The organism is Bifidobacterium choloepi, from assembly GCF_010667615.1.
GTDB lineage: Bacteria > Actinomycetota > Actinomycetes > Actinomycetales > Bifidobacteriaceae > Bifidobacterium > Bifidobacterium choloepi.
This window is the reverse complement of sequence record NZ_VYSG01000001.1, coordinates 748588-804749: the sequence shown is the minus strand read 5'-3', so window position 1 is coordinate 804749 and position 56162 is coordinate 748588. Positions and strand designations below refer to the sequence as shown.

The 56162-nt window shown below is 65.3% G+C and carries 58 protein-coding genes, 2 tRNA genes and 2 pseudogenes (1 of these 62 running past the window's edge); 47 read left to right on the top strand and 15 right to left on the bottom strand.

Translation table 11 applies throughout. The annotated features are described in order from the left end of the window. The 32 genes and pseudogenes from adhE to F6S87_RS03170 form a co-directional block, all read left to right on the top strand. Positions 1-1584, top strand: the 3' portion of a protein-coding gene (adhE, locus tag F6S87_RS03325; protein WP_163227204.1) for a bifunctional acetaldehyde-CoA/alcohol dehydrogenase. Its footprint begins 1185 nt before the window's first position; only the last 1584 of its 2769 coding nucleotides appear in the window; the start codon falls outside the window, past its left edge; it ends in the stop codon at positions 1582-1584. A gap of 969 nt (positions 1585-2553) precedes the next feature. Further along, positions 2554-3636, top strand: a complete 1083-nt coding sequence (locus F6S87_RS03320) for a YwiC-like family protein (RefSeq protein WP_163227203.1) — start codon at positions 2554-2556, stop codon at positions 3634-3636. Between the two features lie 397 nt (positions 3637-4033). Further along, on the top strand, positions 4034-4342 hold the full coding sequence (gene rpsJ, locus F6S87_RS03315; protein ID WP_004268570.1) for a 30S ribosomal protein S10: 309 nt from the start codon (positions 4034-4036) through the stop codon (positions 4340-4342). A 16-nt stretch (positions 4343-4358) separates the two neighbouring features. Next, positions 4359-5009 carry a 50S ribosomal protein L3 gene (gene rplC / locus F6S87_RS03310; protein WP_163227202.1) on the top strand — a complete coding sequence of 217 codons (651 nt, stop codon included), beginning with the start codon at positions 4359-4361 and terminating at the stop codon, positions 5007-5009. 5 nt (positions 5010-5014) lie between these two features. Further along, positions 5015-5677, top strand: a complete 663-nt coding sequence (rplD, locus tag F6S87_RS03305; RefSeq protein WP_163227201.1) for a 50S ribosomal protein L4 — start codon at positions 5015-5017, stop codon at positions 5675-5677. A gap of 5 nt (positions 5678-5682) precedes the next feature. Further along, the gene (gene rplW, locus F6S87_RS03300; protein ID WP_163227200.1) at positions 5683-5979 is read left to right on the top strand and encodes a 50S ribosomal protein L23; all 297 of its coding nucleotides are present in this window, start codon (positions 5683-5685) and stop codon (positions 5977-5979) included. A 36-nt stretch (positions 5980-6015) separates the two neighbouring features. Beyond that, positions 6016-6846: a 50S ribosomal protein L2 gene (rplB, locus tag F6S87_RS03295; RefSeq protein WP_163227199.1), complete on the top strand. Its 831-nt coding sequence runs from the start codon at positions 6016-6018 to the stop codon at positions 6844-6846. A gap of 15 nt (positions 6847-6861) precedes the next feature. Further along, complete coding sequence (gene rpsS / locus F6S87_RS03290) at positions 6862-7140, top strand: 30S ribosomal protein S19 (RefSeq protein ID WP_022860087.1); 279 nt, start codon at positions 6862-6864, stop codon at positions 7138-7140. 20 nt (positions 7141-7160) lie between these two features. Continuing rightward, positions 7161-7520 (top strand): 50S ribosomal protein L22, encoded by a 360-nt coding sequence (gene rplV / locus F6S87_RS03285; protein WP_163227198.1) that lies wholly within the window; start codon positions 7161-7163, stop codon positions 7518-7520. A gap of 2 nt (positions 7521-7522) precedes the next feature. Continuing rightward, complete coding sequence (rpsC, locus tag F6S87_RS03280; RefSeq protein ID WP_163227197.1) at positions 7523-8341, top strand: 30S ribosomal protein S3; 819 nt, start codon at positions 7523-7525, stop codon at positions 8339-8341. 8 nt (positions 8342-8349) lie between these two features. After that, positions 8350-8769, top strand: coding sequence for a 50S ribosomal protein L16 (rplP, locus tag F6S87_RS03275; RefSeq protein WP_163227196.1), 420 nt, complete (start codon positions 8350-8352; stop codon positions 8767-8769). After that, entirely contained in the window at positions 8769-9026 is a 258-nt protein-coding gene (gene rpmC, locus F6S87_RS03270) for a 50S ribosomal protein L29 (RefSeq protein WP_163227195.1), read from the top strand. Before rplP ends, rpmC begins: the two co-directional genes overlap by 1 nt. Further along, positions 9026-9286, top strand: coding sequence for a 30S ribosomal protein S17 (rpsQ, locus tag F6S87_RS03265; RefSeq protein WP_163227194.1), 261 nt, complete (start codon positions 9026-9028; stop codon positions 9284-9286). The genes rpmC and rpsQ overlap by 1 nt, the downstream gene beginning before the upstream one ends. 128 nt (positions 9287-9414) lie before the next feature. Beyond that, positions 9415-9783, top strand: a complete 369-nt coding sequence (gene rplN, locus F6S87_RS03260; RefSeq protein ID WP_163227193.1) for a 50S ribosomal protein L14 — start codon at positions 9415-9417, stop codon at positions 9781-9783. Positions 9784-9785: 2 nt separating this feature from the next. Further along, a complete protein-coding gene (rplX, locus tag F6S87_RS03255; RefSeq protein ID WP_163227192.1) occupies positions 9786-10121 on the top strand; it encodes a 50S ribosomal protein L24 in 336 nt (111 codons plus the stop codon). Further along, positions 10118-10690, top strand: coding sequence for a 50S ribosomal protein L5 (gene rplE / locus F6S87_RS03250; protein ID WP_163227191.1), 573 nt, complete (start codon positions 10118-10120; stop codon positions 10688-10690). The genes rplX and rplE overlap by 4 nt, the downstream gene beginning before the upstream one ends. Before the next feature lies 1 nt (position 10691). Then, positions 10692-10877: a type Z 30S ribosomal protein S14 gene (locus F6S87_RS03245; RefSeq protein ID WP_163227190.1), complete on the top strand. Its 186-nt coding sequence runs from the start codon at positions 10692-10694 to the stop codon at positions 10875-10877. An 80-nt stretch (positions 10878-10957) separates the two neighbouring features. Further along, entirely contained in the window at positions 10958-11356 is a 399-nt protein-coding gene (gene rpsH / locus F6S87_RS03240) for a 30S ribosomal protein S8 (protein WP_163227189.1), read from the top strand. A gap of 20 nt (positions 11357-11376) precedes the next feature. Next, on the top strand, positions 11377-11916 hold the full coding sequence (rplF, locus tag F6S87_RS03235) for a 50S ribosomal protein L6 (RefSeq protein WP_163227188.1): 540 nt from the start codon (positions 11377-11379) through the stop codon (positions 11914-11916). Position 11917: 1 nt separating this feature from the next. After that, the gene (gene rplR, locus F6S87_RS03230) at positions 11918-12289 is read left to right on the top strand and encodes a 50S ribosomal protein L18 (protein ID WP_163227187.1); all 372 of its coding nucleotides are present in this window, start codon (positions 11918-11920) and stop codon (positions 12287-12289) included. Further along, positions 12286-13008: a 30S ribosomal protein S5 gene (gene rpsE, locus F6S87_RS03225; RefSeq protein WP_163227186.1), complete on the top strand. Its 723-nt coding sequence runs from the start codon at positions 12286-12288 to the stop codon at positions 13006-13008. The genes rplR and rpsE overlap by 4 nt, the downstream gene beginning before the upstream one ends. A 3-nt stretch (positions 13009-13011) precedes the next feature. Continuing rightward, positions 13012-13194 carry a 50S ribosomal protein L30 gene (gene rpmD / locus F6S87_RS03220; protein ID WP_163227185.1) on the top strand — a complete coding sequence of 61 codons (183 nt, stop codon included), beginning with the start codon at positions 13012-13014 and terminating at the stop codon, positions 13192-13194. A 2-nt stretch (positions 13195-13196) separates the two neighbouring features. After that, positions 13197-13658 carry a 50S ribosomal protein L15 gene (rplO, locus tag F6S87_RS03215; protein WP_163227184.1) on the top strand — a complete coding sequence of 154 codons (462 nt, stop codon included), beginning with the start codon at positions 13197-13199 and terminating at the stop codon, positions 13656-13658. 512 nt (positions 13659-14170) lie between these two features. After that, positions 14171-15502, top strand: a pseudogene (gene secY, locus F6S87_RS03210) (preprotein translocase subunit SecY); the annotation flags it as partial. A gap of 660 nt (positions 15503-16162) precedes the next feature. Next, positions 16163-16741, top strand: a complete 579-nt coding sequence (locus F6S87_RS03205; protein ID WP_163227183.1) for an adenylate kinase — start codon at positions 16163-16165, stop codon at positions 16739-16741. Positions 16742-16957: 216 nt separating this feature from the next. Continuing rightward, complete coding sequence (gene infA / locus F6S87_RS03200; RefSeq protein WP_006295254.1) at positions 16958-17176, top strand: translation initiation factor IF-1; 219 nt, start codon at positions 16958-16960, stop codon at positions 17174-17176. Between the two features lie 38 nt (positions 17177-17214). After that, positions 17215-17328 (top strand): 50S ribosomal protein L36, encoded by a 114-nt coding sequence (rpmJ, locus tag F6S87_RS03195; RefSeq protein ID WP_003814578.1) that lies wholly within the window; start codon positions 17215-17217, stop codon positions 17326-17328. 192 nt (positions 17329-17520) lie between these two features. Next, complete coding sequence (gene rpsM / locus F6S87_RS03190) at positions 17521-17898, top strand: 30S ribosomal protein S13 (protein WP_163227182.1); 378 nt, start codon at positions 17521-17523, stop codon at positions 17896-17898. Between the two features lie 98 nt (positions 17899-17996). Continuing rightward, positions 17997-18395 carry a 30S ribosomal protein S11 gene (gene rpsK, locus F6S87_RS03185; RefSeq protein WP_163227181.1) on the top strand — a complete coding sequence of 133 codons (399 nt, stop codon included), beginning with the start codon at positions 17997-17999 and terminating at the stop codon, positions 18393-18395. 86 nt (positions 18396-18481) lie between these two features. Beyond that, complete coding sequence (locus F6S87_RS03180) at positions 18482-19480, top strand: DNA-directed RNA polymerase subunit alpha (RefSeq protein WP_163227180.1); 999 nt, start codon at positions 18482-18484, stop codon at positions 19478-19480. 202 nt (positions 19481-19682) lie between these two features. Beyond that, positions 19683-20162: a 50S ribosomal protein L17 gene (rplQ, locus tag F6S87_RS03175; RefSeq protein ID WP_163227179.1), complete on the top strand. Its 480-nt coding sequence runs from the start codon at positions 19683-19685 to the stop codon at positions 20160-20162. Positions 20163-20246: 84 nt separating this feature from the next. Next, complete coding sequence (locus tag F6S87_RS03170; RefSeq protein WP_163227564.1) at positions 20247-21170, top strand: tRNA pseudouridine synthase A; 924 nt, start codon at positions 20247-20249, stop codon at positions 21168-21170. An 18-nt stretch (positions 21171-21188) separates the two neighbouring features. Here F6S87_RS03170 and F6S87_RS03165 read toward each other — a convergent pair whose 3' ends face one another. The 3 genes from F6S87_RS03165 to F6S87_RS03155 form a co-directional block, all read right to left on the bottom strand. After that, positions 21189-21362, bottom strand: a complete 174-nt coding sequence (locus F6S87_RS03165) for a hypothetical protein (RefSeq protein ID WP_163227178.1) — start codon at positions 21360-21362, stop codon at positions 21189-21191. Between the two features lie 66 nt (positions 21363-21428). Further along, positions 21429-21776 (bottom strand): hypothetical protein, encoded by a 348-nt coding sequence (locus F6S87_RS03160; RefSeq protein ID WP_163227177.1) that lies wholly within the window; start codon positions 21774-21776, stop codon positions 21429-21431. 321 nt (positions 21777-22097) lie between these two features. Beyond that, positions 22098-22433: a beta/alpha barrel domain-containing protein gene (locus F6S87_RS03155; protein ID WP_163227176.1), complete on the bottom strand. Its 336-nt coding sequence runs from the start codon at positions 22431-22433 to the stop codon at positions 22098-22100. A 441-nt stretch (positions 22434-22874) separates the two neighbouring features. On the opposite strand from F6S87_RS03155, the gene F6S87_RS03150 reads away from it, so the two are divergent. Together F6S87_RS03150 and F6S87_RS03145 are read left to right on the top strand one after the other, a co-directional pair. After that, on the top strand, positions 22875-23174 hold the full coding sequence (locus F6S87_RS03150; protein ID WP_163227175.1) for a hypothetical protein: 300 nt from the start codon (positions 22875-22877) through the stop codon (positions 23172-23174). Positions 23175-23231: 57 nt separating this feature from the next. Next, on the top strand, positions 23232-23672 hold the full coding sequence (locus F6S87_RS03145) for a hypothetical protein (protein WP_163227174.1): 441 nt from the start codon (positions 23232-23234) through the stop codon (positions 23670-23672). A 97-nt stretch (positions 23673-23769) separates the two neighbouring features. Here the strand turns inward: F6S87_RS03145 and F6S87_RS03140 are convergent. Both F6S87_RS03140 and F6S87_RS03135 read right to left on the bottom strand, forming a co-directional pair. Further along, positions 23770-23855, bottom strand: a tRNA-Ser gene (locus F6S87_RS03140). A 485-nt stretch (positions 23856-24340) separates the two neighbouring features. Then, positions 24341-25420, bottom strand: coding sequence for a hypothetical protein (locus F6S87_RS03135; RefSeq protein ID WP_163227173.1), 1080 nt, complete (start codon positions 25418-25420; stop codon positions 24341-24343). Positions 25421-25593: 173 nt separating this feature from the next. On the opposite strand from F6S87_RS03135, the gene nusA reads away from it, so the two are divergent. From nusA to F6S87_RS03095, 8 genes and pseudogenes are all read left to right on the top strand, one after another. Next, positions 25594-26655: a transcription termination factor NusA gene (gene nusA, locus F6S87_RS03130; RefSeq protein ID WP_163227172.1), complete on the top strand. Its 1062-nt coding sequence runs from the start codon at positions 25594-25596 to the stop codon at positions 26653-26655. 375 nt (positions 26656-27030) lie between these two features. Continuing rightward, positions 27031-29901, top strand: a complete 2871-nt coding sequence (gene infB, locus F6S87_RS03125; protein ID WP_163227171.1) for a translation initiation factor IF-2 — start codon at positions 27031-27033, stop codon at positions 29899-29901. Between the two features lie 122 nt (positions 29902-30023). Then, positions 30024-30488: pseudogene (gene rbfA, locus F6S87_RS08690) on the top strand (30S ribosome-binding factor RbfA); the annotation flags it as partial. Between the two features lie 359 nt (positions 30489-30847). Further along, positions 30848-32125 carry a tRNA pseudouridine synthase B gene (locus F6S87_RS03115; RefSeq protein ID WP_163227169.1) on the top strand — a complete coding sequence of 426 codons (1278 nt, stop codon included), beginning with the start codon at positions 30848-30850 and terminating at the stop codon, positions 32123-32125. A 57-nt stretch (positions 32126-32182) separates the two neighbouring features. Beyond that, positions 32183-33436 (top strand): riboflavin kinase, encoded by a 1254-nt coding sequence (locus F6S87_RS03110; protein ID WP_163227168.1) that lies wholly within the window; start codon positions 32183-32185, stop codon positions 33434-33436. A 6-nt stretch (positions 33437-33442) separates the two neighbouring features. Continuing rightward, the gene (gene radA, locus F6S87_RS03105) at positions 33443-34966 is read left to right on the top strand and encodes a DNA repair protein RadA (RefSeq protein ID WP_163227167.1); all 1524 of its coding nucleotides are present in this window, start codon (positions 33443-33445) and stop codon (positions 34964-34966) included. Between the two features lie 84 nt (positions 34967-35050). After that, a complete protein-coding gene (locus tag F6S87_RS03100; protein WP_407925101.1) occupies positions 35051-35716 on the top strand; it encodes a hypothetical protein in 666 nt (221 codons plus the stop codon). A gap of 102 nt (positions 35717-35818) precedes the next feature. Next, the gene (locus F6S87_RS03095) at positions 35819-35908 is read left to right on the top strand and encodes a 30S ribosomal protein bS22 (RefSeq protein WP_004268639.1); all 90 of its coding nucleotides are present in this window, start codon (positions 35819-35821) and stop codon (positions 35906-35908) included. Between the two features lie 138 nt (positions 35909-36046). Here the strand turns inward: F6S87_RS03095 and rpiA are convergent, their stop codons facing one another. From rpiA to F6S87_RS03080, 3 genes are all read right to left on the bottom strand, one after another. After that, the gene (gene rpiA, locus F6S87_RS03090) at positions 36047-36751 is read right to left on the bottom strand and encodes a ribose-5-phosphate isomerase RpiA (RefSeq protein WP_163227166.1); all 705 of its coding nucleotides are present in this window, start codon (positions 36749-36751) and stop codon (positions 36047-36049) included. A 99-nt stretch (positions 36752-36850) separates the two neighbouring features. After that, positions 36851-37843 carry a ribonuclease H family protein gene (locus F6S87_RS03085; RefSeq protein ID WP_163227165.1) on the bottom strand — a complete coding sequence of 331 codons (993 nt, stop codon included), beginning with the start codon at positions 37841-37843 and terminating at the stop codon, positions 36851-36853. Positions 37844-38071: 228 nt separating this feature from the next. Beyond that, on the bottom strand, positions 38072-40210 hold the full coding sequence (locus tag F6S87_RS03080; RefSeq protein ID WP_163227164.1) for a glucose PTS transporter subunit IIA: 2139 nt from the start codon (positions 40208-40210) through the stop codon (positions 38072-38074). A 354-nt stretch (positions 40211-40564) separates the two neighbouring features. On the opposite strand from F6S87_RS03080, the gene pgm reads away from it, so the two are divergent. From pgm to F6S87_RS03060, 4 genes are all read left to right on the top strand, one after another. After that, entirely contained in the window at positions 40565-42241 is a 1677-nt protein-coding gene (gene pgm, locus F6S87_RS03075) for a phosphoglucomutase (alpha-D-glucose-1,6-bisphosphate-dependent) (protein ID WP_163227163.1), read from the top strand. A gap of 166 nt (positions 42242-42407) precedes the next feature. Further along, positions 42408-43505 carry a diacylglycerol/lipid kinase family protein gene (locus F6S87_RS03070; RefSeq protein WP_163227162.1) on the top strand — a complete coding sequence of 366 codons (1098 nt, stop codon included), beginning with the start codon at positions 42408-42410 and terminating at the stop codon, positions 43503-43505. Between the two features lie 168 nt (positions 43506-43673). After that, positions 43674-44960: a serine--tRNA ligase gene (gene serS / locus F6S87_RS03065; RefSeq protein ID WP_163227161.1), complete on the top strand. Its 1287-nt coding sequence runs from the start codon at positions 43674-43676 to the stop codon at positions 44958-44960. An 87-nt stretch (positions 44961-45047) separates the two neighbouring features. Further along, a tRNA-Ser gene (locus F6S87_RS03060) sits at positions 45048-45132 on the top strand. Between the two features lie 43 nt (positions 45133-45175). Here F6S87_RS03060 and F6S87_RS03055 read toward each other — a convergent pair. Continuing rightward, a complete protein-coding gene (locus F6S87_RS03055) occupies positions 45176-46828 on the bottom strand; it encodes a hypothetical protein (protein ID WP_163227160.1) in 1653 nt (550 codons plus the stop codon). Between the two features lie 263 nt (positions 46829-47091). Between F6S87_RS03055 and F6S87_RS03050 the strand changes: the two genes are divergently transcribed. Then, positions 47092-47940 (top strand): GntR family transcriptional regulator, encoded by an 849-nt coding sequence (locus F6S87_RS03050; protein ID WP_163227159.1) that lies wholly within the window; start codon positions 47092-47094, stop codon positions 47938-47940. Between the two features lie 6 nt (positions 47941-47946). On the opposite strand, the gene F6S87_RS03045 is transcribed toward F6S87_RS03050, so the two are convergent. From F6S87_RS03045 to F6S87_RS03020, 6 genes are all read right to left on the bottom strand, one after another. Beyond that, positions 47947-49593: an alpha/beta hydrolase family protein gene (locus tag F6S87_RS03045; protein ID WP_163227158.1), complete on the bottom strand. Its 1647-nt coding sequence runs from the start codon at positions 49591-49593 to the stop codon at positions 47947-47949. 115 nt (positions 49594-49708) lie between these two features. Further along, the gene (locus F6S87_RS03040) at positions 49709-50425 is read right to left on the bottom strand and encodes a DUF4125 family protein (protein ID WP_163227157.1); all 717 of its coding nucleotides are present in this window, start codon (positions 50423-50425) and stop codon (positions 49709-49711) included. A 55-nt stretch (positions 50426-50480) separates the two neighbouring features. Then, the gene (locus F6S87_RS03035; RefSeq protein ID WP_163227156.1) at positions 50481-53000 is read right to left on the bottom strand and encodes a DUF4037 domain-containing protein; all 2520 of its coding nucleotides are present in this window, start codon (positions 52998-53000) and stop codon (positions 50481-50483) included. A 121-nt stretch (positions 53001-53121) separates the two neighbouring features. Further along, the gene (locus F6S87_RS03030) at positions 53122-53799 is read right to left on the bottom strand and encodes a LuxR C-terminal-related transcriptional regulator (RefSeq protein ID WP_163227155.1); all 678 of its coding nucleotides are present in this window, start codon (positions 53797-53799) and stop codon (positions 53122-53124) included. Beyond that, complete coding sequence (locus F6S87_RS08685; RefSeq protein ID WP_231129313.1) at positions 53796-55370, bottom strand: ATP-binding protein; 1575 nt, start codon at positions 55368-55370, stop codon at positions 53796-53798. Before F6S87_RS08685 ends, F6S87_RS03030 begins: the two co-directional genes overlap by 4 nt. Before the next feature lie 90 nt (positions 55371-55460). Next, positions 55461-56090, bottom strand: a complete 630-nt coding sequence (locus F6S87_RS03020) for a hypothetical protein (RefSeq protein ID WP_163227154.1) — start codon at positions 56088-56090, stop codon at positions 55461-55463. Positions 56091-56162: the final 72 nt, after the last annotated feature.

Here is a 56162-nt window from a genome sequence, read left to right as displayed (position 1 = left end):
CTCAAGCACGGCGCCGGCCACACCGCCGCCATCCACTCGAACAACGAGGACCTCGTGCGCGAGTACGGCCTGCGCATGCACGCCTGCCGCATCATCTGGAACTCCCCGAGCTCGCTTGGCGGCATCGGCGACATCTACAACTCGATCGCCCCGTCGCTGACGCTGGGCTGCGGCTCCTACGGCGGCAACTCGGTCTCCGGCAACGTCCAGGCCATCAACCTGCTCAACATCAAGCGCATCGCTCGGAGGAACAACAACATGCAGTGGTTCAAGATCCCGGCCAAGACGTACTTCGAGCCGAACGCGATCAAGTACCTGCGCGACATGTACGGCATCGAGCGTGCCGTCATCGTCTGCGACAAGGTCATGGAGCAGCTCGGCATCGTCGACAAGATCATCGACCAGCTGCGCGCCCGTTCCAACCGCGTCACGTTCCGCATTGTCGACTACGTCGAGCCGGAGCCGAGCGTCGAGACCGTCGAGCGCGGCGCCGAGATGATGCGCGAGGAATTCCAGCCGGACACGATTATCGCCGTCGGCGGCGGCTCGCCGATGGACGCCGCGAAGATCATGTGGCTGCTCTACGAGCACCCGGAAATCTCGTTCTCCGACGTGCGCGAGAAGTTCTTCGATATCCGCAAGCGCGCGTTCAAGATCCCGCCGCTGGGCCAGAAGGCCAAGCTCGTGTGCATCCCGACCTCGTCGGGCACCGGTTCGGAAGTGACGCCGTACGCCGTCATCACCGACCACAAGACCGGCTACAAGTACCCGATCACCGACTACGCGCTGACGCCGTCCGTCGCGATCGTCGACCCGGTCCTGGCCCGCACGCAGCCGCGCCGCCTCGCGTCCGACGCCGGCTTCGACGCGCTGACCCACTCGTTCGAGGCCCTGGTCTCCGTCTATGCCAACGACTTCACCGACGGCATGGCGTTCCACGCCGCGAAGCTGATCTGGGACAACCTCGCCGAGTCGGTCAACGCCGAGCCGGGCGAATCGAAGAAGAAGGCCCAGGAAAAGATGCACAATGCCGCCACGATGTCCGGCATGGCCTTCGGCTCCGCCTTCCTCGGCATGTGCCACTCGATGGCCCACACGATCGGCGCGCTGTGCCACATCGCCCACGGCCGCACGAACTCGATCCTGCTGCCGTACGTCATCCGCTACAACGGCCAGGTGCCGGAAGAGCCGACGAGCTGGCCGAAGTACTCGAAGTACATCGCGCCGGAGCGCTACGCCGAGATCGCCAAGATCCTCGGCGTCAAGCAGGGCAAGACCGTCGAGGAGACCGTCAACAACCTGGCCGACGCCGTGGCCGACTACCGCGACAACAAGCTGGGCATGAACAAGTCCTTCCAGGAATGCGGCGTCGACGAGGACTACTTCTGGAGCATCCTCGACCAGATCGGCATGCGCGCCTACGAGGACCAGTGCTCCCCGGCGAACCCGCGCATCCCGCAGATCGAGGACATGAAGGACATCGCGATCGCCGCCTACTACGGCGTCTCCCAGGAGGAGGGCCACAAGCTGCGCGTCGAGCGCCAGGGCGTCGCCGCCGTCGAGGAAGCCTCCGAGCGCCTCTGATTGCGCCGCGCGGCGTGCCGGCTGACCGGCGTGCCAGTCTTACCGGTTTGCCGGCCTGACCGGCTTGCCGGCCTGACCGGCTTGACAGTCTGACCGACCGGCCGTCCTTTCGCGATGATGAGGGCGGGTTCCGACCAACATATGCAACATATGCCGATCGGAACCCGCCCTCATCGTCGTCTGGGGGCTTCTCCTGTTCCGCTATCGTGAGGCAGCTGCCAATACGGTCGCGGAATTGGCGGGAACCTCACGCTTATTGCCTGCAAGCGTGGGGCTCCTGCCAGTGTGGCCGTGAAAGTGGTGACAGCCTCATGCTTGCGGGCTGCTGGCGTGAGGCCGCTGCCAGTGTGGCCGCGAAGGTGGCGAGAACCCCACGCCTGCGGCTGGTTGGCGTGGGGCTTTCGCCAGTTTGGCCGTGAAAGTGGCAGGGGTCTCACGTTTGGCGTGAGGCTCCCGCCAGTTCGACCGTAAAAATGACAGGAGCCTCACGCTCAGGCCCCCTTGTGCGTGAGTTGGTTGACACGTTCTCGATGAAACCGGCGATTGCCCCACGCCGGGCAACATCCTCGTCGGCCCATTGCTCGAGCCTGGCGTCAATCCTGCGTTTTCATGGTCCCGCCTCCCGTGCGTGCCACTTTTTGGTATCAAAAAGTGGCACGCGAATACACTTTTTGATACCAAAAAGTGGCAGCCTGGCTTTGCGTGACCTGGCTGGGTCCTGGATTGGCTTGCCGGAAAGGGGCTCTTGTGAGGATGATCGTGCGGTATTCCGCATGGCACCTTTATATATAGGTGCTGTCTTTGCCTGTTCGCGTCACGAAAGCAAAGAGGAATGGTTGCTGGCCGGGGAAAGCGCCCGAGACCGGCATCCCCGCCAAGACGGAGGAATCGTGCCGAAGAAGTGGGCGAGTGGGAGGGATTCGGCGGCGAGGCTGGAAATTTTCCCGGCGCTTTCCTACGCTGGGGCGCATGGGAAGTAGCAAGTCGGCGAAGAGAAACCGCCGCAGGAAGAGGGTGGCGTCGCAGGCGGCGACGATCCGCGCGCAGCGCCGCGCCGACGAGCGCCGGCGCCACGACGAGCAGATGGCCGTCGCGTCGCGGCAGCTGGACGCGACGGCGGCAAGCCGGAAGCAGTCGGCGGTAGCCGGCCGCGCGCGCGAAAAACAGGCCGCGCCAGCGGTATCGGCCGCACCGGCGGCACCGGTGCCGGTTGACCGCACGCATGACAGACGCGCCGGCGGCCGTCGTCATCCGGTGAACTGGCGGCTGTGGCGGTCGAACCAGCCGGGCGGCTGGGTGATGGCGATGTCGCCGGCGCTGGCGGGAGTCGTGCTCGGGAGGGTCGGCTGGAACGCGTTCTGGCTGTTCTGCCTGTGGGCGCTGTGCTACTGCGTGCAGTTCACCGCCGCGCGCTGGTTCAAGTCGCATTTCCGCCCGACCTACCTCGCGCCGATGCTGAGCTACGTCATCGTGCTCGCGCTGGCGGGGCTGCCGTTCGTCGTGCTGCATCCGGGCATCCTGCGCTGGGCGCCGTGGTTTGTGCTGCTCGTCGCCGTCAGCATGCTCGGCGCGTACCTGCGCCGCGAACGCAGCCTGTGGGCGAACGCCGCCGCCGTGCTCGCGTCGTGCTCGATGGTGCCGGTCATCTATTCGTATTCCGCCGGCATTCTCGAGATCTTCCAACCGGCGCTCGACCGGCGGCCGGGCCTGCACACGTGGTGGCCGCCGTACTCGCTCGAGCAGACGGCGGTGACGTGCGCGCTGGCCTTCGTGGCGTTGCAGTTCGCGTCGGTGCTGTTCGTCAAGACGATGATCCGCAACCGCGGCAGCCGCGCCTACTACGCCGCGTCGATCACATGGTGCATACTCGTCGCGTTCGCCGGCTTCGAGACGAACCTGACGCTCGGCATTCTCGGCTGCCTGCTCGCCCTGAAGGCGACGATCCTGCCGCCGATATCCCTTGCCCGCCGCTGGCCGCCGAAGGCCGCCGGCATCGCCGAGGCGGTGACCGCCGTCGTCGGCTTCTTCATGATCGTCTGCAGTCTCTATTGAGCTGCGTGACGATTCGTCGTTGCCGGCGAGGCATTGTCAGTTGGTCACGATTCTTCCGCGAGAATCGTGACCAACTGTCGTTTCTGACGGAATCATGATGATTCGTCACGACTGGAGGGCCGAAAACGAGGAGGCGACGGGGGCTTCGAGAACGACACGCCCGGAGTGAATAGAATCTCGGGGTGATGCTTAAATAAGACAGTTGCCTGTTTAAGGCTCGCAAATTGGAATCAAAAAAGCGAGCGTAACACAAGGAGCCGCGTCAGCGGCTTTTTGCATGGTTACGCACTGATGTGGATGGCCCCGGGGCGGTGTACGCCCTGTAGTGGCTTGTTCGCCGGTGCCCTTGAGCAGGTTAGTCAAGTAGAACACGAATCGCTAGAAAGGGCGGAAGGCAATGGCGGGACAGAAAATCCGCATCAGGCTTAAGTCCTATGACCATGAGGTCATCGACCAATCGGCGAAGAAGATCGTCGAAACGGTGACGAACGCGGGTGCAACTGTGGTTGGCCCGGTTCCGCTCCCGACCGAGAAGAACGTTTACTGCGTGATCCGTTCTCCTCACAAGTACAAGGATTCTCGCGAGCATTTCGAGATGCGCACGCACAAGCGCCTCATTGACATTGTGGACCCGACCCCGAAGGCCGTGGACTCCCTGATGCACATTGATCTGCCCGCAGATGTCAACATCGAGATCAAGCTGTAAGGGAGGAGGGAACCGCATGTCTCAGAAAGCTAATCGCAACGCGCTGCTGGGCAAGAAGCTCGGCATGTCGCAGGTGTGGGACGAGAACGGCTTCTTCGTTCCCGTCACGCTGATCGACGTTTCCACCAACGTCGTCACCGCCGTCAAGACCGAGGAATCCGATGGCTACAAGGCCGTCCAGCTCGGCTATGGCCAGGTCGACCCGACGAAGATCACCAAGCCGATGGCCGGTCACTTCGCCAAGGCCGGCGTCACGCCGCGCCGTCACCTCGCCGAGGTCCGCACGGACGACGTCGAGAACTACCAGCCGGGTCAGGAACTGACCGCGGAACTCTTCCCGGAAGGCGCCCAGGTCGACGTGACCGGCACCACCAAGGGCAAGGGCTTCGCCGGCACCATCAAGCGCTGGGGCTTCAAGTCCTATCGCCGTACGCACGGTTCGCACAAGAACGAACGTCGTCCGGGTTCGGTTGGCGCATGCGCCACGCCGTCCCGCATCCTCAAGGGCAAGCGCATGGCTGGCCGCATGGGTCACGACACCAACACCGTGCTGAACCTGACCATCGTGTCTTCGGACGTTGAGAACGGCATCATCGCGGTCAAGGGCGCTGTCCCGGGCCCGAAGAACGGCATCGTTCTCGTCCGTTCGGCAGTGAAGGGAGCCTGATTTAAATGGCAAACGTTACTCTGAACGTCACCGATAACCAGGGACAGGCCGCCGGCACCGTCGAGGCTCCGGCCGAGGTCTTCGGCTTCTCCGCCGAAGAGGTCCAGGCTCACGTCCCGCTGATCCACCAGGTCGTCATCGCGCAGCTCGCCGCTGCTCGCCAGGGCACCCACGCGGTCAAGAACCGCGCCAAGGTCTCCGGCGGCGGCCGCAAGCCGTGGAAGCAGAAGGGCACCGGCCGTGCCCGCCAGGGCTCCATCCGCGCTCCGCAGTGGTACCACGGCGGCGTCGTCTTCGGTCCGACCCCGCGCGACTACTCGCAGCGCACCCCGAAGAAGATGAAGGCCGCGGCCCTGCGCTACGTCCTGTCCGACCGCGCCAACAACGGCCGCGTTGCCGTCGTCGACTTCAAGGTCGACAAGCCGTCGACGAAGGCCGCGATTGCCGCGCTGTCCCCGATCACCGGCGACAAGTTCACCACCGTCGTGCTGTCCCGCGACAACATCGACGAATGGCTGTCGGTGCGCAACATCCCGACCGTTCATCCGATTTTCGCTGACCAGCTCAACACCTACGACGTGGTGACCGCCCAGTACGTGGTGTTCTCCAAGGAGGGCTACGAAGCCTTCCTGGAAGCCAAGGTCGAGCCGGCAGTTAAGGAGGCCTGATTTCAATGGTCGCAATCCACAAGCCCGCACACGACATCATCCTCAAGCCGGTTGTTTCCGAGAAGAGCTACGCCCTGTCCGACATGGGCCAGTACACCTTCGTGGTGGCTCCGACCGCCAACAAGGTCCAGATCAAGCAGGCTATTGAGGAGATCTTCAAGGTCAAGGTGACGAACGTCAACACCCTCAACCGCGCCGGCAAGCGCCAGCGCACCCGCACCGGTTACGGCCAGCGCGTCAACGAAAAGCGCGCCATCGTGACCGTGGCAGAGGGTCAGTCGATCGACATCTTCGGTAACTGAAGGTTAGCCGAGAAAAGTTAAAGGAAGAACTAGATTATGGCTATCCGCGTTTATAAGCCGACGACTCCGGGCCGTCGCAACGCGTCCGTCTCGGATTTCTCCGATCTGACGCGCTCGACTCCTGAGAAGTCGCTGGTTCGCAAGCTCAGCAAGACTGGCGGCCGCAACTCGTACGGTCGCATGACGTCCCGTCACCGCGGTGGCGGCCACAAGCGTCAGTACCGTCTCATCGACTTCCGTCGCTGGGACAAGGACGGCGTGCCCGCGACCGTGGCTCAGATCGAGTACGATCCGAACCGCTCCGCCCGCATCGCCCTCCTGCACTACGCCGACGGCGAGAAGCGCTACATCATCGCTCCGGAAGGCATCAAGCAGGGCGACCGCATCGAGACCGGTGCGCAGGCCGACATCAAGCCGGGCAACAACCTGCCGCTGAAGAACATCCCGACCGGTACGATCGTCCACGCGATCGAGCTCCGCCCGCTCGGCGGCGCGAAGATCGCCCGCTCGGCCGGTGCCGCCGTCCAGCTCGTCGCCAAGGATGGCGCCTACGCCCAGCTGCGCATGCCGTCCGGCGAAATCCGCAACGTGCTCGCCGAGTGCCGCGCCACGATCGGCGAGGTCGGCAACTCCGACCACGCCAACATCCAGCTCGGCAAGGCTGGCCGCGCCCGCTGGATGGGCAAGCGCCCGATCACCCGCGGCGAGTCCATGAACCCTGTCGATCACCCGCACGGCGGTCGTACCCGCGGTGGCAAGCCGCCGGTCTCTCCGTGGGGCAAGGGCGAGGTTCGTACTCGTCGTCCGAAGAAGGCTTCGAACAAGATGATTGTTCGTCGTCGTCCGAATGGCAAGAACCGCAAGTAAGGGAGTGTCGAATAGATGACTCGTAGCATCAAGAAGGGCCCCTTCGTCGACGCCCACCTGCAGAAGAAAGTCGACGAGCAGAACGAGAAGGGCACGCACAACGTCATCAAGACGTGGTCGCGCCGTTCGATGATCACCCCTGATTTCATCGGACACACCTTCGCTGTTCACGATGGTCGCAAGCACGTCCCGGTCTTCGTGACCGAGTCGATGGTCGGCCACAAGCTCGGTGAGTTCGCCCCGACGAAGACCTTCAAGGGTCACGTCAAGGACGACAAGAAGTCGCGCCGCTAAAGGTAGGAGAGTAAAGACACATGGAAGCTAAGGCAATTGCTCGTCACGTCCGCGTGACGCCGCGCAAGGCTCGCCGCATGGTCGACCTCATCCGAGGCAAGCAGGCGACCGAAGCCATCACCATCCTGAAGTTCGCTCCGCAGGACGCCAGCACCCCGGTGCTCAAGGTTCTCCAGAGCGCCATCGCCAACGCGCGCGTCAAGGCCGAGAAGGCCGGCGAGCCGTTCCGCGAGAACGACCTGTACGTCAAGGAGACCTACGTGGACGAAGGCGTGACGCTCAAGCGTTTCCGCGCCCGCGCCCAGGGCCGCGCCGCTCGCATCAACAAGCGCACGGCTCACATCACGGTCGTCGTCGCCAGCAAGGAAGGAGCCCGCTAAAGATGGGTCAGAAGATTAATCCCTTTGGCTATCGCCTGGGCATCACCGAAGGCCACCGTTCCAAGTGGTTCTCGGACTCCAACAAGGTCGGCGAACGCTACCGTGACTTCGTCCTCGAAGACGACGCCATCCGCAAGGCCATGAACAAGGACCTCGAGCGTGCGGGCGTGTCCCGCATCGTCATCGAGCGCACCCGTGACCGCGTCAAGGTCGACATCCACACTGCCCGCCCGGGCATTGTGATCGGCCGCCGCGGCGCCGAGGCCGAGCGTGTCCGCGCCAAGCTCGAGAAGCTCACCGGCAAGCAGGTCCAGCTCAACATCTTCGAAGTGAAGAACCCGGCGCTGGACGCCCAGCTGGTCGCCCAGGGCATCGCCGAGCAGCTGACGAACCGCGTGACCTTCCGTCGCGCCATGCGCAAGGCCCAGCAGGACGCCATGCGCGCCGGTGCGAAGGGTATCCGCATCAAGCTCTCCGGCCGCCTCGGCGGTGCGGAAATGAGCCGTTCCGAGTTCTACCGCGAGGGCCGCGTTCCGCTGCAGACCCTCCGCGCCCTCATCGATTACGGCTTCTTCGAGGCCAAGACGACCTACGGTCGCATTGGCGTCAAGGTCTGGATCTACAAGGGCGACATGACCGAGCGTGAGTTCGAAGAGCAGCAGGCCCAGCAGGGCAACAACGGTCGCAACGGCCGCCGCGGCGATCGCCGCCAGCGTCGTGGCAACCGCGGTGCCCAGCGTCAGCAGAACGCCGCGACCGAGGCCCCGAAGGCCGAAGCCGCCGCCGCTGAAGCTCCGGCTGCAACGGAAACGAAGGAGTGAGCTGAGAAATGCTTATCCCAAAGAGGACCAAATATCGTAAGCAGCATCGCCCGGACCGCCACGGCATGTCCAAGGGCGGCAACGAGATCGCGTTCGGCGAGTTCGGTATCCAGGCGCTGGCTCCGGCCTACGTCACCAACCGCCAGATCGAGGCTGCTCGTATTGCAATGACCCGTTACATCAAGCGTGGTGGCCGTGTGTGGATCACGATCTTCCCGGATCGTCCGCTCACCAAGCACCCGCTCGGTGCCCGAATGGGTTCCGGTAAGGGCGCTCCGGAATTCTGGATCGCCAACGTTCACCCCGGTCGCGTGATGTTCGAGATCGGTGGCGTTTCTGAGGACGTCGCTCGCGAGGCTCTGCGCCGCGCCATCGACAAGCTTCCGATGAAGTGCCGTGTTATTGCTCGTGAAGGCGGTGACATCTGATGGCAGTCGGTACTGCAGAATACAGCATCAAGAATCTGAACGAGAAGACCAACGCCGAGATTGAGGAGTTCCTCAAGAAGTCGAAGGAAGAGCTGTTCAACCTGCGCTTCCAGCACGCGACCGGTCAGCTCGACAACACGGCTCGCCTCAAGGCCGTCAAGCACGACATTGCCAGGATGTATACTGTCCTGCGCGAGCGCGAGCTCGGCATCAGCCAGGAACCCGAGGCAACCGACACGAAAGCTGAGGAGAAGTAATGGCTGAAGAGCGTAATTTCCGCAAGGTTCGTCGCGGTTACGTCGTGTCCGACAAGATGGACAAGACGATTTCCGTCGAACTCGAACTGCGTACGACCCACCCGCTCTACGGCAAGGTCGTCCGTACCACCCGCACGGTCAAGGCCCATGACGAGAACAACGAAGCGCACGTTGGCGACCTCGTGAGCATCATGGAGACTCGTCCACTGAGCAAGACCAAGCGTTGGCGTCTCGATAGCATCATCGAGCGCGCTAAGTAAACAAGTTCGGCAAGGCTCCGCTTGTCACCCTCCTTTGTCGGGGAGAATCGTTTAAATACTGTATTTGGAACGATTCTCCCCGACAAAGGCGGGTGCCTGGGGAGAACCAGCTCGGCTAAGGAGAATCAATGATTCAGCAGGAAACGCGGCTTCATGTCGCCGACAACACGGGTGCGAAGGAACTCCTCTGCATCCGAGTGCTCGGCGGATCGAAGCGACGCTATGCCGGCATTGGCGACGTGATCGTCGCCTCCGTCAAGGATGCCATCCCTGGCGGGTCGGTCAAGAAGGGCGACGTGGTCAAGGCCGTCGTCGTCCGCACCGTCAAGGAGCACCGTCGCGAGGACGGCTCCTATATCAAGTTCGACGAGAACGCCGCCGTCATTCTCGGCTCCGGCCGTGAACCGAAGGGCACTCGTATTTTCGGACCGGTTGGTCGTGAGCTGCGCGGCAAGCGCTTCATGAGGATCGTGTCCCTCGCCCCGGAGGTGATCTGATTATGGTAGCCAAGATCAAGAGCGGCGACCAGGTCGTGGTCATCCGCGGCAAGGACCGCGGCAAGGAGGGCAAGGTCCTCCGCGTGCTCAAGGACGATCGCCTGATCGTCGAGGGCGTGCAGATCGTCAAGAAGCATGTCCGCGCCACCCAGCAGGGCCAGCAGTCCGGCATCGTCTCCGTCGAGGCTCCGATCCATCGCTCCAACGTGATGCTCGTTGACCCGGAGACCGGCAAGCCGACGCGCGTGGGCGTGGTCGTTAAGGAAGAAGCCCGCGACGGCAAGGTGAAGACCGTGCGCGTGCGCGTGGCCAAGAAGTCCGGAAAGGAGCTCGCATGACGGATACCACTGTCGAAGCGCCCCAGACTCCGCGCCTCAAGACCCAGTACACCGACGTCATCGTCCCGGAGCTTGAGAAGGAATTCAAGCACGACAACCCGATGCAGGTCGCTCGCGTCCAGAAGGTCGTCGTCTCCATGGGTGTTGGTGCCGCCGCCCGCGACTCCAAGCTCATCGAAGGCGCCGTCCGCGACCTGACCGCGATCACCGGCCAGAAGCCGAAGGTCACGAAGGCCAAGAAGTCCGTCGCCCAGTTCCACCTGCGCGAGGGCCAGGCCATCGGTGCGTACGTCACGCTGCGTGGCGACCGCATGTGGGAATTCCTCGACCGCCTCCTGACGCTGGCTCTGCCGCGCATCCGCGATTTCCGCGGCATCAACGGCCACCAGTTCGACGGCCAGGGCAACTACAACTTCGGCCTGACCGAGCAGTCCATGTTCCACGAGATCGATCCGGATTCGATCGATCACACCCGCGGCATGGACATCACCGTCGTGACCAGCACCAAGGATGACAAGGAAGCCTATGCGCTCCTGAAGCACCTCGGCTTCCCGTTCAAGGAGAACTGAAATGGCAAAGACTTGTCTTAAGGTCAAGGCGAACCGCAAGCCGAAGTTCAAGGTGCGCGCGTACACGCGTTGCCAGGTCTGCGGCCGCCCCCACTCCGTCTATCGCAAGTTCGGTCTGTGCCGTATCTGCCTTCGCGAGAAGGCGCACCGCGGCGAACTGCCAGGCGTTACTAAGTCCAGTTGGTAAATATCGACGCTGAAGGTCCGCGGCTCTGTCCAGTAGGGCAGGGCGGCGGAAACCGCGGCGAGAAAGGGCGTTAGCCCATAATGACAATGACAGATCCGATCGCAGACATGCTTACGCGTCTGCGTAATGCGAGCGCGGCCAAGCACGAAACCGTGGATATGCCGTACTCCAAGTTCAAGGCGAACATCGCCGAGATCCTGAAGCGCGAAGGCTACATCGCCGATTTCAGCGCCAAGGAAGCCAAGGTTGGCCAGACTCTTGAGATCACGCTCAAGTACGGCAAGCACGGCGAGCGTTCCATCCAGGGCATCAAGCGCGTGTCCAAGCCGGGCCTTCGCCGCTACGCGAAGTCCGACGCACTGCCGATGCCGCTCGGTGGCCTGGGAATCGCCATCATCTCGACCTCGTCGGGACTGATGACTCAGAAGGAATGCCTCGACCGGGGCATTGGTGGCGAAGTCGTCGCCTTCGTGTGGTGAGAAAGGAGAGCTGAACTACTATGGCATCGCATATTGGCAAGCTCCCTGTCGTCATCCCGGCAGGCGTGGAGATCACCATCAACGGCCAGGACTTCTCGGCCAAGGGCCCGAAGGGCACCGACTCCTTCGTCATCCCGGAGGGCATCACGGCCTCCGTCGAAGGCAACGAGATCATCCTGACCCCGAAGGACGATTCGCGTGACATCCGTGCCAAGCACGGTCTGGCCCGCGCTCTCGCCGCTTCGATCGTCAAGGGCGTTTCCGAGGGCTACTCGAAGACCCTGGACATCATCGGCACCGGTTACCGTGCGCAGATGAAGGGCAAGGGCATCGAGTTCTCGCTCGGCTACTCCCACACCATCACCGTCGAGCCGCCGGAGGGCATCACCTTCGAGCTGCCGAACCCGAACCAGGTGATCGTCAAGGGCATCGACAAGCAGGCCGTCGGCCAGGCTGCCGCCAACATCCGCAAGCTTCGTGCTCCGGAACCCTACAAGGGCAAGGGCATCAAGTACTCGGACGAGACGATCCGCCGCAAGGCTGGAAAGGCTGGTAAGTGATATGAGCGTCAAGATTCTCGGTAAAGGCAAGAAGGTCGCGCTGAAGCGTCGCCACGCTCGTATCCGCAAGCGCATCTCGGGCACCCCGGAGCTCCCGCGTCTGGTGGTCACCCGTTCCAACCGCCACATGGTCGCCCAGATCGTGGATGACACCAAGGGCATCACCCTGGTCTCCGAGTCCACGCTGATGAACGACTTCAAGGGCTTCGAGGGCACCAAGACGGAAGCCGCGCACAAGGTCGGCGAAATGATCGCCAAGAAGGCCCTGGATGCCGGCATCACCGCCGTCGTCTTCGACCGTGGCGGCAACAAGTACCATGGCCGCGTCGCAGCTGTTGCCGACGGCGCCCGCGAGGGAGGTCTGGCACTGTGAGCGACAACGAAAAGGAAACCCAAGTGGCTGAAGAAACTGAGAACACTCAGGCAACCGCTGAGTCCAACAACGATGAGCGCAAGTCCCGTCGTGGCCAGCGTGGCGAAGGCCGTCGCGGTGAGCGTCGCAACCGTCGCGAAGAGAAGGGCGGCGACGAGCTGCTCGACCGCGTGGTGACGATCAACCGCGTGTCCAAGACCCATAAGGGTGGCCGTACGTTCAGCTTCGCCGCCCTCGTGGTGGTCGGCGACGGCAACGGCACCGTGGGTGTCGGCTACGGCAAGTCCCGCGAGGTCCCGGCCGCTATCGCCAAGGGCCAGCTCGACGCCAAGAAGCACATGTTCACCGTTCCGCGCATCCGTGGCACCGTCACCCACCCGGTGACCGGTCACGATCACGCCGGCACCGTGCTGCTCCGCCCGGCCGCCCCGGGTACCGGTGTTATCGCCGGTTCCGCGGTCCGCGCCGTCATGGAGTGCGCCGGCATCACCGACGTCCTGACCAAGTCGATGGGCTCCACCACCGCGGTCAACGTCGTGCGTGCCACCGTCGACGCCCTCAAGCAGCTCGAATCCCCGGAGGAGATCGCTGCCCGTCGTGACCTCAGCCTGCAGGAAGTCACCCCCGACGCCCTGCTCCGCGCCCGCGCCGAAGGCATTGCCGACGCCGCCAAGGCTCGCGAAGAGGCTGCCGCCAAGGCCGCTAAGGATGGTGAGTGATAGATGGCAAAGCTCAAGATTACGCTCGTGCACGGCGTTTGCGGCGCAAACCCGAAGCAGCGCGCGACCGTCCAGTCCCTCGCCCTTCGCAAGATCGGCCAGAGCACTGTGCGTGAAGATACCAAGGCTGTCCGCGGCATGATCGATGTCGTGCGTCACCTGGTTACCGTCGAGGAGGTCGACTGATCATGGCAAACGAAGAAGAGACCACGATCCTGCAGATGCATGACCTCAAGCCGGCTCCGGGCGCCAAGAAGGCGAAGACCCGCGTCGGCCGTGGCGAAGGCTCCAAGGGCAAGACCTCGGGCCGTGGCGACAAGGGCACCAAGAAGCGCTACCAGGTCCGTCCTGGCTTCGAGGGTGGCCAGCTGCCGCTGTACATGCGCCTGCCGAAGCTGCGTGGCTTCAAGGCCCCGTTCAAGAAGGAATACCAGGTCGTGAACATCTCCGCTCTCGTGGAGCTGTTCCCGCAGGGTGGCGACATCACCGTCGCCGACCTGGTCGCCAAGGGCGCCGTCCGCGCCAACGAGCCCGTCAAGGTGCTCGGCGACGGCGAGACCTCGGTCGCCTTCAACATCAAGGGCGTCAAGGCTTCCGCTTCCGCGAAGTCCAAGATCGAGGCCGCCGGCGGCTCCATCTCCGAGGACTGAGCGATCCGGGCCCGACGGCCCGGTCCGTTCCCGGACATGACCTCCGGCACGCCTGATCGTGCCTGACAGGGAGGGTGTTCCAGCATCGACTGGAACACCCTCCCTCTTTTTTGTTCATGTCATCGAAGTGCCATGGAAGCGCCACGGAAGTGCCACGGCAGAGGGTCCCCGGGGAAAAGAGGGAAGAAGGAAGAGACGAGAGCAGAGGGAAGACCGAGATACGGAGGAATCGTTCCCAACATGACCTCGTTTGCAATATTCGCGGCGAAGGTGTGTAATCTAGGGAGCGTGAAATTAGCCGGACCCGGGAAAACCGAACAATGCAAAGGTTGTCATCGGCGACGGCAAGCGGCACTGTTCTCGACCCCCGGGCCGATGTCGCCGAGTTGTGGCGAATTATCCAAGAAGTCGGCGGGCCGTCTGACAAACGTAGGGACGGTACGTTAAACTCGACCGCTAGAGTGTGTTATTCGTGTGCATTGCCGCACAGCTACGACTGGAGGGAACACAAGGTGAGGACACTAATCCAGGCCTTTCGCACCAAGGAGCTGAGAAACAAGATTCTCTTCGTCCTTGGCATGGTGATCATCTACCGCATTGGATCGTTCATCCCGACGCCAGGTGTCGACGAGACCGTCGTGCATGACTGTGTGGCAAACACGACCAACAATGCCGAGAACTTCATCGGCCTCGTGAATCTCTTCTCCGGCGGCGCCATGCTGCAGCTGTCGATCTTTGCACTGGGCGTCATGCCGTACATCACGGCGTCGATCGTCGTCCAGTTGCTGCGTGTCGTCATCCCGCGCTTCGAGGCCCTGCACAAGGAGGGCCAGTCCGGCGAGGCCAAGCTGACGCAGTACACGCGTTACCTGACCATCGGCCTCGCGCTGCTGCAGTCCACGACGATCATCGTCACCGCCCGCTCCGGCGCGCTGTTCAACTACCAGTGCTCCCAGGTCATCCCGGACGGCTCCGTCTGGAACCTCATCGTCATGGTCCTCGTCATGACCGGCGGCACCGGCCTGATCATGTGGATGGCCGAGCTCATCACCGACAAGGGCATCGGCCAGGGCATGTCCATCCTCATCTTCCTGTCCATCTGCTCCGGCTTCCTGCCGCAGCTGTGGGAGATCGGCTGGGGCACCAACGGCACCGACGGCGACTGGACGTCGTTCGGCATCGTCACCGGCGTGCTCGTCGTCATCATGATCTTCGTCGTCTACGTCGAGCTCGCGCAGCGCCGCATCCCGGTGCAGTACACGCGTCGCATGATCGGCCGCAAGATGTACGGCGGCTCCTCCACCTACCTGCCGCTCAAGGTCAACATGTCGGGCGTCATCCCGCCGATCTTCGCTTCCTCGATCCTCGCCATCCCGACGCTGATCGCCCAGTTCGGCAACAGCGACCAGTCGTGGGTCACCTGGATCAACAACAACCTCGGCAACACGACGTCGGTGTGGTACATCGTGCTCTATGCGCTGATGATCGTCTTCTTCTGCTTCTTCTACACCGAGATCACGTTCAATCCGGACGAGACGGCGGACAACATGAAGCAGTACGGCGGCTTCATTCCGGGCATCCGCGCCGGCAAGTCGACGTCGCGCTACCTCAAGTACGTCATCAACCGCCTGAACACGGTCGGCGCCGTCTACCTGCTGTTCGTCGCGCTGCTGCCGACGGTCCTGATCATGGCGCTGAGCCTGAACACGCAGCTGCCGTTCGGCGGCACGACGATCCTGATCATCGCCGGCGTCGGCCTGGACACGCTGCGCCAGGCGAAGGCCCAGACCGAGCAGTTCCAGTACGCCGGCTTCCTGTTCGAGAACACCGACCACGTCGAGGGCGGCGACCTGCACGCCTCCAAGTCGGAGAAGGCCGAGCGCAAGGCGCTGAAGGCCGAGCGCAAGGCGCTCAAGAAGGCCGAGAAGTCCGGCGAGAAGGCGGCTGAGAAGGTTGTCAAGGCCGACGAGAAGGCCGAAAACAAGGCCGAGAAGACCGAGGATCGCGACATCGAGAAGGCCGAGGCCGACGAGGTCAAGGCCGAGGTCAAGTCGGACGAGGCCACCGAACACTCGATCGCCGAGGCCGAGAAGCTCGAGGAGCGGGCCGCGAAGGACGAATCGTCCAAGTAGTCTCCTCCGCACGCTCGAAGGGCGGGGCGAACGTTCCAGCAGGAGCGTTCGCCCCGCCCTTTTGCGTGCGGTCGGTGGGACGGTTGGCGGAGATTCCTGTTTTTCGCACGCAAATAGGGCAGTTTGCGTGCGGTCGGAGGGATGTGCGGGGAAGTTTCCCGCTATTCACACGTAAACAGGCTGGGTTGCGTGCGGTCGGTGGGGCGGTTGGCGGGAGTTCCCACAATTCGCATGCCGGGAGGCTGGCTTGAGTGCGGTTGGCGGGGTGGTCGGCCAGGGGTCCCACGATTCGCACGATTCCTCCGACGTTCCAGCGGCCGGAGTAAATTGGGGAAGGTTTGAAATGACTGTTTCCCGACGAAAGGAACCACGATGCGACTGCTGATCATGGGCCCGCAGGGCGTTGGCAAGGGCACGCAGGCTGCGCTGCTCGCCACCCACTACGACATTCCGGCGATCTCGACCGGCGACATCTTCCGCTACAACATCAAGAACAAGACCGAGCTCGGCCTCAAGGCGCTGTCCTACACCGACAAGGGCGAGCTGGTGCCCGACGAGCTGACGAACACGATCGTCAAGGATCGCCTGGCCATGGATGACACGAAGAACGGCTGGATCCTCGACGGCTACCCGCGCAACGCCTCCCAGGTCGAGGCACTCGACCAGATGCTCGAGGAGCTCGGCACGCCGCTCGACGCCGTCGTCGCCCTCGAGGCGTCCCGCGACATCCTGCTCGAGCGCATGAAGAAGCGCGCCGAGGAGCAGGGCCGCTCCGACGACACGCCGGAAGTCATCGCCAAGCGCCTGGAGACCTACGAGAAGGAAACCGCCCCGCTGCTCGACATCTATCGCGACCGCGGCCTGCTGATCTCGGTCAACGGCGTCGGCGAGATCGACGCGATCTCCAACGAGATCATCGCCAAGCTCGACGCGACGGTCAAGGCTAGCTGAGTCCGCTGCTTCATGCGCTAAGGCGCTCCACAGCTTCGCTGCTCCGCTGACTCCCACTGAAAACGCTTCGCGTTTTCGACTCCCCCTAAAGAGGGAGCGGGATAAGGAACGACACGCCCCCTTCCTGTTTGGGAGGGGGTTGTGTATTATTGCAGGTTGGTGTGTCTTCTGGGCGCACCATAGGTAAATCGATCAACTTCAACGGAATCGAGAAACATGGCAAAAGACGGTGTGATTGAAGTCGAAGGCCAGGTAGTGGAAGCACTGCCGAACGCGATGTTCCGCGTTCAGCTGGAGAACAAGCATATCGTTCTCGCCACTATCTCCGGCAAGATGCGGAAGAACTACATCCGCATCCTCCCGCAGGATCGCGTGGTGCTCGAGATGAGCCCGTACGACCTGAACCGTGGTCGAATTACGTACCGTTACAAGTAAAGGTACAAGTAAGGTACAAAACCAAGCAAAGGAAAACCATGAAGGTTAGCCCAAGTGTGAAGCGAATCTGCGAAAACTGCCGCGTGATTCGTCGCCACGGCCGCGTCATGGTGATCTGCACCAACCCGCGCCACAAGCAGCGCCAGGGCTGAGAGCCAGATCCTAGCGGCATAGAGACAAGGCACTAAGCCACAGTTTTCCGGCAAGAATCGTTCTAATTTCCAAAATTGAAATGATTCCTCCGCCGAGAGGCTGAACCCCGGGAACGCAGGCCCGGGCCGGTCACCGTCAGGTGTGCCGGGAGGCTCGGTGCAAGACCTGCGTGAAAACAGAAGGAATTCGCAATGGCACGTCTTGCCGGAGTCGACATCCCCAATGACAAGCGCATCGAGATCGCCCTCACCTACATCTTCGGTGTCGGCCGCACCCGCGCTAAGGAAACCCTTGAAGCGACCGGTATCAGCCCGGACATCCGCGTCAAGGATCTTACCGACGAGCAGCTGATCACGCTGCGTGACTACCTCGAGGCCAACTACAAGATCGAGGGCGATCTGCGTCGTGAAGTCGACGCGGATATCCGTCGCAAGATTCAGATCAACTGCTACCAGGGCCAGCGTCACCGTAGGGGACTTCCTGTTCGTGGTCAGCGCACCAAGACCAACGCCCGCACCCGCAAGGGCCCGAAGCGCACGGTCGCCGGAAAGAAGAAGGCCACCAAGTAATTCTGGTGTCCTAGGGGTTCCGGGCCACGGGTTCTAGACTGCCCATCGTCCGGACCGCACACACAACAAGAAGTTCGTTACAAGGAAACGAGGGTCAATTGGCAGCTCAAAAGCAGGCCGCGCGCAAGACCCGTCGCCGCGATCGCAAGTCGATCCCGGTTGGTCAGGCGCACATCAAGTCTACGTTCAACAACACTATTATCTCGATCACCGATCCGTCCGGCGCAGTTGTCTCCTGGGCGTCCGGTGGCGATGTCGGTTTCAAGGGCTCCCGCAAGTCCACGCCGTACGCCGCTGGCATGGCGGCCGAGTCCGCGGCCCGCAAGGCCATGGAGCACGGCGTCAAGAAGGTCGACGTCTTCGTGAAGGGCCCGGGTTCCGGTCGCGAGACCGCCATCCGTTCCCTGCAGTCCGCCGGTCTCGAGGTCGGTTCCATCACCGACGTCACCCCGGTCGCATTCAACGGCGTTCGTCCTCCGAAGCGTCGCCGCGTCTGAGCACTACTCCACGAGACAATATCCATCCAGAGCCGCTTGTAGCCGGTGAGTGCACCACCGGCTAAGAAGCTGAAAGGATAACCACAGTGCTTATCGCACAGCGTCCGACACTTACCGAGGAATCAATCACCTCTCAGCGCTCGCGTTTCGTCATCGAGCCGCTCGAGCCTGGATTCGGCTACACGCTTGGTAATTCGCTTCGTCGCACCCTGCTGAGCTCGATTCCGGGCGCAGCGGTGACTTCGGTGCGGATCGCCGGCGCCCTGCACGAGTTCACCACTCTGCCGGGTGTCGAGGAAGACGTTACCGAAATCCTGCTGAACATCAAGGGCATCGTGCTCACCAGCGAATACGATGAGCCGGTTGTCATGTATCTGCGCAAGAGCGGCCAGGGCGAGGCCACCGCCGGGGACATCACCCCGCCGGCCGGCGTCACCATTGCCAATCCGGAGATGCACATCGCCACGCTCGCCGAGGATGGCGAACTCGAGATCGAGTTCACCGTCGAACGCGGCCGCGGCTACGTGCCCGCCCAGATGAACAAGCAGGATGGCGATGAGATCGGCCGCATCCCGGTCGATTCCATCTACTCTCCAGTGCTCAAGGTGAGCTACAAGGTCGAGGCCACCCGCGTGGAACAGCGCACCGACTTCGACCGTCTCATCCTGGATGTCGAGACCAAGCCCGCCATCTCCCCGCGTGACGCCGTCGCGTCCGCAGGCTCCACGCTCGTCGAGCTCTTCGGCCTGTGCCGCGAGCTCAACACGGCCGCCGAAGGCGTCGAGGTCGGTCCGGCCCCGGTCGTCGAGGAGTCCAACCCGGAGCTGGCCATCCCGATCGAGGATCTCAACCTCACGCAGCGCAGCTACAACTGCCTCAAGCGCGAGGGCATCCACACGGTCGGCGAGCTGATCTCGCACAACGAGCAGGACCTGCTCGACATCCGCAATTTCGGCATGAAGTCCATCGACGAAGTCAAGGAGAAGCTGCAGGCTCTCGGCCTGTCGCTGAAGGCCTCGCCGCTCGGCTTCGATGCCGCCGGCCTCGACGGCAGCACCACCTTCTTCTCGCCTGACGACGAGTGAGGGGCTGCCTCGCCGCACGGTAGGGCTATCGGCGGACGAATCGTCCAGTAATGGCTCCTTCTACCTACTGGACGATTCTTCCGCCAACTGAGCCGCCTGCGGCTGGCCAACCATTCAAAACCAGAGTGTTCCGAACGCCGGCCGGATGTTCGGGCATCCGGCCCACCTGGCCGGCGACGGAACATATCCCAAGGAGAAACCAATGCCTACACCGAAGAAGGGCCCGCGTCTGGCCTCGAGCCCGGCGCACGAGCGCCTGATGCTCGCCAACATGGCGACCAGCCTGTTCAAGCACGGCCGCATCGTCACCACGCTGCCGAAGGCGAAGCGTCTTCGTCCGCTCGCCGAGCGCCTGATCACGTTCGCGAAGCGCGGCGACCTGCACTCGCGCCGTCGCGTGATGCGCGTCATCCGTGACAAGTCCGTCGTCCACAAGCTGTTCACCGAGATCGCCGAGCAGATGGAGCAGCGCGAGGGCGGCTACACCCGCATCGTCAAGATCGCTCCGCGCAAGGGCGATTCGGCTGCCCAGGCCATCATCGAGCTCGTCACCGAGCCGGTGTCCGCCAAGCAGGCCGTCGTGAAGGAAGCCGAAGCCGCGACGAAGGTCGCCGCCAAGGAAGAGGCTCCGGCCGAGGCCGAAGCCGCTCCGGCTGCCGAGGAAGCCGCCACCGAGGAGTGAGCTTCTCGCCGGCGTTCCCGAACGTCGAATGAATTGGGGAGGATCCGTCAGGGTCCTCCCCAATTTCGTATATTCTTGACCATTGTGATACGACTGCGCATTGATCTTGGGTATGACGGGACGCGATTCTTCGGGTGGGCGAGGCAACCGGAGCTGCGGACCGTGCAGGGCGTGCTCGAGGACGCCCTGGCGAAGGTGCTGCGGTGGGGGACGCTCGGGGACGGCAAGCCGCTGCGTCTGACCGTCGCGGGACGCACGGATACCGGCGTGCACGCGAGCCATCAGGTCTGCCACGTCGACGTGACGGAAGAATCGTTCGGGCATGTCGTCGGGCACATGGACTGCACGCCGGCCGAGGCGCTGACGCGACGGTTGCGGCGGATCGTGCCGGCGGATGTTTCCATTCACGGCGTGTCCGTCGCGCCGGCCGGCTTCGACGCGCGATTCTCGGCGCTCGAGCGGACGTATGTCTACCGCGTCGCCGACGACATCGCCGGCCGCGATCCGCGCACCGCCGGCTTCGTCCTCGACCTGACCGGCTACTCGCTCGACGTCTCCGCGATGAATGACTGCGCGGCGATGACGATCGGCCTGCACGACTTCGGCAGCTTCGCGACGCCGAATCCCGGCGGCACGACGATTCGCGACGTCAAGACCGCCTACTGGGCGCGCGTGCCGGCCGCACAGCCGCTCGTGCCCGACGAGCTGCGTCGGGACGAACGTTACGTCACGCCGCTCGTCGAGTCGGGGCTGCTGTGCTTCACGATCGTCGCCGACGCATTCGCCCGCAACATGGTCAGGTCGCTCGTCAACGGCTGCGTGGCCGTCGGCATCGGCAAGAAAACCGTCGACTGGTTCGCCGCCAAGATGGCGACGCCGCTGCGCGAAGGTTCCACCGGTCCGATCGCGCCGCAGGGCCTGACGCTTGAGCACATCGCCTACCCGGCGACGTCCGGGGAAATGGCGACGCGGGCCGAGGCGATCCGCGCCGTGAGGACGCTGGAATAGGGGAGGGCGACGGCGCCGTCATCGTCCCGCTGTCCTCCCGTGACCAGCATGGTAGCTGTCGGAATCCTTTGTGCGATTGACGGTGTTCCCAGCCGATTCCTTCTTGTAGCTCCTGTAGAGCGTGACCAGTACGACGATGATCGCCACAAGTGCCACGACATTCAGGAGAACCACGACGAAAATAATGTCCATGTCGACTCCTTCCGGGTTGGGATGGGTACGGGGAGGGGCGGAATTAATTCACGATTCAGTAACGACTCAGAGTAAGGCGAGCACCGTCAGCACCGCTGTCAGGACCACAATGACTATGACCTGGAACGCGGCTCCGTGCTTTTTCGGCCAGCGCCGACGGGATGTCGTGCCGTCGTCCGCGGTGTCCTGAACCATGAAGAGGCCGATTTCAAAGAGCAGGAAACACACCAGGAAGCCAAAGGCATTGGCGATCATGGTCCCGACCGATCCGTGCCATCCCCAGTGAACCACCGAGGAAATGAGGTTCGGCACTGTCAGCATGAGTGCGAGCAGGATGGCCGAGGTCTGGATGCTCAGCGACCCCGGTATGCGACGTCGATTCTCCCTGAACGCGGTCTTGATGTAGTCCCACATGGGATCTTCTCCCAGTCCTCTACTACTACGTTGAAAAACACCGGAGCATGCCGCCATGGAATGCTCCGGCTTACTGTCATCATAAAATCGGCGGCCATGGAGACGGAACATTCTTCTCCGAGCGCCCGTCTTCGTGGCCGGTTTCAGATCGTGTCGCGACTCCATGTCTGGATTCGCGGGCATGACTTGCCGGGATAATCGTGCGCCGTGTGCATGCGGTGTCCGCGGATTCATCGTGGCGGCCAAGAAATAACCAGGGAATGCGGAGAGAACCATATTCGATCGTCGTCCGGAAGAGTGGAAGGAAAACGACGATGGTCTCTATGAGGCAAAGACATCCAAGGCTATCAAGACATTCAGGACACAGTTGACCACGACCACGAGAATGCAGGTGTAACCCAGAGTGAGGAGTGTTTTCCTTTCCGATGGATTGTGATGCACCCAATATGCCATCAGCTCGCCGGCGACGAACAGCAGGACGGCGATCAGCACGAACAGGGCCAGGCGGAGCGGCGTGACTCCATGGCCGACAAACAGGCCACCGCCGACAAACGACATGCAGGCCATGGTGGCTAGAAGCGCAAACCAGTGGTAATTAAACCCCGACTGTTGGGGATGGTGGGCGTTGAAGTGGATCACGGAACGCAAGAACTTCATCGGTCCTCCTTTCGCTCGATGATCGGCTGCCGGCGGGGCAGACGGGGCAGGCGCCTGCCGGCGAGGCGTTGTCGTCCCGGACCGGCCGATATCTTGATGGTAGGGCGACGTTCGGCACGGCCAGAAGGCGGAATGACCGTAGGCGCAGGGAAGGAACAATCCGACGGCGATCCGGGAAATTGTGTTTGGACGCGGGAACGTTTTACCGAATGGGATGCAGGAATCGTCAATAACTCCGGAGCTAAGGCCAGGCACCGACGAGCCTCGGGACGCTCCGGCGACGTCCGAAACTTTTCATGACCGGCCCCATACGGTCATGTTGAACACAAACGGACATGACTTGCCGGGATAGTCGTGTGCCATGTGCATGCGGATTTATCGTGGGCGACGACGGATGCGGCGCAGACCGCGAGCCGTTTTCATGGGGGAGAGGGGCCGACGATGGCGACGACGAGGAAATGGCAAATCGGCAAGGAATGGAACATGCGCGGGCTGGGCGTCATCTGCCCAATCCAGCTCGTCATGGGCGTCATCGACGTCATCACGCTGCTGATCCGACATCAAACTGACCCCGTTGCCTACATCCTTGCGGCGACCCTCATGGGTCTTGGCACGTTCGGCACCGTCCTCGCCCTCTTCACTGACAAGGACAATCGCCTGTCGCCCTACGGATTCGTCCTGTCCATCGTCCTGGGCCTTCTCGTCATGGCCTGCTTCAGCGCGTGTTTCCTGCTGGCGTGATCCGCAGACCCGACCACCCAATTCCGATACTCCTCAAGACGTACTGAAAGTGGAAGCATGTCAAGTCGTACGGCAAAGCTATGGCTGCAACTGTTGATTGCCTGCATGTGCACGGTATTGGCGGTGATGGGTTGCTCCGACATGGACCAGGCATTCATCGCCGAGTGGCCGATGCCCATGTGGATTCGCGTGCTGGTATTCGTGTCCATCGCGATCGCCGCGATTCTGGCGGCCATCGCTTTAGGCCTCATTGTCGAGATCATGTACCGTCTGATACCGCGACGTGCTCCGGTCGTCAATGTCCTGCGTCATCTGCGCAATACGCTGGGCGTGGCGCTGGCATACGAATGCGTGGCCGTGGCGACTTTCGTCATCGGTACCGGACTGGCCAACTTTGCGTTCATCCTCCTGATCGTGTTCTCGGTCGGCCTTCTGGCCGCGGCATTCGGATTTGTCACGACATGCCTGAGGACGGAGAGAGCCGGCTCTCTTGCCTGAGCGCTGAGGATTCGCGGATGCTCCAAGAGACAGCGTTGCCGGCTTAGTTGCCGTGAAAAACAAAAAAGGTTTCCGGCGAACCGGAAACCTTTGGTTGCGGATGAGCAGAGATTCGAACTCTGGGAGGGGGTTGCCCTCACACGATTTCGAGTCGTGCTCCTTCGACCGCTCGGACACTCATCCTTGCTGTTTCTTCCTCGCGGAAGCAACTCATTTATTCTTACACAGATTCTTGGTTTGTCAAACGGTAGGCAGCTGCTGGCGTGTCGCCTTCTGTTTCAGGAGTACTGGCTGTCCGCCGCTTCCAGAACATCATGGGAACTGGAAGGAAAGTACCGTCTGACAGTTCCCGGACGGCACCTTTCTTCCAGTCCCGTACTCGAACTGGAAGAAAGATGCCGATTCAAGAGGCGTGACGGTGACATTCCTTCCAGTGGCCGGGGCAAGCTGGAAGCAGGGTCATATTTTGACGGGTCTGGAGTGACGTTCTCTTCCAGTTTCCGGGCGGAGATGGAAGGAAAGTCACGATTCGAGGGCTTGAAACGTGACCTGGCTTCCAGTGGTGGTGCCGAATTGGAAAAAGGGTGTCGTGCCGGCGACTGGCGACATGACTTTGCTTCCAGCTTGCCGGCGTAACTGGAAGCAGGGGGTGGCGTCAGGGGGTGGCGTCAGCTGAAGAGGAAGTGGTCCATGCTCGGGTAGCCGAGGGTGAAGGCCGTGTAGGCGTGGGTGGCGATCAGCATGGAGAGCTGCAGCAGGTCGGCGCGCAGTTCTGAGGCGCCGGACGAATCGGAACTCGCAGAATCGGAACTCGCGGAATCAGAACTCGCCGAGTCGGAACTCGCGGAATCGGAACTCGCCGAGTCGGAGGAGCCGCTGGAGGTGCTCGCGCTCGCGCTAGAGGAGGCGCTCGCCGTCACGTCGGCCTCGTCGTTGGCGGAGAGTTTCGAGGCGTCGTAGGCGTTGTCGGACATGGCCTCGAGTTCGGCGCGGGCGGCGTTGATCTCGGCGACGGCGACAGTGTTCGCGTCGATGCCGGTGGCCGGGTCGGCGATCAGGTAGGGCGAGGCGGTCAGGTCACCGGTCGCGTAGACCTTGCGGCGCAAGTCGGTGGCGCCGGAGCCGGCGATCATCATCATCTGCGACGCGCATTCCTTGTGGTTGTCGGAAATCGCGACAAGCTTCGTCGCCGTGTTGGCGGCCAGCGCCTTGACGGCGGCGTTGCCGCTCGTCGGGGCCTTGGAGGCGTAGATGCCGCCGAGCACCTCGGTCTCGAAGCCGGCACGGTCCTCCGCCAGCGCCATCGACGACAGCGCGTCGGCCGTGATCGCCATCGAGTCGATGTCGTCGAGCGAGTTGACGGTCAGCGGCTGGTAGGACTGCCCGAGCTGCGCCGCCATCGAGCGTGCTGAGTACTGCGCCTGCGCCGAGCGCAGCGTCCCCTCGGTGAATCGCTGCGAGCACTGGATGGCGACGTCGAGCCAGTCGTGCTGCGCCTGCAGCGCCGCCAGGTACCGCATCGACAGGATCGTCGTGCCGTCGGTGCCGTCCATCGTCGCCGTGTGGTCGGTCGCCGCGTAGTAGGCGAGCTCGCACGGCGACGACGACTGCTCGGACTCGGCGAGGCCGGCGACACGGACCTCCGAACAGGCCGCCGTCGCGACGAGCAGCACGGCGGCCAGCAGCGCCGCGGTGGCGCGTCGGAGCGTCGAAAGCGGCCGGAAAACGGGGGAATCGGGTGTCTGCATGAAACATTAGAATAGTGACCAACTGTGACCTCTGGAGAGGAAGAAGGCAAAATTCTTCCGGACTTTCCAGAAAAACGGGAGCATCGTCCAGCAGCATGGAAATATTTGGCACGATTCTTCCGCACGAAAACTGAACGAATAATCGAAGACATAACTGAATTTGAGGAGGTCTCATGGAACTGGACCTGAACGGCATTCATCAGCTGGCCGGCGAGCAGGGCATCGATCAGGAGACGGTGGACGCGGCGCTGTCCGAGGCGCTGCGCCTGGCGTACCTGAAGACGCCGCACGCCGCGAAGCACGCCCGCGTGGAGCTTGATCCGCGCGCCGGCACGTTCACCGTCTGGGCGCAGGACGAGATCGAACAGGAACCGACCGAGGACGATCCGCACCCGGCGCCGAAGCTCGGCGAGCCGTACGATGACACGCCGAAGGACTTCGGCCGGCTGGCCGCCGCGACGGCCCGCCAGGTCATCACGCAGCTGTTCCGCAAGGCCGAGGACGACAAGATCTTCGGCGCGTTCTCGGGCCAGAAGGGCAAGCTCATCACCGGCGTCGTCCAGCAGGACGCCAAGGACACCGCGAACGTGCACGTCGCCGTCGGCGACGTCGAGGCCATCCTGCCGCGCCGCGAGCAGGTGCCGGGCGAGCGCTACCGCCACGGCGAACGCATTCGCGTCTACGTCGTCAACGTGGCCCGCGGCCTCAAGGGCCCGGAGATCATCGTCTCGCGTTCGCATCCGGAGCTGGTGCGCCGCCTGTTCGAGCGCGAGGTCCCGGAGCTTGTCTCCGGCGCCGTCTCGATCATGGCGATCGCCCGCGAGGCGGGTGCCCGCACGAAGATCGCCGTGCGCGCCAACACCGACGGCGTCAACCCGAAGGGCGCGCTGATCGGCCCCGGCGGCTCGCGCGTACGCGCCGTCATGGAGAACCTCGGCAACGAGAAGATCGACATCGTCGACTGGTCGGCCGACCCGGCAAAGTTTGTCGCCGCTGCGCTGTCGCCGGCGTCGGCCGCCGGCGTGCAGGTCATCAGCGAGAAGAACAAGACGGCCATCGCCTACATCCACGACGACCAGCTGTCGCTCGCCATCGGCAAGGAGGGCCAGAACGCCCGACTCGCCGCCAAGCTGACCGGCTGGAAGATCGGCATCGAGTCGGAGGAGGCACGCGAGCGCAAGGCCTCGCAGGTGCGCGCCGAAGCCGGCGAAACGGACGCCGAAGCCGGCGAGTGAGCGGGAGTGAACGATTCTTCCGGATACTGGCGGGTGTGGGGCCGATAGTGATCCGGGCCTGACCGGGCGCACGAATCGTTCAACCTGTCGCCGGACGGAGGGGTGACGACGATCCCCTCGAACATGTCACCATCCCGCGCCCGGGCGCGGGATGGTGACATGTTCGAGGGGGTGTGTTTATCCGCTGTGGAAAATACCCGGTCGCGAGTATGCTTGCACACGGATCGGGTGTGGGGATGACTCATGCCCGCAGGCCACCAACAGGACGAGGTATGACGATCATGGTTACACGATGAGACGGAACAGGCTCGCCGTGAGAAAATAGCAGCTGTGCAGGTTCGTATATGCGCGGCTGGGGAATAGGAGATAATAGGAGTGCCTAAAGCACGCGTATATGAACTCGCCAAGGAACTTGGCGTAGACAGCAAGACCGTCCTTGAGAAGCTCAAGGACATGGGTGAATTCGTCAAGTCGGCTTCATCCACGGTGGAGGCGCCTGTGGTCCGCAGGCTGAAGGAAGCCTTCCCGAACAGCAATTCTTCTTCCAACGCCGGTGCCGCGAAGGGCTCCGGCGCTTCGTCGACGTCCGCGCCGAAGCCGGGCGCCGCGTTTGTCGGCGCGAAGCCGGGCGCCCACCGCACGTCGGCCAAGCCGGGCCAGCCGGGTCCCAAGCCGGGCCAGCACGCCGCCGGCGCGAAGCCGGGCGCGTCACAGTCGCATTCGGGTGCGCCGAAGCCGGGCGCCGGTGCCAAGCCGGGCCAGCACATGCAGCACCGCAACGACGAGCGCAACGAGCGTAATGGTCGCAACGGCCGCAATGGCGCGCCGCGTCCGGGCCAGAACGGCGGACGCAACGGTGCCCAGGGCGCCAATGCGCCGCGCAACGGCCGTGGCGGCCAGGGCGGTGCCCGTCCGGGCGCCCCGACGCCGGGACCGCGCACGCCGCGTCCGGGCCAGAACGGCGCTGCCGGCACGTCCACGCCGCGTCCGGGCAACAACCCGTTCAGCCGCAAGCAGGGCATGCACACGCCGACGCCGAGCGACATTCCGCGTCCGCATCCGATGGCGCGTCCGACCGTCAACAACAGCCGTGGTGGCCGTCCGGGCCAGGGCGGCAACCGTGGCGGGTTCCGTGGTGGCCGTCCGGGCCAGGGCGCTCCGAAGCCGGGGCAGTGGGGCCACAACCGTCCGGGCCAGTCGGCCGGTTCCGGCAACGGCGGCCGCGGCGGCAACCGCTTCGGCGGCAACGGCGGCGGCTACCAGAACAACGGTCCGAGCAACGGTCCGTCCCGCGGCGGCGGCCGCGGTCGCGGCGGTGCCGCGGGCGCGTTCGGCCGTCAGGGTGGCAAGTCGTCGAAGGCCCGCAAGAACCGTCTGGCGAAGCGTCACGAATACGAAGAGCTGAAAGCACCGGTCATCGGCGGCGTCCGCATCCCGACCGGCCATGGCCAGACCGTGAAGCTGCGCCAGGGCGCCTCGCTCGCCGACCTGGCCGAGAAGATCAACGTCAACCCGGCCGCGCTCGTCACCGTGCTGTTCCATCTCGGCGAGATGGCCACGGCCACGCAGTCGCTCGACGAGTCGACGTTCCAGATCCTCGGCGAGGAAATCGGCTGGAACATCAAGATCGTCTCCGCCGAAGAGGAAGACAAGGAGCTGCTCCAGCAGTTCGACATCAACCTCGAGGAGGAAGAGCTGCAGGACGACGAGGATCTCAAGCCCCGTCCGCCGGTTGTCACCGTCATGGGCCACGTCGACCACGGCAAGACGCGCCTGCTGGACACGATCCGCCGCACCAACGTCATCGAGGGCGAGGCCGGCGGCATCACGCAGCGCATCGGCGCCTACCAGGTCACCGTCGAGCTCGACGGCGAGAAGCGCAAGATCACGTTCCTCGACACCCCGGGCCACGAGGCCTTCACGGCCATGCGTGCCCGCGGCGCCGAACTGACCGACGTCGCGATCCTCGTCGTGGCCGCCGACGACGGCGTCATGCCGCAGACCGTCGAGGCCATCAACCACGCGCAGTCCGCGAACGTGCCGATCGTCGTCGCCGTCAACAAGATCGACGTCGCCGGCGCCAACCCGGAGAAGGTCCGCGGCCAGCTCACCGAGTTCGGCCTGGTGCCGGAGGAGTACGGCGGCAACACGATGTTCGTCGACATCTCCGCCAAGCAGGGCACGAACATCGACAAGCTGCTCGAAGCCGTGCTGCTCACGGCCGACGCCGACCTCGACCTGCGCGCCAACCCCGACATGGACGCCCGCGGCGCCACGATCGAGGCGCGCCTGGACAAGGGCCGCGGCGCCGTCGCGTCCGTCCTCGTCCAGCAGGGCACGCTGCACATCGGCGACTCGATCGTCGCCGGCACGTCGTACGGCCGCGTCCGCGCCATGCTCGACGAGAACGGCAAGAACATGACGTCCGCCACGCCGTCGACGCCGGTCCAGGTCCTCGGCCTGACCTCGGTGCCGACCGCCGGCGACCTGTTCCTCGTCGCCCCGGACGACCGCACCGCCCGCCAGATCGCCGAGAAGCGCCAGGCATCCGAGCGCGCCGCGCAGCTCGCGAAGCGCCGCAAGGTCGTCTCGCTCGAGAGCCTCAAGGAGCAGTTCGCGAAGTCGGAAGTCGACATGCTCAACATCGTCATCAAGGGCGACTCGTCCGGTTCGGTCGAGGCCCTGGAAGACTCGCTGATGAAGATCGAGGTCTCCGACGAGGTCGGCATCCAGGTCATCCACCGCGGCGTCGGCGCGATCACGCAGAACGACGTCAATCTGGCGACCGTCGACAAGGCCGTCATCATCGGCTTCAACGTCCGTCCGAACCGCCAGGTCGCCGACCTCGCCGAGCGCGAGGGCGTGGAGATCAAGTACTACTCGGTCATCTACAAGGCGATCGAGGACATCGAGGCGTCGCTCAAGGGCATGCTCAAGCCGGAGTACGAAGAGGTCACGACCTCGCACTCCGAGATCCGCGAGATCTTCCGTTCGTCCAAGTTCGGCAACATCGCCGGCGTCATGGTCCTGGACGGCGAGGTCAAGCGCGGCACGAAGGCCCGCATCCTGCGCAACGGCGTCACGACGGTCAACGACCTCGAGATCACGTCGCTGCGCCGCTTCAAGGACGACGTCACGTCGGTGTCCGAAGGCTACGAGGCCGGTATCAACCTCGGCAAGTTCAACGACATCGAGATCGGCGACGTCATCGAGACGTTCGAGATGCAGGAGATCGAGCGCAAGTAAGCGCATCGTCATCCGGTAGTGAACAGGCCAGCTTCTCCCGGGAAGCTGGCCTGTTCACGTTGGCGGCGCGAATCGTTCTTATTTATATACTGGTGTACTAGCGAAAACGAAAGGAAACTCCGATGGCCGGAAACAACCCCAGGGCGGCGCGTATTGCGGCGCTCATTCAGCGCGTCATCGCGTCGAACATGGAAAGCACGCTGCATGACAAGCGGCTCGCGAACGTGACGATCACCGACGTGCGCGTGACGAACGACCTGCAGCTCGCCAAGGTCTACTGGACGGTCCTCGGCCACAGCGGCCACGAGGAAGGCGAGAAGAAGCGCGCCGAGCAGGCGCTCAACCAGGCGAAGGGCCGCCTGCGCTCGCTCGTCGGCCGCAAGGCCGGCCTGCGCCTGACGCCGGATCTCAAGTTCGTCTTCGACGAGGTGCCGGGCGAGGCGCACGAGATCGAGGACATCCTCGTGACGGCGCGCCGTCGCGACGAGGAACTGCGGAAGATGCGCGAGACGGCGACGTACGCCGGCGACGCCGATCCGTACCGTCACGACGATGAAGACGACGAGGGCGACGTCGACGACGTCGACGGCCGTTCCGTCGGCCGCAAGGCCGCCGCCGACAGCCTCACGCACGTGCACGGCGGCGACTTCTCGACGGCCGATCCCGACTACGAGAAGGTCGGGCGCGGCTCCGACGCCGATGTCATGGATCGTCCCGGCATCGACGTCGACGCTCCCGAATACGCCGAATACTCCGGCTCGCCGGCGTTCGGCGCGGCGGCCGACGGTCCGGAACCGGACGCCGACGTCGTCGAGGTCGAGGAGTTCGAGGACATCGACGACGCCGACAGCCCGGTCGCCAACGACAGCCCGAACACCCGCGCCGACGCGCCGGTCGACGACGCCTATTACCACCCGGAAGACACCGTCGACGAGGCCGAGGACTGATGGCGGAAGCGACAGCCACGGCGGCGGCCGGCTCGCCGGCGCGGCCGCCGCGTTCCGGCGTCCTCGTCGTCGACAAGCCGCGCGGCGTGACGAGCCACGACGTCGTCGCGGCCGTCCGCGCCGCCGTCGGCATGAAGAAAGTCGGCCACGCCGGCACACTCGACCCGATGGCGACCGGCGCGCTCGTCGTCGGCTTCGGCAACGCCACGCGCCTGCTCAACTACATCGTCGACCACGACAAGACCTACGTCGCGACGATCCGGTTCGGCATCGCGACGACGACCGACGACGCCGACGGCGAGACCGTCTCGAGATGGAACGATTCCCGCGCCGGCTCGGACGCCGGATTGCCGGACGATTCGCGCGACATGGCCCCGACCGCGGGATCGGCTGCCGCCACGTCGCCCTCGGCCGTGCCGCCTGCCGCCCTGCCGTCCATTGCCGAAATCCGCGCGATGATCGACGAACGGTTCACCGGGCCGATCCTGCAGGTGCCGAACACGTATTCGGCGATCAAGATCAACGGCCAGCGCGCCTACGACCTCGCGCGCGAGGGCCGCGACGTCGAACTGGCGCCGCGCGAGGTGACGATCGAGCAGTTCGACGTGCTTGGTTCACGTGAAACAATCGTTGACAATGCCACGGAGGAAGCCGATGAGGCGGAGGAAACCGGCGCCACGCCGGTCCTCGACGTCGACGTGCGCGTGCGCTGCTCGGCCGGCACGTACATCCGCGCGCTCGCCCGCGACCTCGGCGCCGCGTTCGGCGCCGGCGCCCACCTGACGATGCTGCGGCGCGAACGCGTCGGCGACTTCGCCGTCGACGACCCGAAGACGCTGGCCGCGCACGCCGAACCGAAGACGTTCACGAACCGGGCCGGCGAGACCGTCACGCGCAACCGCGCCATCCTCGACCTGCCCGGCCTCGGCCCCAACGGCCGGCCGGCCACCGGTCCCGACGGCGACGGGGCACGCGCCGCGCTCGCCGCCCATGTCCTGACGATGGCCGAGGCCGTCGCCCGGACGATGCCGATCGTGCCGATTACGGCCGACGAGGCGAACGAATTGCGTTTCGGCAGGTTCATTCCGGTCGCCGCCGACCTCGTGCCGGCGAACTTCCCCGACCGCGAGCCGAAGATGTTCGTCAACGGTCCGGCCGCCGCGGTCGTCGTCGACGACAACGGCCACGCGACGGCGGAATCGGACGTTGTCGCGATCGTCGAGCGGCGCAACCGCCGCCAGTGGAAACCCCTTGCGGTGTTTGCGGCCGGTGAGTAGGGTCGAAGCAGGTTTCGGACGGAAGAATCGTTCACATTCCAACGGAAAGAGTACAGCATGAAGATCATCCGGCTCGCTCCCGACGAGAGCGGTAACATCGACTGGCCGCTGCTGAGCGCCAGCAGGAAGTCCGTCGTCACCGTCGGCGCGTTCGACGGCGTCCACCGCGGGCACCGCGCCGTCGTCAAGCGGACCGTCGCGCTCGCGAAGCAGTTCGACGCGCTGTCCGTCGTCATCATGTTCGAGCCGCGGCCGGCGTTCGTGCACGGCTACGCGAAGGCGCACGGCAACGACGAGCTGCCGGCCGACGGCAGCGTCGCCGACACCGACCAGCTGACCGGCGTCGGCCAGCGGCTACGCGCGCTCAACGAACTCGGCGTCGACTACGTCATCATCGTCAAGTACACGCTCGCGTTCGCCGACAAGTCGTTCCGGTTCTTCCTCGGCCAGCTCGTCGGCCGGCTCGGCATGCGCACGCTCGTGCTCGGCAAGGACGCGTCGATGGGCGCCGGCCGCGCCGGCACGATCGACAAGATCGAGACGCTCGCGCTGGCGACCGGCATGTTCGAGCTCGTCGTCGTCGACGACGAGGGCCGCGGCCGCACGCGCGTGCCGCAGCCGATCGTGCCGACGATGCCGGCGACCCGCGGCCCCGTGAGCGATCCGCGCGCCGCGATGCCGAAGGCCGAACGGCGCGCCTGGAGCAAGGCGACGAACGCGCGCGAAGTGCGCGACTGGAGCTCGACGAACGTGCGGTTCCTGCTCGCCAACGGCGACATCGAGGACGCCAACGACATCCTCGGCGACCTGCACGGCGTCGAGGGCACCGTCGTCCACGGCGAGGAGCGCGGCCGCCAGCTCGGCTTTCCGACCGCGAACGTCGCCGAACCGGTCGACGGCTACCTGCCGGTCGACGGCGTGTACGCCGGCTGGCTCGTCGACCTCGGCCCGGCGGCCGACTACGACGAGCGCGTCGAGCGCAGCAAGAGGGAAGCGTCCGACGGCATTTCGCACCAGTACGACGGCGGCGGCATCGAGGCGCGGCTCGCGATGACGTCCCCGCTGCGCTGGCCCGCCGCGATCTCGATCGGCACGAAGCCGACGTTCAATGACCAGTCCGGGCGGCACGAGCGCGTGCTCGAGGCGTATGCGCTGACGGGCGATGACTCCGATTGGCTGGACCTCTACGGCCACCGCGTGCGCGTGGAATTCGAGCAGTTCATCCGTCCCCAGATCGAATTCGACGGGCCCGACGCCCTCAAGGCCGAATTGGCCGATAACGTCCGGACTGTCCACGACCTGCTGGGCTGAATCCCCATGGCGAAGAGTTCGGTACAGTATGTCTGCTCCGAATGCGGGTGGAGCGGATCGAAATGGGTGGGCAAGTGCCCGAGTTGCGGCCAGTGGGGGACCGTCAACGAATTCCACGAGGCAAGGGCGGCGGCCGGATCGCGCACGGCGGCGCCGGGACGCACGTCGCGCACGCCGGTCGCCGCCGTCGTGCGGCCGGAAAGCGCCGCCAAGCCGATGACCGAGATCTCGACCGACAGCGTCAGGCGCCTGTCGACCGGATTCGGCGAGTTCGACCGCGTGCTCGGCGGCGGCATCGTGCCCGGGTCGGTCACGCTGATCGCCGGCGAACCGGGCATCGGTAAGTCGACATTGCTGCTGGAAACGGCCGGCAACGTCGCGCAGGAAGTCATCGACAGGGGCGCGGACGAATCGTCCACGGTACTGTACGTGTCCGGCGAGGAGTCGCAGGCGCAGGTCAGGATGCGGGCGCAGCGCGTCGGCGCCGTGCAGCCGAACCTGCTGCTCGCCGCGACGACCGACCTCGCGACGGTGCTCGGACTGATCGAGGAGGAGCGGCCGGCGTTCGTCATCGCCGACTCGGCGCAGACGATCGTCTCGCAGGACGTCGACGGCGTCTCCGGAGGACCAACGCAGGTCCGCGAAGTCGCCTCCGCGTTGATTGACTCGGCCAAGCGGCTCGACATCCCGGTCATGCTCGTCGGCCACGTCACGAAGGACGGCGCCGTCGCCGGCCCGCGCACGCTCGAGCACATCGTCGACGTCGTCTGCCAGTTCGAGGGCGACGCCGAGACGGCGCTGCGCATGCTGCGCGCCACGAAGAACCGCTTCGGCCCGACCGACGAGGTCGGCTGCTTCGACATGTCCGGCGAGGGCATCGAGGAAGTCGCCGACCCGGCCGGCCTGTTCCTGTCCTCCGACGACATCGAGGTCGAGGGACCCTGCGTCACGTTCACCGTCGACGGCCAGCGCTCGCTGCCCGTCGAGGTCCAGTCGCTCGTCACGAAATCGGTGCTGCCGACGCCGCGCCGCGCCGCCAACGGCGTCGACGGCAGCCGGCTCGCCATGCTCATCGCCGTGCTCAGCCGCCACGGCGGCATCTCGCTGCTCAACGACGACGTCTACGTCTCGACGATCGCCGGCGCGCAGGCCCGCGAACCCGCCTGCGACCTCGCCGTCGCGGCGTCGCTCGCGTCGGCCGCGCTCGGCGTGCCGATCCCGCGCACGACCTGCGCGATCGGCGAGATCTCGCTGACCGGCCAGGTGCGCCCGGTGCCGCGGCTCGAGTCGCGCCTGCGCGAGGCCGTGCGGCTCGGCTTCACGACGGCGATCGTGCCGGCGACGAAGCGACGGAAGAATCGTGCCGCCGACGGCTCGCCATCCGGCGGCCGGAGGACGAACGATTCCCGCCTCCATGTCGACGGCATGACGCTGGTCGAATGCTCGACGGTTCGCGACGCGCTCAAGGCGCTCGACCTGACGGCGAGGACCATGAAGCGCTCGCAGGCCGCCGCGCCCGACGGCGACTGATCGTCCATGCAGAGCAGGCCGCAATAACCAGTAAAGAAGCCGGCCACAGGAGAGGCGTCAGACGGCTGTGACACAATGAAACCTATGTCTAATTCCCCGAGTTCCCGCTCACCGAAGAACGCCAACGGCCATGCCGCCGCGAAATCGTCGAAGTCGAAGCTGACGAAGTCGATGGTCCGGCTGCGCGTTGCCGTCGTCGTCGTGGCAGTCGTCATCGTCCTGTCGATCGTCTTCGCGTTCATCTGGCCGGGCTGGGCCATCCGCTCGACGACGAACGAGCCGCTGGCGACGGCGTCGGCCAGCGCCAGCGCGTCGCCGACGATCTCCGCCTCGGCGCTGCCGGACAACGCGACGACGCTGCTCAAGAGCATGCCGGACTCGGTCTCCACCTTCGCCCGCACGAAGGCCGACGCGGCGACGACGTGGCAGTCGGCCGAGCCGCTGGAAGAATACACGCTCGTCTACTCCGACGGCACCGACGTCGACGACGTCACGCTCACCGTGGCGCAGTGGTCGGACAGCGATGGCGCGTCCGGCGAATACGGCACGCTGACCGGCGCCCTGACCGGCAAGACGATCGCCTCCGGCCTCATCAAGGTCGACGGCAACAAGACCGGCGAATACGTCGTCGCCTACGACGGCGACAGCACCGACAAGGCCGTCGCCTACTGGTACAACGACACGGTCCTGTTCGAGGCCACCGGTGCCGTCAACGCCGTCGAGACCGTCTTCGAGTACTTCCCGATGTGACGGACCGGGCGGCCTGCGCGCGAGTCGTCCTAAATGCCGTGTAGTATAGGCCGAGTTGCAATCTTTACAGTTCTGTTAGATTCAAGGAAGTGGAGGCTGAAGATGGGTTCCGTCATCAAGAAGCGCCGCAAGCGGATGAGCAAGAAGAAGCACCGCAAGCTGCTGCGTAAGACTCGTCACCAGCGCAAGTAGTAGCGTCTGGAAACGGTTGGCCCCGCGAATTCTCGTGAATTCGCGGGGCCAACTGCATGTCCGGGCCGGTTACTTCCCTCGACGTCGCCTCGCGACGCCGGTCCCCTCTCGAGAGGGGACCGGAAGAGGCTCGGGAGATCAGGCCTGCTTGTTCGGGTTGAACAGCTTCTTCGGGCCGTCCGGGTTGCCGACGATGACCTCGTCGACCATGTTGAGGAACAGGCCGTGCTCGACGACGCCGACCGTGTTGATCAGGTCCTCGGCCAGCTCGGCCGGATCGTCGATGCGCTCGAGGTGCAGGTCGACGACGTAGTTGTTCTCGTCGGTGCGCACCGGCTTGCCCTCGGCGTCGAGACGCAGGACCGGCTTGTAGCCGCGCTTCTCGAAGCGCTCGATGACGTGGGCGGCGCCGAACGGAATGACCTCGACCGGCAGCGGGAACTTGCCGATGACGTCGACGACCTTCGACTCGTCGACGATCCAGACGATCTTGTCCGAGTTCACGGCGACAATCTTCTCCCACAGCAGCGCGGCGCCGCCGCCCTTGATGCCGTTGAAGTTCGCGTCGACCTCGTCGGCGCCGTCGATCGTGATGTCGATGTGGTCGACGTCGTCGATGTCGACGATCTTGATGCCGTAGCTCTCGGCCTGCTCCTGCGTGCGACGGCTCGTCGTCACGCCGGTGAACTCCAGGCCTTCCTCGCGCACGCGGCGGCCGAGCTCGTCGACGAGGAAACGCACGGTGGAGCCGGTGCCCAGGCCCGCGATCATGCCGTTCTCGATGAGCTTGGCGGCCTCGATGCCGGCCGCCTTCTTCAGCGCATCCTGCTGTGCCTTGTCCATAACACACTCCTTTATATACAGAACAATTCTGCGGAACGATTCGTCCCCATCCTACCCGGAGCGTTAGTCACGGGTTTGTGCCATCAAAAAAGGGGAGGGTCACATCAGGAACGGGGCGTCCCGGACGACGAAGGTGCCGTCGCCGTCGACATAGCCCTCGACGGCGAGATAGCCGCGCACGTGGCGCGGACGGCCGTCGAACGTCGGACTCGTCGCCGGAGCGGGGGAGATCTTCAACGTGCCGCTCGCCGTCAGGCCCGTCGCGCGCAGTCGGGGAGCGGCCGGAGTGGATTCGGGCGAAGGCTTGTCTTCCGGCTCGGGTTCCGGTTCGGTCTCCGGCTCGGGTTCCAGTTTGTCGTCGCCGTCGGTGAACCAGTCGTCGGGATCGAATCCCTCGGGTTCGGCCGCGACAGGCATGCGGTTCGCGGACGGCCTGGCGGACGAATCGTCCGGATCTTCTTCCGGCGGCTCGCCGTGAACCAGTCCGCGGTAGTCGGCGGCGGAAATCTTGCCGTCGAGCAGCAGCCGCGCGTCGTCGGGAACGTCGGTGCCCCTCGAATACTCCGACGCGAGCAGCGACTGCCAGCCTTCCTTCGGCAGATAGCCTTCGCGGGCGCCGGAGCGGCAGTCGCCGGCGTAGGTGCGCGCGAGCGTGTCGACCTTCTCGTTGCCGGCGTTGCCGGCGTGTCCCTTGACCCAGACAAACCTGACGGGGCCGGGACGCCGGGAAATCTCCGCGTCGATCGCCTTGATGACGTCGGCGTTCTTGACCGGCTTCTTCTGCGAGTTCTTCCAGCCGTTCTTCTTCCAGCCGCGGACCCACTTCGTCGAGCAGTTGATCGCGTACTGCGAGTCGGTCTCGATGACGAGCGGCTCGCTGCCGGGGTGCGTGCGCAGCGCCTCGAGCACGGCGCACAGCTCGCCGATCTGGTTCGTGCCGTTCGTGGCGCCGCCGGCGTCGCAGTCGCCGGCGTGCCGGTGGCCGTCGGCGGCGGCGTCGGATTCGCGGTCGTGATGGTCGGCCCAGGCCCAGCCCATCGGCCCGTTGGGGTTGCCGAGCGCCGAGCCGTCGGTGGAAACAGTGATAGTCATGGGGACCAGCCTAATAGGGAGGAACGATTCGGGCGCACGGGCGCCGCTACGCGGCTCCCCGCTCCCGCCGACTCGAGCTTCGCTCTCGTCGGCTCCCGCTTGAGAGGGAGTGTCGGAAGATACACAGAGGGGGAGCCGATGCGCTCGGCTCCCCCGGGTATGAGGTCAGTCAGGCCTGTCGGCAGCGGCCGTCAGGCCTGACTGGAGGAGAGAAAGGGATGGTACGATTCAGTGCTCGATGGCGATGACTTCGTCGCCGGCCTGCACGTCCTTGTCGGTCATCGGGACGACCGACTTCAGGGCGGCGGTGTTCAGGACGGTCATCAGCGTCGTCGTGCTGTAACCGGCGGCCTTGACCTTGTCGAAGTCAACGGTGACGAGCTTGTCGCCGACGTTGACGCGCTGGTTGGCCTTGACGGCGACCTGGAAGCCGTCGCCCTCCATCTTGACCGTGTCGATGCCGACGTGGACGAGGATCTCGACGCCGTCGTCGGTCTTGATGCCGAAGGCGTGGCCGGTCTCGGCGACCGTCTGCAGCACGCCGGAGACCGGCGCGAAGACCTCGGACGCGGACGGCTGGATGCCGACGCCCTCGCCGAGGGCGCGGGACGCGAAGACCGGGTCGCCGCAGTCGTCGAGCGAGATGACGTGGCCGGCGACCGGAGCGAAGACGGCGACGGTCGGCTGGGCGAGCGGTTCGGCGTCCATGACCGGAGCGTCGACCGGCTTGTCACCCGGCAGCAGGTTGTCGTCGATGTGCGTGTCGGCGTACTGGACGGCGGAGGCGTTCTCCTCGGTCTCGGTGGCGGTCTCCGCATCGGCGGCGGCCACGCGGGCGAGGACTTCGGCCTTCTGTTCCGGCGTGCGGTAGTCGAAGATGACGACGAGGGCCATGGCGACGAAGAACGCGACGGCGATCGAGATGGCGTAGACCCACATGCGGTCGAAGATCGGGATCGTCAGCAACGACGTGAAGGCGAAGGCCGTCGTGGTCACGCCGTGGACGACCTGGCCGCCGGCGACGGTCGACGGGAAGATCCAGCCGAGGATGGCGATGGTGATGCCGCCGGCCAAGCAGCCGGGGAGCATGCGCTTGTAGGTGTTCTTGAAGCGCAGGTGAATGCCGTACAGCGACGGCTCCGAAACGCCACCGAGCAGGCCCGCGGCGAGGGCGCCGACGGCGGTCTGGCGCATTTCCTTGTCACGGTCGCGGATGGACAGGATCAGGACGCCGGCGGTCGCGCCGAAGCAGGCGAAGTTCCAGCAGCCCATCGGGCCCTGGATGAAGTCGTAGCCCATCGACTGGATGTTCATCAGCATCAGGGCGTTGAGCGGCCAGTGCAGGCCCAGCGGGACGAGGAACGGGTACAGCATCGGGATCAGGATGGCGAAGATGAACGGCGCGTGACCGTTGAGCCACGACAGGCCGACGCCCAGGCCGTTGCCGATCCAGATGCCCAGCGGGCCGACGAGGAAGGCGGTCAGGACACCGACGATGACCATGCACAGGAACGGCACGAAGACGAGCTGGACGGAGTCCGGAATGATCTTCTTGAGACCGTGGTAGACGAGCGCGAGCACGACGGCCATGAACAGCGGCACAAAGACGTTGCCGGAGTAGTCGTTGAGCTGCATCGTGATGCCGAAGACCTTCGTCGTGCACTGGCTGGTGCCGAGCGACGTCGTCACGCAGTGCGTGTCGGCCCACGTCGTGTCCATCAGCGACAGGAACGACGGGGTCATCATGGCGCCCATGATGGCGCCGCCGAGCCAGCCGTCGACCTTGAGCTTCTTCGACGCGTTGTACGCGATCATGATCGGCAGGAAGTAGAAGACGCCCTTGTACAGCGCCTGGAAGAACGTCGTCGTCGGGCTCTGCGTCTCGCTGGACATCCAGCCGCAGGCCAGGCAGACGTTGATGATGGCGATGATCAGCGACGCGCCAAGCAGCACGCCGAGGATCGGACGGAAGGAGTCGGACAGGAACTCGAAGAACGAATCGACCCACTTGTTCTTGCCGCGGGTCTTCGAACGCGCCTGTTCCTTGACTTCGGCATTCGTCAGGTTGGAGTTGCCGTTCGAGGCGGTGCCGGAGCCGTCGCCGTGGGCGCCGGCATTCTTCATCTCCGGCAGGTGCATGATCTCCTCGTACACGGTGGACACGCCGCCGCCGATGACGACCTGGTAGCGGTCGCCGCTCTGCGGCACGGCGCCGAGGACGCCCTTCATGTGCTCCAGCTTGTCCTTGTCGACCTTGCTGGCGTCGACCAGCTCGAATCGAAGTCGGGTGGCACAGTGCGTCAGGCTCTTGACGTTCTCGGGGCCACCGATAGCAGAGATGATCTGCGAGGCGGTTGACTCGGCCATCTTCTGTCCTTTCCTCTATTATTCACTTTCCCTTCGCCGCGTGCCGGGCGGCGACGAAAACCGGCATGCCACTCTTCACCCTGGCGTGCTGGCTTTCATTGGATACGGCGCCGTTGCTCGTGCGAATCGTTATTGATCATACACTGTTTTCTCATTTTCGGAAAAATAGAGAAAACCAGCGATGCCGTTATTTAGCAAGTGAAAGTGTACATAGAACACTGGAAAAACTGGTAAAGGGTTGCGAGTTTTCGGAAATCGTTTTCTGAAAATCCATCATTTCCTGACAACATATAGTGAACATCTGGACGATTCTGACGAGTGCGACTGGGCGTATCCCGTGGCACAATGGGGACCATGGTTGCAAAGAATGCGGGACTGCCCGCCACCCCAGAAGATCTGATTGATGTCGACGAGGTCATTGGCAAGTACTATGACGTCGTTCCCGACCCGGCCGTCGCCACCGAGCGTGTCATCTTCGGCACCTCCGGCCACCGTGGATCGTCGCTGAAGAACTCCTTCAACGAAGCCCACATCGTGGCGATCACGCAGGCCATCGCCGAATACCGCAAGGCTTCCGGCGTCAACGGCCCGCTGTATCTCGGCCGCGACACCCACGCCCTGAGCCTGCCGGCCTGGAAGACCGCCATCGAGGTGCTCGTCGCCAACGGCGTCACCGTGCGCATCGACAACCGCGACGACTTCACGCCGACGCCGGTCATTTCCCAGGCCATCCTGACCCACAACCGTGCCGCCGACGGCACGCAGCGTTTCGAGGGCGACGGCCTCGCCGACGGCATCGTCGTCACTCCGTCGCACAACCCGCCGACCGACGGCGGCTTCAAGTACGATCCGGTCACCGGCGGCCCGGCCCCGGCCGAGGCGACGAACGCGATCGCCAACCGCGCCAACGAGCTGCTCGGCAACTTCAGGAACGTCAAGCGCGTCCCGTTCGAGCAGGCCATCAAGTCCGACCTCGTCGAGCGCTTCGACTACCGCGAGCACTACGTCGACGACCTCAAGAACGTCATCGACTTCGACGTCATCCGTTCCTCCGGCGTGCGCCTGGGCATCGACCCGCTGGGCGGCGCCTCGGTCAACTACTGGCCGCTGATCAACGAGAAGTACGGCCTGAACATCGGCGTCGTGCGTCCGGAAGTCGACCCGACGTGGCGCTTCATGACGATCGACCACGACGGCAAGATCCGCATGGATCCGTCGTCGGCCTACGCGATGAAGGGCCTCGTGGATTCGCTCAACGCCGGCGCGTGGGACAACTACGACCTCGTCGGCGGCACCGATCCCGACGCCGACCGCCACGGCATCGTCTGCCCGGACTGGGGCGTCATGAACCCGAATCACTACCTGGCCGTCTGCGTCGAGTACCTGTTCGGCGGCAACCGTCCGGACTGGCCGGCAGGCGCCGGCGTCGGCAAGACCGTCGTGTCCTCGTCGCTGATCGACCGCGTCGCCGCGTCGATCAACGCCCGTCTCGTCGAGGTGCCGGTCGGCTTCAAGTGGTTCGTGGACCCGCTGTTCACCGGCGAGGTCGCGTTCGGCGGCGAGGAGAGCTCCGGCATGAGCTTCCTGCGCTTCAACGGCCGCGTCTGGACCACCGACAAGGACGGCATCATCCCCGACCTGCTGGCCGCCGAGATCACCGGCAAGACCGGCAAGAACCCGGCCGAGCTGCACAAGGCCCAGGTCGAGCGCTTCGGCGAGAGCTGGTACACCCGCGTGGACACGCCGACCACGCTCGAGCAGAAGCAGAAGTTCGCCAACCTCACCGGCGACGATGTCACGGCCACGACGCTCGGCGGCGAGGAAATCATCGCCAAGATGACGAAGGCCCCCGGCGACGACGAGCCGATCGGCGGCCTCAAGGTCTGCACGCGCGACAACTGGTTCGCCGCCCGTCCGTCCGGCACCGAGAACATCTACAAGGTGTATGCCGAGTCGTTTGTTTCCCCGGAGACGCTCGACGCCGTCCTCGACGAGGCCACCGAGGTCGTCGACAAGGCCCTCGGCGAGTGAATCGTCTTGTTCCGGGGCTTCCCGCCTGACTTCCCGATGTCGCAAACCCGGGCTTTCGGCCCGGGTTTGCGACATCGATTTGTGACATCAGGGGGAGATTTGGCGGGGCCTTTGCCGTGGGTGTGCATGTTGCACCCCGTCGTGAAAGTGTGGAAAACTAGGTAGCATGTCTGATTCTTTCGTGGCCACGATGGTGGTGCTGATCTGTGTCATCGTGCTGATTGTCGCGATTATCTGCGGCATCCGCCTGCACTATGTCCACCGGCGCCAGCGGCTGCTCGAGGATCGCCACGACGACCAGGTCCACTACGCCGTCGTCATCAATCCGAGCAAGCCGACCGCGCAGAACGTGCGCACGAGAATCGAGGAATTCGCCGCCGAGAAGGGCCTGACACAACTCACGTTCATCGAGACGCAGCTCGACAAGGACGGCCGCGCCTGCGCGCTCGAGGCGCTCGCGAACGGCGCCGACGTCGTCATCGCGGCTGGCGGCGACGGCACGGTGCGCACTGTCGCGTCCGCCATGGCCGGTTCCGAGCATGCGATGGGCATCATCCCGATCGGCACCGGCAACCTGTTCGCCCGCAACATGGGCATTCCGGTCGACGATCTCGACGCGGCGATCGCGATCGCGACGTCGCACGGCTCCCGCTATGTCGACATCGGCCGCCTGCGCCTGCTTGACGCGCCGGCGGACTACGACGAGCCAGAACGCGGCCACGCGTTCCTCATCATCGCCGGCATCGGCTTCGACGCGCTGATGATCGACGACGCCGACCCCGAGCTCAAGAAGAATATCTCGTGGCTCGCCTACTTCGTTTCCGGCGCCAAGCACCTGTTCGCGCCGAAATACCACGCCAGGGTCACGATCCGCCGCGCCGACGGCACGTCGGTGACGACCTCCGACCTGCAGTTCCGCACGTTCATGGCCGGCAACTGCGGCGAGATCCCGGTGTTCTCGCTGATGCCGGACGCGTCGTTCAACGACGGGCTGCTCGACTTCGAGGTCATCGACACGTCCGGCGGCATCATCGGCTGGGCCAACCTGCTCGGCGACGTCGTCCACCAGACGATCACGAAGAAGGCCGAGCAGTCGCCGCTGTCGCACAATTCCACGATCGACCAGGTCCAGGGCATCAGCGCCGAACTCGTCCTGCCCAAGCCCGTTCCCGCCCAGGTCGACGGCGACCTGCTGCCCGCGACGGCCCACCTCAAGTTCGAGGTGGAAAAGGACAGCCTGCTGGTCAGGGTGCCTGTGGCATAGGGAGTGACTTCGCACTTTCTGGATGGTCATGTGAAAAGTGCGAGGATTCTACCGGCAAATCGTCCGGGAAACGAGAAAACGGGCGCCAAAACTCCGCACTTTCCGACTGCCCTCCTGAAAAGTGCGAAGGTGACTCTTCTGTCTCCTTTACGAAATAGGATGGACCGCATGCTTGATATTCAATTCATTCGCGAACATCCCGAAGTCGTCAAGGATTCGCAGGCCAAGCGCGGCGAGTCCGTCGAACTCGTCGACGAAGTCCTCCATTCCGACGAAGTCCGCCGCTCCGCCCTCAAGGAATACGAGGCGGCCCGCGCCCAGCAGAAGGAAATCGGCAAGAAGGTCGCCAAGGCCCCGGCCGACGAGAAGCAGCAGCTCATCGCGCAGACGAAGGAACTTTCCGAGAAGGTTTCCCAGTACAAGTCCGACGCCGACGCCGCCGCCGAGCAGTACAACACGGCGATGTGGCAGCTGTCCAACATTGTCGAGCCGGAGGCGCCGGAAGGCGGCGAGGACGACTACGTCGTCGTCAAGAAGGTCGGCCAGATCCGCGACTTCGCGGCCGAGGGCTTCGAGCCGAAGGACCACCTGACGATCGGCGAGGGCCTCGCCGGCATCGACATGAAGCGCGGCGCCAAGGTCTCCGGCTCCCGCTTCTACTTCCTGCGCGGCGACGTGGCCCGCATGCAGTACGCCATGCTGCAGATGGCCGCCGACCAGGCCCAGGACCACGGCTTCATCCTCGTGACGACGCCGACGCTGGTCCGTCCGGAAATCATGCGCGGCACTGGCTTCCTCAACTCCCACGCCGACGAGATCTACCGCCTGCGCGAGCCCGACGACCAGTACCTCGTCGGCACGTCCGAGGTCGCCCTGGCCGGCATGCACGAGGACGAGATCCTCGACCTGTCGAACGGCCCGCTGCGCTACTGCGGCTGGAGCTCCTGCTACCGCCGCGAGGCAGGCGCCGCCGGCAAGGACACGTCCGGCATCATCCGCGTCCACCAGTTCGACAAGGTGGAAATGTTCGTCTACACGACGCTCGAGAAGTCCTACGACGAGCACATGCACCTGCTCGCGATGGAAGAGGAAATGCTCGGCAAGATGGAGCTGCCGTACCGCGTCATCGACACGGCCGCCGGCGACCTCGGCTCCTCGGCCGCCCGCAAGTTCGACTGCGAGGCCTGGGTGCCGTCGCAGAACCGCTACCGCGAGCTCACGTCGACGTCGAACTGCACGCAGTACCAGGCCCGTCGCCTCAACATCCGCCAGCGCCTGCCCGAAGGCGGCACCGAGGCGGTCGCCACGCTCAACGGCACGCTGGCTACCACCCGCTGGATTGTCGCCATCCTCGAGAACCACCAGCAGAAGGACGGCTCCGTCGTCATTCCGGAAGCCATGCGTCCGTACATGCGCGGCCAGGAAGTGATGGAACCGCAGAAGTGGGAAGCCTGAGTCTTCCCCGTTCACGATGACAGGTTCCCGCCGGCGAAGATTTCCATCCTCGCCGGCGGGAACCTGTGCTATAGTGAACTTCTGTTCGGAGAGATGTCTGAGCGGTCGAAAGAGACGGTCTTGAAAACCGTTGATGGGCAACCATCCGCGAGTTCGAATCTCGCTCTCTCCGCCCGCAGGGGTTTCGCGCAAGCGGAACCCCTTTTGTTTCGCCTTTATTGCGACATCCAGGAGGCGAGCTGGGCGGCGATGTCCTTGTCGCCGCGGGCGGCGAACTGCCCTGCCAGGTCGGCCAGGTCGATGATGGGGTCGGAACCGGCGGGAGTTGCGTCGGCGCCGATGGAGCGGCGCAGGTAGGCGAGGGCCAGGACCGGATTGTCGGTGACGGGCTGGCCGGCCAGCGTCAGGGCGGCGTGCAACGGGTTGCCGTCGAAGGGACCGATCCGGCGCGTCTCGAACCAGCCGTCGTCGCCGAAGACAAGGAAGACCGGTTCGCTTGGCGCCAGCGCGGCCGAGTCGAGAATGACGCCGGTCTTCTTGAGAAACAGCGCCGTGCCTTCCCATTCGACGAGCTGGTGGCCGTAGGCGGCGTGGAACATGCGGGAGCTGCCGAACGGCATCCTGAGCGCCGCGGCGACGGTGCGCGGCAGCGTCGTGTTGTCGTTGCGCACGGCACCGCCGTCGACGCTGTCGCCGCCGCGCAGGCCGGCGTCGGCGCGGAACGCCCAGGCCGGTCCGTCCACGCGGAACAGCCGGTGGGCGTGCGTCGGGTCGTCGGCGGGCATGTAGTCGCCGGGATTGTCGGTGAGCGTGACGGTGCCGCCGGCCCCGCCCTCGCACAGGAACCAGCCGCCGGCGAGGTTGGCGCTCAGTGCCGTCGGCGGCACGCCGCAATCCTCTCGGCAGACGCGGCTGAACTCGCGGCGCCCCATCGTACCGCCGTGCTCGGCGAGCACCTCGCGCATCAGCTGGCCGTAATTGTGATATTCGCGCATGCCCCATTCGCGCAGCGCCCACGTCTTCGGACCGACCATCATCGTGCCGTCGTCGCCGGCGAGCGTCTGGTAGAGCGCCGTCTCGGACTGCCGGGCCGGCACGAGTTCCTGCAGTTCGGCGATCGTCAGCGGCCGGTCCTCGATGTACAGGACGGCCGGCACCAGCACGCCGGGACGGTCGCCGAGGATGAGGTCGCTGCCGTAGACGGTGTAGCGGCTGTCGGCGAGCCAGCGGCTCATCGTCGCCGTCAGCGCGCCGTCGTCGCCGAACGCGCCGACGGACTCGAGCTCGGCAAGCGGCACGACGGCGTGCGCCTCCACCTTCGTCTTGAGCATGAGGTCGAATCGGGCCTTCGCCTGGCCGATCGTCGGGCGACCCACCCATTCGCCGTCGAACTCGATCGTCTTCGCGTTGAGGTGCCGCAGCACGTTGAGGACCGGCGTGCCGACGTCGCGGATCTGCTCGTCGAGTTCGGGAATCGTGCCGACGACTTCGGACCGCAGGCGGAACGACGCGTCCGCCGGAAACATGTCGTCGAATTTCCCGCACACGCCATAGTGGTCGAGAATGATGACGATGCGCTTGCGCTGCAAGTTCATTTCCTGCCGGATATTGCCGGCGCCCTGGCCGGTGGCGACGGCGATCGCGGCGACCGGCACGAGTTCGTCGCCGGCAAATCGTCCGATGAAGACCGCCAGGCCGCGCTCGTCGAGCGAATCGGCGAATCGCGCGAGGGACTCGCCGACGGTAGGGGCGGCGAGAATGGCGGGGTCGAGCTGGCGCGTGTAGCGCTGCTTCTGGCCCTTGGTGGAATGCCTGCTGGGCGGATGCGTCAGCGGCGGCCTGATGGGCCCGGGCTTCTTCTGGGACATGGGACTCGATCTGTCGGGGGACTTCTTTCCATTTTCTCACGGACCGTCCCTCCCCGGAAGGCTCGACGGGGGTCCGCGCGTTTCCCGACGGGGGCGCCACAACGGCAATGAACACGCGCGAATCGTTCCAAACATTGACGCGCGGCGGGAGGAAATGTCCGGCAGACGCCATACTGGTAGAAAACAGATGTCCATGACAACCGACCGGCGGAGGAAGTCTGTGCCGCCGGGCATCCATGCTGAGCAGGCAAGGAGAGTGCCCGATGACCGGCGAGAAGACAGTGGAGGAACCCGGAACGATTCTTCCGGACGAACCAAGCACCGACGCGGCGACGCCGACCGGCGAGTCCGGCGAGCCCGGCGCGCGGCCGACGGTGGCCGAGATTGTCCGCCAGGTGCGGACGCTGATCGCCGACCGCCAGCTTGACGTCGGCGAGAAGCTTGGCTCGGAACGCGGACTGGCCGAGCAGTTCGGCATCTCGAGGGCCGAACTGCGGCTCGCGCTCGCGCAGCTCGAGGCGGCCCACGAGATTGTGCGGCGGATCGGCCGCGCCGGCGGCATCGTCGTCACCGACGGCAAGCTGGAACGCAACCTCAACGACGCCGAGTCGCTCGCGCAGGCGGCCGCCAGCCAGGGCTGGAAGCTGACGTCGCGGGTGATGGCGGCGGCGGCCGTGCCGGCGACCGACGCCGACATCCGGATTCTCAAGCTGCCCGGCACGACGTCGATGATCTACGACGTCACGCGGCTGCGGCTGCTCGACGGCGTGCCGCTGTCGGTGGAGCGCTCGCGGCTGCCGGCGTGCCGGCTGCCCGGACTGCTGTCGAAGGACCTGACGCGCTCGTACTACGACATCTTCGAATACGACTACGGCCTGGTGCCGAAGTGCGTCGACGAGGAACTCGGCACGGTGGCGGCGACGGACTCCCAGGCGACGTTGCTCGGCGTCGCGGCCGGCACGCCGCTGACGCGCATCCGCCGCGTGACGAGGGCCGTCAACGGCATGCCGTGCGAACGGACGTCCGGCGTCTACCTGCCGGACCGCATCCGCTTCACGATGCACCGTCCCGACTACCTGCGGCCGGACAGGACCCCGCGGCGCGGAAAATAAGCTGGCTCAGACGATCATCAGCCCGAGGAACGTGCACAGGAAGAACATCGCGAGCACGCACAGCGTCGTCGCGACGATGACGACCCAGTGGCCCGGCATCATCTTCATCGGCTCGTGCGCCGGCTCGCCGCGGAAGCGGAAGCGTGTCTTGTTGACGATGATCCGGTCCCACATCCACGCGAACAGCACGATCGCGCCGAGGAACAGGATCTGCAGCGCCAGCCAGCCGGCATGCAGCGCCGTCGCCTCGTCGGTCAGCGACAGCGCCGCCTTCGCCGTCATCACGATGTAGCCGCCGCAGCCGGCGAGCATCACCGCCGTCATGACGAGGTTGAGCGAGATCAGCAGGCCGGTGCCGCCGGTGAAGCGGCGCGGCTTGCGCAGCGTCGCGGCGGCGTTGGCGTCGCCGGAAGCCTCGGCGCGGCGCAGCCGGCGCGCGCGGCCGTGATTGACGCCGACGAGCACGAACGACGTGACGACGGCGACGAGCCACGCGAGCAGTCCCAGTCCGGCGACAATGAAGATCGCGTTGACGTTCGAGACGAGTCCCGGCTTCATCTCGGACGCTTCCGGCGCCGCGTACTCCTGGTACGGCTGGTCGCCGGCGACCATCGGCGTCGCCCAGTCGTCGGCGGTCGTGCCGGCGGCGACGGCGTTGATCCAGTCCTCGAGATTCGTCGTGTAGTGGCTCTCGAGCTGCAGGCCCGGCAGCGACAGCGCCGAACCGACGCGCATCTGGTGGTTCGTCGGATAGTAGCGCACCGTCACGTTGTTATTGCCGTCGGCGGCGGCCGCCGACATGATCATGCGGGCGCCCTGCTCGACCGGCATCGCCGGGTCGAGCGTGCCGTAGTTGACGAGGACCGGCATCGTCAACGAGTCGAGATACTCGCCGGTGTCGAAATCGGCGTAGTTGAGCCCCAGCCAGCCGAAGTTCATGCTCGTGAACTTCGGAATGATGCCCTGCACGCCGCTCGGCGCGCCGATGATGTTGAGATACGACGTCGCGGCCATCGCCATCTGCGAGCGCCCGGAGACGACCGGCGGCGACGTCAGGATCGAGAACGCGATGTCCGGATCCTGCTTCGTCATCACCGTCGAGATCCACGTGCCCTCGGACTCGGCATAGACGCCGACCTTCGACGAGTCGACGCCGTCCCAGCCGCGCAGCGTGTCCAGGCCGACGGTGTAGTCGACGGCGTTCGACAGGTAGTCGCGGCTGAGCGCCGTGTAGTTGTCGAGACGCTTGTCCTGGACGAGCGTCGTGATGCCGGCGCTCGCCATCGCGTTGGCGAGGTCCTCGTAGACTTCCGACGCCTTGCCGGTGCCGGCGCCGTGGACGAAGACGCAGGCAGGCCGGCCGCTCGGCGCGCCGATCGGCTCGCGCACGATCGCCATCGCGTGCTGGCCGCCGGAGATCGCCATCGTGATCGTCGTCGTCTTGACCTTGTACGTGCCCTCGGGCGTCGTCTCGAGGTCCTTCGCCTTGATCGACGTGCTGTCGGAGGAGACCTTGAGGTGGTCGGCGTACGCCGTGACGTGCCAGCCGGGCGTCATCGCGGCCGACAGCACGGCGAGCAGCCCGAACAGGATGACCGAGAGGAACAGCACGAGCTCGATTCGTTTCCAGGCATTCTGCTTGCGGACAGCCATGTGTTCCAAATCCAATCTCGACATCCAATCCCGACGGCGTTGGGTAAATTCGAGACAAGTCTAGTGGTGCGGGTGCCCAGTCTTCGCCGACGGTGATGTCGCCATTGACGGCGTCCTACGCGGCGTCGGTCGCGGCCTGCGCCGAAGCATCGGCGGCTTCCATCGCGTCGAGCGAATCGTAGCCGGCCAGCAGCGCCGTGTTGAGCACCGTCTTCGTCGTCAGGTTCTCGCCGCGGTCGGCGAGTCCCTCGACAAATCGAGCGTATTTGTCCAGTGTCGCGTCGGAGTACGTCGACAGTTCGCCGCGCAGGTATGTTTCGAACGACGTCTGTTCGGACGAATCGTCGGCGGTGCGCAGCACGCGCATCGCCTCGCCGAGCTTCGGGTACTGCCTGCGGAACCCGTCGGCCCAGTCGACTTGCTGCCGGACGATCCGCTCCTGCAGTTTGCGGCGACGCCCGTCGAAGTCGAGCACGATTCCCGCGGCCTCGAGCTGCGGCGCGATCTCGGCGCGGTACGCCTCCGGCGCCGTCGACGCCATCATGCGAGCGTACTTCTCGGTCACGAGGTTGCGGCCGGTGCGGTCGGCGTCCTGCAGGTCGCCGAGATAGCTGGCAAGCAGGTCGTCGGGCCACGTCGCGAACTGGCTCAGGCGCATCACGTGAAACACTGGCCAGTTGCCCTGGCAGGCGGCGCGGCCGCCCTCGTTGTTGGTGCGCTGGAACTGGTCCCACTCGGCCCTGATGACGGCCTCGATCAGGTCCTCGCGGGTGGAGGAACGCGTGGCCTGCGCTTCGGCCGGGGCGGTGGTCCGGACGGATGAATCGTTCATGGAAAAGAGACTCTTTCTCTGTGAAATTCGGCGGGGAAATTCGGCGGGACGGCGGTCAGATGCTGTGCAGGCAGGGCGCCTTGTCGACGATGTTGTCCTCGACGTACGGACGCTGCCACTCGAGGAACGTCTCGTCGCCGACGGTCAGGCCGTTGGCCTGCAGCACGGCGACGACCTCGAGCGCGATCGACTCGACGAGGTCCTCGATCTTGTCGGCGGCCGCGGCGCCGGTGACGCCGGCGGTACCTGCACCGGTGGCCGTGCCGTCCGCGACGGTCGCCGGGCCGGGGAAGCAGGCGGGGCCGGCGAGGGCGAGAATCGTCTCCAGCTTGCCGCAGACGTCGGCGAGCGCCATGCCCATGCGGTCGCTCAGCCGGCGCAGCGCGGCGAACCGCCACTTGTAGTACGGCAGGTAGCCGACGGTGACCGGGTTGTTGATCAGGAAGACGAGCGAGGCGGTGGCGTTGGCGAATTCGTCCAGGCAGGCGAGCGCGGCGGCGCCGTCGCCGCGCTCGAGCATGCGGTGGAAGTTCGACTGGCCGGCCTGCGCCATCATGCCGAGGCGGCGCGAGATCAATGACAGGCGCACGTCGTCGGGCATCTGCAGGAACTTGTTGCGCACGGCCGAGAACGCGCCGAGCGGGTCGGCGAAGACCTTGCCGTCCGTCGCGGTGGCGAGCGTGGCCTCGTCGAGCATCAGCCATTCGTGCGGCTTGTCGGCGGCGGGGGCCGTGCGGTAGCCGGTGAGCTGTTCGTAGAAGTCGCCGATTTCGAAGACGCCGACGCGGCGGCCGCCGCGCGGCGTTTCGAGTCGGCCGTCGAAGCCGGCGAACGATGTCGGCAGCGCGTCGTAGCTCGCCTGCAGCGAGCGGCCGATCGCGCGGTAGTCGTCTCCGGTCAGCCACAGGCAGACGCCGGGGCCGAAGTCGTGATCCTGCGAGATGGCGTCGTCGAAGCCGTAGCATTCGGAGCCGTGGCCGACGAGGCCGGCGGCGATGCGCGGCACGAATTCGGGGTAGTCGCGCACGAGCATCGGCCTGACGACCTCGAGCCAGTAGCGTTCGGCGAGGTCGAGGCCGGTGAGCGGACGGACGGAGGCGGCGGGTTCGGCGGCTCCGGCGGTGTCGGTAGCTTCGGTGGCTTCGGCGGTAGCGGGGGAGTCCGCGGTGGGGTCCGCAACGGTGTCGGAGGCGGCGTCCGCCACGCTGCCGGACGTGTCGTCGGCCGCGGCGGCGGCCTGGCCCAGCATGTCCGGGAAGCGCAGCGCCTCCTCGTGGTCGATCATGTGCGACGGATGGTCGGCCTCGACCGACGGGAACTCGATGCTGCTCTCGTCGACGACCGGCTTGTCGGCGGCCGGGGCCGTCAGCACGTCGTCGATCGTGTCCGGAACCGGCCGGTCGGCGTCGGCGGCCGCTTCCGCCGCGACGTCGGGCGAGAAGGAACGGTTGCCGAAGTCGGCGGCGACCGGACCGTCGGCAGTCGTGCCGTCGCCGATGCCGGTCGCGCCGTCGTCGAGGTCGGAGCCGCTGGCGGCCATCGCCTCGTCGTCGAGATCCTGCTCGGCGACATTCGCTGGCGTCAGGCCGGTGCGGCCGGCCGCGTTGAGCGCGGCGACGGCGGCCTCGAAGTTGGCGTGCGTGTCGCGATAGGCGTCCGAATCGTTGCCGTAGCAGGCGCCGACGATCGCGAGCGCCTTGTCGTAGTTGTCGGCGGCGGCCTCGAAGTCGCCGGCCATGAAGCGGCTGCGCGCGTACGCGCCGAGCGCGGCCGCGTAGTGCGGGCTCGTCGTGTGGCCGCTGCGCTCGTAGGACAGGCGCGCGTGCCCGGCGGCCTGCTCGGCCTCGTCGAGCTTCTCGGCGATGACTGGCTTGTCGCCGCCGGCGTCCACGCCGTCGACGGCCACGTCGGCCGTGTCCGACGCCTTGACGGCCTCGTCCATCAGCACGTGCGCGAGATTGACCAGCGACGTGGCGATGTCCGATTCGCGCGAATCGTCCGCGGCATTGCCGTCGCCGGCCGCCGTGCCGACGTGGCCGGCGCGCAGGCCGGAGATCGCGTCACGCAGGGCCGACTCCGCCTCGGCATAGCGGCCGAGGTCGGTGAGCAGCAGCGCGTAGTTGTTCTTGAGCTCGGCCGTCTGGTGGCTGTCGTCGCCGAACGCCTTTTCGTAGGCGGCGATCGCCTGGCGGAACAGATCGAGCGACTGGTCGGTGTTGCCGGCGAAACGCTGCGCGTTGGCCGCGTTGACGAGCGTCATCGCCCACTGCGGCGTGCCCTCGAGGCCCATCTTCAGGGCGAGCTCGATGGCGCGCTGGATGATCCACTGGTTCTCGCGATGCTTCGACTGCACGCGGTAGACGCCCATCGCCTCGTTGAGGATCGTCAGCAACGCGGCGTTGTCGCCGTCGTTCTCGGCTTCCGTCATCGCGTCGGTCAGGTAGTCGTCGATGTCGGAAGGACTGGCGCCGTCGACCTTCATCGCGTCGAGATGGCCGAGGAATGCCTCGACATCGTAGGCACCGGCTTCCTCGCCGCCGGTCGTGGCCGCCTTGTCGAAAAGATCCTCGCTCACTACTGCTCCTTCGAGTCACGAACCTAAGTCAGATTGACTCAAGTCTAGGCCGGTCAGTCAGGAGTCTCCCGACTGCCGACGGGAATTACGCTGGAAGTCGAACGGTCGGGCGGCACGGAGATCAGACGATGCGGCGGGTGGCGGCCCAGAGGGTGAGTTCGGTGCGGTTCGACAGCTGCAGCTTGCGCAGCACGTTGCCGACGTGGGTCTCGACCGTCTTGACCGAGATGAACAGTTCGGCGGCGACCTCGCGGTAGGTGTAGCCGCGGGCGATCAGGCGCATCACCTCTTGCTCGCGGGCCGACAGCCGGTCGAGTTCCTCGTCGTGGATCTCGCCGGCCGGCGCCGGCACGCCGCGGAAGGCCTGCAGCACGAAGCCGGCGAGCTTCGGGGAAAAGACGGCGTAGCCTTTCGAGACCTGGACGATCGCGTCGGCCAGTTCCATGCCGGAAATCGTCTTCGTGACGTAGCCGAGCGCGCCGGCGCGGATAACGGCGCCGACATCCTGCGCCGAATCGGACACCGAGACGGCGAGGAACAGCGTCGCCGGCGAATAGGAGAGCGCCCGCGACAGGATTTCCGCGCCACCGCCGCCGCGGCCGCCCGGCACGTGGACGTCGAGCAGCACGACGTCGGGCTTCGTCTGCGCGATCATCGCGACGGCGGACTCCACGTCGCCGGCCTGGCCGACGACGTCGAATTCGAATTCGGGATGGTCGGCGGCCGCCGCGGCCAGCGTCGCGATGACGCCGGCGCGGAACATCTCGTGGTCATCGACGACGGCGAGCCTGATGGTCATCGATCGCTCCTTTCACTCATCGGAATATGCATGCGGACCTCGGTGCCCCAGCCGGGCCGCGACACGATCTCGACATGGCCGCCGCGACGTTCCAGCCGGCCGACGATCGACTCGCGAATGCCGAATCGTCCATCCGGCAGCCGGGACAGGTCGGCGTCGAAACCGTCGCCGTGGTCGCGGACGAAGACGTCGACGCCGTCGGCACCCACCTCCGCGTAGACGGAGATCGGCTCGGCACCATGGACGGCGGCGTTGACGAGCGCCTGCGTGGTAGCGGCAAGGATGGCATCGGTCTGCGTGCTGGGCTCGGCGTCGCCGACGGTGACGACATCGATCGCCTTGCCGTGCGTCCGCTCGACGTCCGCCGCAATGTCCTCGATTCCCGCGCTGAAGGACCGGTCGGACGGCACGCGTTCCCGATAGAGCCAATTGCGCAGCTCGCGCTCCTGCGACCGGGCCAGCGTCACGACCCGCTGCTGGTCGGCGGCGTTGAGCTGGATCAGCGCCAGCGTCTGCAGCACGCCGTCATGCAGGTGAGCGGCCATGTCGGCACGCTCCTCCTCGCGTTCCTTCTGCGCCCGCTCGGTCGCGTTCGCGCGGACGAGATGCATCATCCACGGGATGATCGCGACGATCGTGCACAGCAACAGTCCCAGGCCACCGATGACGCCGCGCGGCCACGTGATGACGCCGGTGCCCCACGCCGCCTGCGTCATCAGGACGGCATAGGCGACGAAGATCAGCGCCAGACCGCCGACCATCGCGCCAAGCGAACCGCGGCGGCCCATGACGTCCGCGGCGGCATCCGGCGTGCCCGCCGCGCCGGCGTCCGCGCCGCCGGTGCGGATCCACGCCAGCGCGATGCCGGACGCCGCCAGCAGCGCCGGCACCGCCAGGCCGGCGTCGAAGCGCGGCGACGCCACCAGTACGGCCAGTGCAATGCACACGATGCCGCCGAGCGCCACGAGCGCCGGCACCGGCGCGTTGCGCAGCGCCGCGAGGAGGGAAGCGGTGGACGATTCGGCGAGGGAAGCGGCGGCGCTCGCGGGCATCGGCCCGGCCGCGGTGCCGTTGGCATTGCCGCTTGCGGTACCCGCTGCGTCGGCGGCCATCGTGCCGCGGGCGGCATCGGCAGCGGCATCGGTGCCGAACAGCGGATTGTTGCCCCTGGCGAGTGGCCGGGTCGCGGGACTGCCGGCGTGGCCGGCGGGGTGTCCGCTGCCGTACAGCGTGCGGGCCGTGGCGGATGAATCGTCCAGGGCGGCGCGGGCACTGGACAGGACCGGACCGCCGGGATTGAGCGGAGATGCGAGCCGGGCGGCCTCCGCCTGCGGGTCGCCGGCGGGAATGAAGATCCACAGCAGGACGTAGGCGAGTGCCCCGACGCCGAAGTAGCAGGCGAGCGCAAGGAAAGCGAGCCGCGTCCAGACGACGGAGATGCCGAGGTGCAGCGCCGTGCCCCTGCACACGCCGGCCAGCCACTTGCCGCTCCGCGGCCGCAGCAGCGGCAGCCGCGCGCCGATCTGCCGTTCGATCGGCGCGGCCGGCACGGCGATTCCGTCAGGTTCCATAACGTCCCATTGTGTCAGCCGCGGCGTCGCGGCGGCGAAAAATTCCATGGATGCCCGATGTTGTCCAATACCCGGTGCCGCAAGGGGCGATTATCGGCCGGAAGGGTCGGCGGGAGCGGACTTCGACCTGCTCACGCTGACGACGACGGCGACGACGACCAGCGCGAGGCCGACGATGCCGAGCACGATCGAGACCAGGTTGTTGACCTGGATGCCCGACAGCAGGTTCATCGGCACGCCGAGAATGGCGACGGCGAGCGCGACGAGCGCGAACAGCGTCACGAAGGCGCCGAGGACGATTGTCGCCGGGCTCGCGCCGTCGCCGGCGGGAACGCCGGTCGGGATGCCGCTCGGGGTTCCGTCCGGGTTGCCGGTCGGGGTGCCGTCCGGGTTGCCGGTCGGGGTGCCGTCCGGAGTGCCGGTGCCGGTCGGGGACGCGCTGCCGTTCACGCCGTCGGGCCGGGCGTCAGCCGGTGACGCAGCCAGCGGGTTCTCGCCCAGCGGCTGCGTGGCTTCCAGTACCACGGTCGTTTCGTCATCGACGACGGCGTCGGCCGTTCGATCACCACCTGCGCGTCCGTCGGATCCTGCATTGCCGCTGTCATGGTCGTTGTCCTTTCCCGCGTGACTTGTCGTGTTGTCCGCCGCGCCGTCGTGCGCGACATCCATCGGCGTCGTCGCGTCGAATTCGTCGGATTCGCCGTTGTTGTTGGTATTCATCGTGATCGTGTTCCTTGAAAGAGTTCGTGGTGTTCCTGTGAGGTTTCGTGAAATTTGGACCCAAGAACCACG

Bases quoted from the DNA above. Each gene is read 5' to 3' on its own strand.
- F6S87_RS03320 (WP_163227203.1), top strand. From the start codon at position 2,554: ATGGGAAGTAGCAAGTCGGCGAAGAGAAACCGCCGCAGGAAGAGGGTG.
- rpsJ (WP_004268570.1), top strand. From the start codon at position 4,034: ATGGCGGGACAGAAAATCCGCATCAGGCTTAAGTCCTATGACCATGAG.
- rplC (WP_163227202.1), top strand. From the start codon at position 4,359: ATGTCTCAGAAAGCTAATCGCAACGCGCTGCTGGGCAAGAAGCTCGGC.
- rplD (WP_163227201.1), top strand. From the start codon at position 5,015: ATGGCAAACGTTACTCTGAACGTCACCGATAACCAGGGACAGGCCGCC.
- rplW (WP_163227200.1), top strand. From the start codon at position 5,683: ATGGTCGCAATCCACAAGCCCGCACACGACATCATCCTCAAGCCGGTT.
- rplB (WP_163227199.1), top strand. From the start codon at position 6,016: ATGGCTATCCGCGTTTATAAGCCGACGACTCCGGGCCGTCGCAACGCG.
- rpsS (WP_022860087.1), top strand. From the start codon at position 6,862: ATGACTCGTAGCATCAAGAAGGGCCCCTTCGTCGACGCCCACCTGCAG.
- rplV (WP_163227198.1), top strand. From the start codon at position 7,161: ATGGAAGCTAAGGCAATTGCTCGTCACGTCCGCGTGACGCCGCGCAAG.
- rpsC (WP_163227197.1), top strand. From the start codon at position 7,523: ATGGGTCAGAAGATTAATCCCTTTGGCTATCGCCTGGGCATCACCGAA.
- rplP (WP_163227196.1), top strand. From the start codon at position 8,350: ATGCTTATCCCAAAGAGGACCAAATATCGTAAGCAGCATCGCCCGGAC.
- rpmC (WP_163227195.1), top strand. From the start codon at position 8,769: ATGGCAGTCGGTACTGCAGAATACAGCATCAAGAATCTGAACGAGAAG.
- rpsQ (WP_163227194.1), top strand. From the start codon at position 9,026: ATGGCTGAAGAGCGTAATTTCCGCAAGGTTCGTCGCGGTTACGTCGTG.
- rplN (WP_163227193.1), top strand. From the start codon at position 9,415: ATGATTCAGCAGGAAACGCGGCTTCATGTCGCCGACAACACGGGTGCG.
- rplX (WP_163227192.1), top strand. From the start codon at position 9,786: ATGGTAGCCAAGATCAAGAGCGGCGACCAGGTCGTGGTCATCCGCGGC.
- rplE (WP_163227191.1), top strand. From the start codon at position 10,118: ATGACGGATACCACTGTCGAAGCGCCCCAGACTCCGCGCCTCAAGACC.
- F6S87_RS03245 (WP_163227190.1), top strand. From the start codon at position 10,692: ATGGCAAAGACTTGTCTTAAGGTCAAGGCGAACCGCAAGCCGAAGTTC.
- rpsH (WP_163227189.1), top strand. From the start codon at position 10,958: ATGACAATGACAGATCCGATCGCAGACATGCTTACGCGTCTGCGTAAT.
- rplF (WP_163227188.1), top strand. From the start codon at position 11,377: ATGGCATCGCATATTGGCAAGCTCCCTGTCGTCATCCCGGCAGGCGTG.
- rplR (WP_163227187.1), top strand. From the start codon at position 11,918: ATGAGCGTCAAGATTCTCGGTAAAGGCAAGAAGGTCGCGCTGAAGCGT.
- rpmD (WP_163227185.1), top strand. From the start codon at position 13,012: ATGGCAAAGCTCAAGATTACGCTCGTGCACGGCGTTTGCGGCGCAAAC.
- rplO (WP_163227184.1), top strand. From the start codon at position 13,197: ATGGCAAACGAAGAAGAGACCACGATCCTGCAGATGCATGACCTCAAG.
- F6S87_RS03205 (WP_163227183.1), top strand. From the start codon at position 16,163: ATGCGACTGCTGATCATGGGCCCGCAGGGCGTTGGCAAGGGCACGCAG.
- infA (WP_006295254.1), top strand. From the start codon at position 16,958: ATGGCAAAAGACGGTGTGATTGAAGTCGAAGGCCAGGTAGTGGAAGCA.
- rpmJ (WP_003814578.1), top strand. From the start codon at position 17,215: ATGAAGGTTAGCCCAAGTGTGAAGCGAATCTGCGAAAACTGCCGCGTG.
- rpsM (WP_163227182.1), top strand. From the start codon at position 17,521: ATGGCACGTCTTGCCGGAGTCGACATCCCCAATGACAAGCGCATCGAG.
- rplQ (WP_163227179.1), top strand. From the start codon at position 19,683: ATGCCTACACCGAAGAAGGGCCCGCGTCTGGCCTCGAGCCCGGCGCAC.
- F6S87_RS03165 (WP_163227178.1), bottom strand. From the start codon at position 21,362: ATGGACATTATTTTCGTCGTGGTTCTCCTGAATGTCGTGGCACTTGTG.
- F6S87_RS03160 (WP_163227177.1), bottom strand. From the start codon at position 21,776: ATGTGGGACTACATCAAGACCGCGTTCAGGGAGAATCGACGTCGCATA.
- F6S87_RS03155 (WP_163227176.1), bottom strand. From the start codon at position 22,433: ATGAAGTTCTTGCGTTCCGTGATCCACTTCAACGCCCACCATCCCCAA.
- F6S87_RS03150 (WP_163227175.1), top strand. From the start codon at position 22,875: ATGGCGACGACGAGGAAATGGCAAATCGGCAAGGAATGGAACATGCGC.
- F6S87_RS03145 (WP_163227174.1), top strand. From the start codon at position 23,232: ATGTCAAGTCGTACGGCAAAGCTATGGCTGCAACTGTTGATTGCCTGC.
- F6S87_RS03135 (WP_163227173.1), bottom strand. From the start codon at position 25,420: ATGCAGACACCCGATTCCCCCGTTTTCCGGCCGCTTTCGACGCTCCGA.
- nusA (WP_163227172.1), top strand. From the start codon at position 25,594: ATGGAACTGGACCTGAACGGCATTCATCAGCTGGCCGGCGAGCAGGGC.
- F6S87_RS03115 (WP_163227169.1), top strand. From the start codon at position 30,848: ATGGCGGAAGCGACAGCCACGGCGGCGGCCGGCTCGCCGGCGCGGCCG.
- F6S87_RS03110 (WP_163227168.1), top strand. From the start codon at position 32,183: ATGAAGATCATCCGGCTCGCTCCCGACGAGAGCGGTAACATCGACTGG.
- radA (WP_163227167.1), top strand. From the start codon at position 33,443: ATGGCGAAGAGTTCGGTACAGTATGTCTGCTCCGAATGCGGGTGGAGC.
- F6S87_RS03100 (WP_407925101.1), top strand. From the start codon at position 35,051: ATGTCTAATTCCCCGAGTTCCCGCTCACCGAAGAACGCCAACGGCCAT.
- F6S87_RS03095 (WP_004268639.1), top strand. From the start codon at position 35,819: ATGGGTTCCGTCATCAAGAAGCGCCGCAAGCGGATGAGCAAGAAGAAG.
- rpiA (WP_163227166.1), bottom strand. From the start codon at position 36,751: ATGGACAAGGCACAGCAGGATGCGCTGAAGAAGGCGGCCGGCATCGAG.
- F6S87_RS03085 (WP_163227165.1), bottom strand. From the start codon at position 37,843: ATGACTATCACTGTTTCCACCGACGGCTCGGCGCTCGGCAACCCCAAC.
- F6S87_RS03080 (WP_163227164.1), bottom strand. From the start codon at position 40,210: ATGGCCGAGTCAACCGCCTCGCAGATCATCTCTGCTATCGGTGGCCCC.
- pgm (WP_163227163.1), top strand. From the start codon at position 40,565: ATGGTTGCAAAGAATGCGGGACTGCCCGCCACCCCAGAAGATCTGATT.
- F6S87_RS03070 (WP_163227162.1), top strand. From the start codon at position 42,408: ATGTCTGATTCTTTCGTGGCCACGATGGTGGTGCTGATCTGTGTCATC.
- serS (WP_163227161.1), top strand. From the start codon at position 43,674: ATGCTTGATATTCAATTCATTCGCGAACATCCCGAAGTCGTCAAGGAT.
- F6S87_RS03055 (WP_163227160.1), bottom strand. From the start codon at position 46,828: ATGTCCCAGAAGAAGCCCGGGCCCATCAGGCCGCCGCTGACGCATCCG.
- F6S87_RS03050 (WP_163227159.1), top strand. From the start codon at position 47,092: ATGACCGGCGAGAAGACAGTGGAGGAACCCGGAACGATTCTTCCGGAC.
- F6S87_RS03045 (WP_163227158.1), bottom strand. From the start codon at position 49,593: ATGGCTGTCCGCAAGCAGAATGCCTGGAAACGAATCGAGCTCGTGCTG.
- F6S87_RS03040 (WP_163227157.1), bottom strand. From the start codon at position 50,425: ATGAACGATTCATCCGTCCGGACCACCGCCCCGGCCGAAGCGCAGGCC.
- F6S87_RS03030 (WP_163227155.1), bottom strand. From the start codon at position 53,799: ATGACCATCAGGCTCGCCGTCGTCGATGACCACGAGATGTTCCGCGCC.
- F6S87_RS08685 (WP_231129313.1), bottom strand. From the start codon at position 55,370: ATGGAACCTGACGGAATCGCCGTGCCGGCCGCGCCGATCGAACGGCAG.
- F6S87_RS03020 (WP_163227154.1), bottom strand. From the start codon at position 56,090: ATGAATACCAACAACAACGGCGAATCCGACGAATTCGACGCGACGACG.